The organism is Trinickia sp. NRRL B-1857 (assembly GCF_050470685.1).
Lineage (GTDB): Bacteria > Pseudomonadota > Gammaproteobacteria > Burkholderiales > Burkholderiaceae > Trinickia.
In genome coordinates, this window is the sequence record NZ_JBFLUK010000001.1 from 1,379,163 (window position 1) to 1,435,576 (window position 56,414).

A 56,414-nucleotide genomic window follows, 5' to 3' on the forward strand; every position below is an offset into this window, starting at 1 on the left:
GACCCACGCACCGAATCCCGTCATCGGCCAGCATTGGGTCAATGTGCTGGCGGCAGCCGGAATCGAATGCGAACTGCATAACCGGTACCTAAACGGCGCGCTCGGCGAAATTCCGGCGGACCAATGTGCGCCGGAGCTGTGGCTCGTCGACGAGCGGGATGAAGCGCTCGCGCGGCGCGTCCTGGCAACCGCCCAAAGCGGTCCGGCGCCGGACGTGCCGACCTGGCGATGTCAGGGGTGCGGAGAAACGCTGGAACCGCAATTCACCGCATGCTGGCGATGCGGCGCGTTACGCGAAACGAATTGAAAATTGAACTTAGGCGGGAAAACCCGCCGGCCGTCAGCCGACCCACACCGCAATCGTCAGCATCAGCAACAAGATCATCCACAAGATGACGGCGCGCCAGACGAGGCCGACCGCCGATTGCAGCGTGCGCGGCGTGCAATCGTCGCCGACGGGCATCGGACCGCCATCCGGTGAGCCGAGCGTCTCGATGCTCGAGGGCTCGGCCAGCGGACCCGCCAGACGCGCGCCGAGCGCGCCGCTGCCGGCGGACAGCAGGACGCCGTCGTTCGCGTCCGGCCATTGGCGCGCGTGGTTGCGCCAAGCGTAAATCGCATCCTCGAAGTTACCGACGATGGCAAACCCGAGCGCCGTCAACCGAGCCGGCACCCAATCGATCACGAAAAACGCATTGCGGGCGAAGCCCCCGAAAGCCGCGGTGCGCTCGCCGACCGACACACTCCAACTGCGCGCGAGGTATTCGGAGATGCGGTAAAGCACGGCGCCCGCGGGCCCGATCGGTACGAGGAACCAAAAGAAAACGCCAAACACGTGCCGATGCGAGGCAACGACGGCATGAATCAACGTATGGCGCACGATCTCGCCGACGGGCATGTCGACCGTGTCCATACCGGTCCACTCGGCGAGGATTTCACGCGCACGCGGAACGTCGTCGTTATTGAGCGCGAGATGAATATCGGTGAAGTAATGGCTGAATTGCCGGAAACCGAGCGTGAAATAAACGATGACGACGTTCCAAAGGAACGCTAGCGCGAAGCTGATTCGATAAAGGAGGTAATAGACCGCGCCGACTGCAAGTGTCCAAGGCAACACCACGACGAGCCACGCGAGCATGCCATGTTTTCTCTTGCCCGCGTCGAAGCCTTGCGCAGCCGATTCCGCGTGGTATTGCAGCAGCGCGAAGATCGGATTGCTCTGCGAGAGCGCGCGCAGCTGTTCGATGACAAGGGCCAACAATACGGAGAAAAAGGTCATGCGAGGGGCCGTGACAATTCGAGTTTGTTCGTATGTCGCGTAACGATAGCACAGGGCGTGGCACCCGAATGGGGTGCGCTAGGTCCAGCCGAGCCCCATCCCACACACCCGAGACCCGTTTACGCGGCCAAGAAGCGATAGAAATTGCGCAACATGCCGGCAGTTGCGCCCCAAATGAAATATTGGCCGCCGTTGCCGGGGCGCGGATACGGCATGGCGAAAAAGCGACGCTCGCCTCCTTCCCAACGCAGCAGACGCACTTCGTGGTTGGCGGGATTCATCAGAAACGGCAGTGGCACTTCGAAAATTTCCGCGACTTCGAGCGCATCGGCTTCGACCGAAAACGGGGGGTGTACGAGTCCGACGACCGGCGTCACGCAAAAACCCGTACCGGTCAGATAGTCGGGCAGCGCGCCGAGAACTTCGACGCGCTCCGGCGCCAATGCCACTTCCTCTTGCGCTTCGCGTAGCGCTGTCGCGATCGCATCGGGATCCGACGGTTCACGCCGGCCGCCGGGAAAACTGATTTGCCCCGCGTGATCGCTCAGATGATCGGCGCGCTGGGTAAGCAGGACCGAAAGCCCGGCCGCTCGAACGATGAGCGGCACGAGTACGGCGGCCGCGCGCGGATCGCCGCGCTCGGCGATGGTCTCGAACGGCTCCGGCGCCCACGCCAAACGTTGAGCGAAGCGCTCGCGCAAGCCGGCGGGAGTGAACCGATAAGCGGCCACGCCGGGCAAATCGGCACCGGTCGCCTCGATCGGTAGCACTTCGGGTTCGAAGACGGGACGAATCAACGTGACGCTCGTGAAGTCATGGACGGATACCCGTCATTGTGACGCCGCAAACAAAAAAGAAAAAAGCACCCGAACCGGGTGCTTTTTCTTACAGCTATCACGCTCAGGAAGCAGCGCGGTCCTTCGAGACCAGCTTTTCCTTGATACGTGCCGACTTACCCGAACGCTCGCGCAGGTAGTACAGCTTCGCACGACGCACATCGCCGCGACGCTTCACGACGATGCTGGCCAGCAGCGGCGAATACGTTTGGAACGTACGCTCGACGCCTTCGCCCGACGAAATCTTACGGACGATGAACGACGAGTTCAGGCCACGGTTACGCTTCGCGATCACAACGCCTTCATAGGCCTGAACACGCTTGCGGGTACCTTCGACCACGTTCACGTTGACGATCACCGTATCGCCAGGGGCGAATTCGGGAATCGACTTGCCGGCGAGCACGCGCTCGATCTCTTCCTGCTCGAGTTTTGCAATCAGATTCATCACTGACTCCTTAAGCCATCTTGTCGGCGTTATGCCTGCCGTGCGCCCCATGGGCGATTTGGCGTGGCCCCGATAGAGGATGGGTTCACATCTGACGCCACTCTCGTGGCGCCGCCTTCGCCCTGCTCGCGAGTCGAATTCCCTCAGGATTCCGATGCCGCTTTTGCAAGGCTTGCGAGCCATGCCTCGTCGGCACGACTCAACATCTTGTTACGCCTCGCGCGCACGATCAGATCGGGCCGCTTGGCTAGCGTGTTCTTAAGCGCTTCCTTCCGGCGCCACTGCTCGATTTCGGCATGGTGGCCGCCGAGCAGCACGTCGGGCACGCGCATACCCTCGTATTCCTCAGGGCGCGTGTAATGCGGACAATCGAGCAAACCGTCGACGAAGCTATCCTGAACGGCGGACTGCGCATCGCCGAGAACGCCCGGCAACTGCCTCACTACAGCGTCCATCAACGCCATGGCGGGCAACTCCCCGCCCGAGAGGACGAAATCGCCGAGGCTGACTTCTTCGTCCACGCACCGATCGATCAAACGCTGGTCGATCGCTTCATATCGGCCGCACAACAACACGAGCCCGGGCTCGCTTGCAAAGCGCATGACGCGTTCGTGATCGAGCGGTGCCCCTTGAGGCGACATCATCACGACGCGCGAGCCGCTGACGCCCAGCGCTTCTTGGGCTGCTTTCGCCGCACCGATCGCCGCTTCGAGCGGCTTGGCAAGCATCACCATGCCGGGGCCGCCGCCGTAAGGCCGATCGTCGACCGTACGGTAGTTGTCCGTCGTGAAATCACGCGGATTCCACGTTCTCAAGCCGAACCGCCCTTGCTTCGCCGCTCGACTCGTAATGCCCCACTCGGTAATCGCGCGGAACATCTCCGGAAAGAGCGAGACGACATCGAACTGCATCGCGCGCTCCCTAGCGTGGACCATGCTCAGTAATCGGCTTCCCAATCGACGACAATGCGCTTCGCCGCCTGATCCACCGTTTTCACGTAGACGCCGACGAACGGAATCAACCGCTCACCGGTGACCGGCTGCCCGTCCTTGCCTTGCGACGGGTATTCGACACGCAATACCGAGTGCGCGCCGTTATCGATGAGATCCGTGACCGAGCCGAGCGCAACGCCCGCCTCGTTCACAACCTCAAGGCCGATTAGATCGACCCAATAGAATTCGTCGGCCTCAAGCGCGGGAAAATCGCTGCGACGCACATAGACACGCCAGCCGCGCAGCGCGAGCGCCTGATCGCGATCGTCGGCGCCGCGCAACTGCGCGACGACGCTATCGCTGTGTACCTTCGCCGCGACGACGGGCGCAGACTTCATCTCGCGCCCTTTGACAAGCCACCACGATTTCGCGCTCGTCAATGCATCGCCGCCTTGAGTCGCGCTGGCATGCGCCGCGACCTTCACCCAGCCTTTGAGGCCGTAGGCGTCGACGATAGCGCCGACTTCGACGGCATCGTCGGGCAACGCCCCGACTGGCTCAATGCCCGACACCTGACCGGCGGCGGCACCGACCGCATTGCGCTCGACCGGCTTGCGCGCGAACGCGCCAAACGACACAGGCGCCCGGGAAGCCGCTTTCGCTCGGCCCGAGCCGCCCGAATCATGAACGGACATCGACAAACCTCACAGTTGCTTTCACGCGCGGCCACCGACCTCCTTGCCTTTTGCACGACGCGGCTCGCGCGAGTGCATGCAGCAAGCGGCCTACTACGCCGCCGACGCGATTAAGCAGCCGGTTGCGCCTTTTGCGCTTGCTTCACGAGACGCTCGACCGTCGGCGACAGTTGCGCGCCCACGCCTTGCCAGTACGTCAGACGATCTTGCGCGATACGCAGCGATTCGCCCTTCGTAGCAACCGGGTTGTAGAAACCGACGCGCTCGATGAAACGGCCGTCGCGACGGTTGCGCGAATCGGTGGCGACGATGTTGTAGAACGGGCGCTTCTTCGAGCCGCCACGTGCCAAGCGGATGATGACCATACTGTAATCCTTGAAAACCGGGGGTTCGGAACCACTGAAACGCTCGATTATAGCGGGAAACTGAAACCATAACAAACACTTACCCGTTCCTACCCGGTCAGCTGTGAGATATGAGCAACCGAATCACGGCCCCGCCCGCTCTAGCGCGACGTACAATGCGCGCTCGGGCGGCCGTCGAGCGCCCGTTTTTTCGACGAACCGCCGCTTTCCGTCTTCAGGGTCATGTCCAGTCGCGTACCTTCCGCTCCCGCCCGTTTTCGCTCCAAAACGCTTACCGCCTTGCTCGCTTTCTTGTTCGGCAGCGTGGGTGCCCATCGCTTTTACCTTTACGGCCGGCGCGATGTGTTCGGCTGGGCACATGTGATCGGCACGGCGCTCGGGATTCCGGGCGTACTCATGCTTATCGCCACGCACCGTTCATCGACGCCCGGTTGGGTGCTCGCCGTTCTCGGCGCAAGCTCGCTGCTGGCGGCTTTCCTCGCCGCGATCGTCTACGGATTGCGCCCCGACGAAAAATGGGACGCCCAATTCAATGCCGGGGACGCTCGCCGGAGCCGCTCGGGCTGGGGCGTTGTCTTCGTCGTGATTTTTTCGCTGTTCATCGGCGCGCTCGGGCTAATGGCGGGACTCGCGGTCACGTTCCAGACGTACTTCGAGTCGCAAGGCGGGATTAGTACATCACTGTCCGAGTAGGCGAGCCGCGCAGCTCAGAAAAGATCCAGCTGCGGATTTTGTGGTCCGGGGGCGACTGGCCTTTTGAAATGAGACATATCGAGGATGCCGTGGCGGCGTGCATTGAGTCCCAGCCGTTTAACGGCTTTCTCGAATCGCTGCTTCAGTAGATCGGCCCACGCCCCCTCGCCCTTCATCCGCCGAGAAAAAGACGAATCGTAGTCTTTTCCGCCGCGCATATCTCGAACGCGAGCCATGACACGGTCGGCACGCTGCGGGAAATGGGCCGCCAGCCAGTCCTTGAATAGCGGCGCGACTTCCCATGGCAGACGTAGCACGATGTAGCTTGCGCTCGTTGCCCCCGCTTGCGCGCAAGCCTCGAGCACACGCTCGAGATCCGGCTCCGTAACGAACGGAATGACCGGCGCGATGCTGACACCCACCGGAATACCCGCTTGCGCGAGCGCTTGGATCGTGCGCAGCCGCCGCGTCGGCGTTGCGGCGCGAGGCTCTAGTGTCCGAGCGATATCCACGTCGAGCGTTGTAATCGTCACCGCGGCCATCACCTGGCCGCGCTCGGCCATCGGCGCGAGCAAATCGATGTCGCGCTCGATCAACGACGATTTCGTAATCGCCGCGAACGGGTGCCCGTGGTCATGCAAGATCTCGATAACTCGCCGGGTTAGCCGCAAGTCACGCTCGATGGGTTGGTATGCATCTGTGTTGACGCCGAGCGCGATCGGTTCGGGGATGTAGTTCTTCTTCATCAGCTCGCGCTCCAGCAGCGCGGGCGCATTGACTTTCGCATAGATTCGACTCTCGAAGTCGAGCCCCGGCGATAGCCCCAAGTAGCTGTGCGTTGGCCGCGCAAAGCAGTAGATACAGCCGTGTTCGCAACCCCGATAAGGGTTCAGCGAAACGCTGAATGGGATATCCGGGGACGCATTGTGCGTCAGGATACTTCGCGCCTGCTCCTCGAAGACTTGCGTTCTCAAAGGCGAAAGGCCGTCGCCTTCGCTATCGGGCGACCAACCGTCATCGAATGCGGCCCGCTCGTCGCGCTCATATCGGCCTTGCAAGTTCGTGACAGCGCCCCGCCCCTTTAGCGGCGCGGGCGGAGCGATAGGAAATTCGGCGTCGGGGTTGTCCATCATCGATGCAAACCAAGTGCGGCACTTGGCCTCTATTCACGTGCAAGAGTCAGTATATGCTTTTTTGCTGTATGGATATACAGTACACCAACCGAGCGAGCGGGCGTGATCGGTTGGCGTGTGAATGCCTCGGTGTCGCATATTTGCGCGACAGACGAAACGCGGGCTGCTTAGGAAGATGAGATCGGTGTCCGATGGGTGAGGCGGCAGGCTTCACCTGTCGCCCAGGCCGCCATTGCGCGAGGCATTGGCTCGCAACTTCATCTTCCGACCACGCAGGAGAATCCGCATGAAAACCGCCCTTCCGCTTATCGCAGCTCTCTTGGGCCTCGGCGCGGCTGGCGCCGCATACGCGTCGCCAGTCGGCAACTGGCAAGTCACTCACTATGATTTCGCCACGGGCGCCTCCGTCAATACGACGCAGGTCTGCTTGAGCGCCGACGGCACTTTTCGCCAAGATGGCTGGCTCGGCTACTGGAAGTCATCGCAATCAGGGGCCAACGTGATGGCGCGAGCGAGTGCTACGTCGGCAGTAGCGACGGCTGCCGATGTTACGACGGTAGTGACGGACAGCCTCATGACAGGTTTCAACGAGAGCTGGTCCGGAAATAACTTGAATAGCGGCTTCTACACCGTCAGCGTGTGGACGCGGCTAAGCACCTCCTGCTGATCCCGACAGGCGGCGGCCCGATGCCGGGGAGCGCTAGCTACTCCGGCTTCTCGGTGGCTTCTAAATCGCGCCTTTTCGCGGCGAGACGTCGGAGCGGCTCATCGGCTCCATGCGTTTGGGCTGGGCCGACTTCACGCGGTGTGTGGCGCGAGCGGCCGAGGCAGTGGATTCCCGGCTGAATAGCCCGAGCTGAAGCGCCTCGAAGATCGCTTCCGACTTCGAATGTACGTCGAGCTTAAAGTACAACCGCCGCACGAACGTGACGATAGTGTGGCGCGAGACCGCCATGATCTTCGCGGACTCTTTCAGAGAAAATCCCTTGGCGATGAGCGCAAGCGCCTCACGTTCGCGCGGTGACAGCTGAACGCTTAAAGACGTCGACTCTATCGCGTCTCCGGCGGCGGCCGAGAACGCTTTCTCATCGTCGAGCATGAACGGCCGTACTCGCGATGAGAATCGCTCCCCCCGCTGCCTTTTCATTGCTTTCCCCGGTTGATATTTCTTGCGTATCGGACGGCGCTGATCTATCGGGAATATCGAGCCGGAAGTGGTTCCGACGCCTGATCCTCCGACCAGTGCGCTCGACGATACCAGCGCTCGCATTCAATTTAGCAAATAAGGAAGATTCTGGCCGATTAACGCGAGACTGATTATTTGACACACGAACATCGAACTTGCGTCCGATGCGCAATAAGTCACCCCGTTTCGCCGGGCGATATCCATTTCATTAGCGCGTTTATTGCGTGCCATTGCCGCTGACGCTTCCGGGTGCGCAATAAGTAGCACGGCGCTTACGAAGCAATTTTCAGTGCACCGGGATGCAGAGACGGCATTTTCCGCCGCGCAAAGCAAAAACCCCCGACAGCGGTGTGCTATCGGGGGTTTTTCAATGGAGAAGCCTGACGATTACCTACTTTCACACGGGCAATCCGCACTATCATCGGCGTGGAGTCGTTTCACGGTCCTGTTCGGGATGGGAAGGGGTGGTACCAACTCGCTATGGTCATCAGGCATGACTTGTTGCTGTGTCGCGCAGGGCGCCACAGCCAATCTGGGAAGAAGTATCGAGCGTGTTGGGCTCGGTGTAATGTCGCTTGGGCAGCGATTGTGTGGCACTACGCGCTCAAACCTGTGCGAATCGCAAAACGCACTTGTTATAGGATCAAGCCGTACGGGCAATTAGTATCGGTTAGCTAAATGCATTACTGCATGTACACACCCGACCTATCAACGTCCTGGTCTCGAACGACCCTTCAAGGGGATCGGTGTCCCCGGGGATATCTCATCTTAAGGCGAGTTTCCCGCTTAGATGCTTTCAGCGGTTATCTCTTCCGAACATAGCTACCCGGCGATGCCACTGGCGTGACAACCGGTACACCAGAGGTTCGTCCACTCCGGTCCTCTCGTACTAGGAGCAGCCCCCTTCAAATATCCAACGCCCACGGCAGATAGGGACCAAACTGTCTCACGACGTTTTAAACCCAGCTCACGTACCTCTTTAAATGGCGAACAGCCATACCCTTGGGACCGGCTACAGCCCCAGGATGAGATGAGCCGACATCGAGGTGCCAAACACCGCCGTCGATATGAACTCTTGGGCGGTATCAGCCTGTTATCCCCAGAGTACCTTTTATCCGTTGAGCGATGGCCCTTCCATACAGAACCACCGGATCACTATGACCTGCTTTCGCACCTGCTCGACTTGTCGGTCTCGCAGTTAAGCACGCTTATGCCATTGCACTATCAGCACGATTTCCGACCGTACCTAGCGTACCTTCGTACTCCTCCGTTACACTTTGGGAGGAGACCGCCCCAGTCAAACTGCCTACCATGCACTGTCCCCGACCCGGATCACGGGCCAAGGTTAGAACCTCAAACAAACCAGGGTGGTATTTCAAGGACGGCTCCACCGAAACTAGCGTTCCGGTTTCATAGCCTCCCACCTATCCTACACAGATCGGTTCAAAGTCCAATGCAAAGCTACAGTAAAGGTTCATGGGGTCTTTCCGTCTAGCCGCGGGGAGATTGCATCATCACAAACACTTCAACTTCGCTGAGTCTCGGGAGGAGACAGTGTGGCCATCGTTACGCCATTCGTGCAGGTCGGAACTTACCCGACAAGGAATTTCGCTACCTTAGGACCGTTATAGTTACGGCCGCCGTTTACCGGGACTTCAATCAAGAGCTTGCACCCCATCATTTAATCTTCCGGCACCGGGCAGGCGTCACACCCTATACGTCCACTTTCGTGTTTGCAGAGTGCTGTGTTTTTATTAAACAGTCGCAGCCACCAGTTTATTGCAACCCTTTCACCCTTCTGGCGCAGGCCAGTTAAGCTACAAGGGCGTACCTTATCCCGAAGTTACGGTACCAATTTGCCGAGTTCCTTCTCCCGAGTTCTCTCAAGCGCCTTAGAATACTCATCTCGCCCACCTGTGTCGGTTTGCGGTACGGTCACTGTTAGACTGAAGCTTAGAGGCTTTTCTTGGAACCACTTCCGATTGCTTCGCAGCTTAAAGCCGCTCGCGCCACACCCTTGAATTACGTGCCCGGATTTGCCTAAGCACCTTCTCCAATGCAGCGACCGGGACTTCCAACACCCGGACAACCTTCCGCGATCCGTCCCCCCATCGCATCTAACAATGGTGCAGGAATATTGACCTGCTTCCCATCAGCTACGCATTTCTGCCTCGCCTTAGGGGCCGACTCACCCTACGCCGATGAACGTTGCGTAGGAAACCTTGGGCTTACGGCGAGGGGGCCTTTCACCCCCTTTATCGCTACTCATGTCAGCATTCGCACTTCCGATACCTCCAGCACACTTTACAATGCACCTTCGCAGGCTTACGGAACGCTCTCCTACCATGCGTGCAAGCACGCATCCGCAGCTTCGGTATATAGCTTAGCCCCGTTACATCTTCCGCGCAGGACGACTCGATCAGTGAGCTATTACGCTTTCTTTAAAGGGTGGCTGCTTCTAAGCCAACCTCCTGACTGTTTTAGCCTTCCCACTTCGTTTCCCACTTAGCTATATTTGGGGACCTTAGCTGGCGGTCTGGGTTGTTTCCCTCTTGACACCGGACGTTAGCACCCGATGTCTGTCTCCCGTGATTGCACTCTTCGGTATTCGGAGTTTGCTATGGCGAAGTAATCCGCAATGGACCCTTCAACCATGACAGTGCTCTACCCCCGAAGGTGATACACGAGGCACTACCTAAATAGTTTTCGGAGAGAACCAGCTATTTCCAAGTTTGTTTAGCCTTTCACCCCTATCCACAGCTCATCCCCTAACTTTTCAACGTTAGTGGGTTCGGTCCTCCAGTACGTGTTACCGCACCTTCAACCTGGCCATGGATAGATCACTTGGTTTCGGGTCTACGCCCAGCAACTGAACGCCCTATTCGGACTCGCTTTCGCTACGCCTGCCTTAATCAGTTAAGCTTGCTACTGAACGTAAGTCGCTGACCCATTATACAAAAGGTACGCCGTCACCCCTTACGAGGCTCCGACTGTTTGTATGCATGCGGTTTCAGGATCTATTTCACTCCCCTCCCGGGGTTCTTTTCGCCTTTCCCTCACGGTACTGGTTCACTATCGGTCGATCACGAGTATTTAGCCTTGGAGGATGGTCCCCCCATCTTCAGACAGGATTTCACGTGTCCCGCCCTACTTGTCGTACGCCTAGTTCTTCCACGCTGTTTTCGCTTACAGGGCTATCACCTGCTATGGCCGCACTTTCCAGAGCGTTCAGCTAACAACACAGATAACACGTACAGGCTCTTCCCATTTCGCTCGCCACTACTTTGGGAATCTCGGTTGATTTCTTTTCCTGCGGTTACTTAGATGTTTCAGTTCACCGCGTTCGCTTCGCATAGCCTATGTATTCAGCTATGGATACTCCATTCGGAGTGGGTTTCCCCATTCGGACATCCCCGGATCAAAGCTCGTTTGCCAGCTCCCCGGGGCTTTTCGCAGGCTACCGCGTCCTTCATCGCCTGTGATCGCCAAGGCATCCACCACATGCACTTGTTCGCTTGACCCTATAACGAGAGCGTCTTACGTGACCAGTTAGTGCTTTAGCACTTACTGGGAACCACCCCCGTAGGGGGCACCCAAAAGGCACCACCAACAGGGTTAGAACACTCGCTACAGGTTTGAGTTCTCGCGTTGTGCCGTATTCCAAGTCATCTTTCGATCACTTTAAATACATTGATACAATCACTACCCATGATATCTTCCACGTCCATCTCATAGACGCTTCCAATATCCATTACTACTTCTTCCAGATTGTTAAAGATCGACAGCCGACTCATACCTTCAGTCGCTCTGACTGGCTCAATCGCCAATGACAAAAACTCGATACAAGATCGAACACTTGTCATTAGTGATTGGTGGAGGCAGACGGGATCGAACCGACGACCCCCTGCTTGCAAAGCAGGTGCTCTCCCAGCTGAGCTATGCCCCCAGGCACAGACTTATGAGACTCTAGGGCTTGTTCGCTCACACCGCAGACAATGGTGGGTCTGGTTGGATTCGAACCAACGACCCCCGCCTTATCAAGACGGTGCTCTAACCGACTGAGCTACAGACCCCTGAGTCTGTCTTGATCTACAGCCGATAAGTTGTGGACGCTTAACTTGTGACGCTTAAGCTCGAGAAAGGAGGTGATCCAGCCGCACCTTCCGATACGGCTACCTTGTTACGACTTCACCCCAGTCATGAATCCTACCGTGGTGACCGTCCTCCTTGCGGTTAGACTAGCCACTTCTGGTAAAACCCACTCCCATGGTGTGACGGGCGGTGTGTACAAGACCCGGGAACGTATTCACCGCGGCATGCTGATCCGCGATTACTAGCGATTCCAGCTTCATGCACTCGAGTTGCAGAGTGCAATCCGGACTACGATCGGTTTTCTGGGATTAGCTCCCCCTCGCGGGTTGGCAACCCTCTGTTCCGACCATTGTATGACGTGTGAAGCCCTACCCATAAGGGCCATGAGGACTTGACGTCATCCCCACCTTCCTCCGGTTTGTCACCGGCAGTCTCTCTAGAGTGCCCTTTCGTAGCAACTAGAGACAAGGGTTGCGCTCGTTGCGGGACTTAACCCAACATCTCACGACACGAGCTGACGACAGCCATGCAGCACCTGTGCGACGGTTCTCTTTCGAGCACTCTCACCTCTCAGCAAGATTCCGTCCATGTCAAGGGTAGGTAAGGTTTTTCGCGTTGCATCGAATTAATCCACATCATCCACCGCTTGTGCGGGTCCCCGTCAATTCCTTTGAGTTTTAATCTTGCGACCGTACTCCCCAGGCGGTCAACTTCACGCGTTAGCTACGTTACTAAGGAAATGAATCCCCAACAACTAGTTGACATCGTTTAGGGCGTGGACTACCAGGGTATCTAATCCTGTTTGCTCCCCACGCTTTCGTGCATGAGCGTCAGTGTTAGCCCAGGGGGCTGCCTTCGCCATCGGTATTCCTCCACATCTCTACGCATTTCACTGCTACACGTGGAATTCTACCCCCCTCTGCCACACTCTAGCTCGCCAGTCACCAATGCAGTTCCCAGGTTAAGCCCGGGGATTTCACATCGGTCTTAGCGAACCGCCTGCGCACGCTTTACGCCCAGTAATTCCGATTAACGCTCGCACCCTACGTATTACCGCGGCTGCTGGCACGTAGTTAGCCGGTGCTTATTCTTCCGGTACCGTCATCCCCCCGAGGTATTAACCCAGAGGATTTCTTTCCGGACAAAAGTGCTTTACAACCCGAAGGCCTTCTTCACACACGCGGCATTGCTGGATCAGGGTTGCCCCCATTGTCCAAAATTCCCCACTGCTGCCTCCCGTAGGAGTCTGGGCCGTGTCTCAGTCCCAGTGTGGCTGGTCGTCCTCTCAGACCAGCTACGGATCGTCGCCTTGGTAGGCCTTTACCCCACCAACTAGCTAATCCGCCATCGGCCGCCCCTTGAGCGCGAGGTCCGAAGATCCCCCGCTTTCCTCTCTCGAGCGTATGCGGTATTAATCCGGCTTTCGCCGGGCTATCCCCCACTCTAGGACACGTTCCGATGTATTACTCACCCGTTCGCCACTCGCCACCAGGGTTGCCCCCGTGCTGCCGTTCGACTTGCATGTGTAAGGCATGCCGCCAGCGTTCAATCTGAGCCAGGATCAAACTCTTCAGTTCAATACCTGTTACTGTTTTCGGTTGTGTTACCAACCGGTCGCTCACTCAACGTACTGACGATGATTAATCCGTCTTTCGACAGATAAACCTTCCTCTAATACTGTGTGAGACTTGATACTTTCGCTTTCGACAGATCCCGAAGAATCCGCCTTGCGTCGCCATCAAGCGCCCACACTTATCGGCTGTAAATTTTTAAAGATCGCGTCGCTTAACCGTCAGCAGCACCGGAACACCTTCTTCTCAGTACCACCCGTCTTGCGTTGCTGCGTCAGCAGCAGAGAAACGAGATTATGCAGAACCTTTTGCATCTCGTCAACAGTTTTTTTCGCGTCGCTTGCATCTGCTTGCTGAAGAACCGTTGACGACGACCTCGCGGAAACCGCACCCCACAAGGCCTCGCTTCTCTTCGTTCAGTCACACTGACTGCACGAAAGGGCGCAATTCTAGGCGGCTTATCCGAACCGCGCAAGCGGTTTTTTGCAGTCGCTTCGCAACGGCAAACGAAGGGCCCGCGGAACCGTTCCGAACGCACCGGGCGCATCAAGCGCGGCTCGGCTTACTGTGTGACGGAAGCGTCTAGAATGGAGGGCTCATTGAATCCAACAAAGTTAGCCCTATGCGCTCGCGAATCGCTAAACGCCTCCCCCCCGATGCCGACAAGCTCGTCGGCCTGTCCCTCGCGCTGTTCGCGTCCGGCAGCCGAATCGAAGACCGCTTTTGGGAAGCAAAGCTCGACACGCTGCTCGCGAAGATCGTCCGCAACGGCAATCAAACTACGCTCGACGCGGCGCTCGATCATCTTCAGCAGAACCATCCCGATGCATATGGCGCACTCGCCGACATGGCGGAGACACATAGCGAGTCTTTCGTCATCGACCACGAAGGCACGCCCTACGAAGCGCTATTGATCGCGGCACCGGTGTTGGCGTGGACCCGCTACATGATCCCGTCTGGGCCGCTCAAGGGCGATGCAGTCGACGCCCTGCGCACTCACCTGCAAGCGCACGTGCTGGCCGCCAGTACGCGCGTGGCGCTCGCGCCGTTCCTCTATAGCATCGATCAACTGCCGCGGCACCACGTCGAAACGTACCGCCTCGCGCAGCAATTGATTCAAGCGGCGCTCAACGGGACGGCAGCGAAAATGAACTTCGGGGATCTGCCCGAGACGTCGCCCATTCTGGCCGACCCGCGCTTCCTGTTGGCCGTCGTCGCCGCGCCGGTCGGCGCACCGTTGTTCCGTTGGCAGGAGGAGGAAAACGGCGTGCGCATCGAACGCGGCCAGTGCCTCGAACAATGGGCGACGCAAGGCGGCGCCAATCTCTCGGCCGTGCTTCCCGGCTGCGAATTCGAGTGTCTCTTGCCCGACGCTTATTACTCCGCCTGCCGCGACGCCGACGAACGCGTCCGGCCCCACACCGTGCGCACCGCCATTCGCTATCTATTCGATACGATCGGCGCAACGCCGCAGGACCTGCGCGCCGTGGTCGCAGGCTTCGGCGAGCGGCGCATCGACGAATACCGCGTCGGTTTCACGCGCCGCGGCAGCAACGACGTCATCTATGGCGTCGTCTGGCCGCTCTACGGTCGTGAAAACGGCGAGCTCGCGATCGACGAAGAAGCCGAAGACACCGGCGGGCCGCTCGAGGAAATCATCGCGCTGCTGAAAGAAGCCGGAGTGACCGACATCCGCCGCCACGCCGGCCGCTTCGAGCCCGAATACTGCGACGACTGCGGCGTCCCGCTCTACGCGGATCCGCTCGGTGAGATCGTCCACGCCGAGATGCCCGAAGACGCGGAACCCGCGCAACCGCACTTCCACTGACCCGGTCCCTCCCCCCTCCTCGCACCATCCCCGCCGCTTCGCTTGCGGGGATGGTGCGTCCTATGCCGTTCGGATAGCCGCGAGACTGTAAGGAATTTGTCATGATTGCGCGACGGCGCATCGTGGCCGCCGGGCCTCGTCCGGCGCTTTCCGCTGCGCTTTCCGTACCGACAACAAGGAGGTAAAACATGCGGTTCGCAGTTCTCAGTTCGGAAGCCGAACGGCGCGATGGGCTCAAGGCGTTGTTGCGGCAGATCGATCGGCAGGCAAGGTTTTGCGAAGCTCGTGACTGGATGCACGCAGGCCGCGCCATGCGCCGGGTTCCCACGGAGCTACTCGTCGTCGACTGGCAAGATGCGATGCGGGTTAGCGCCGTGCGTGCGCTGCTCGGCGAGTATCCGCGGCTGCGCGTGGCCGCGTTCGTCGACGATATTGCGCCGGCGCGCGTGCGAACGCTCGTCGATGCGGGCGTGCACGGCGTCATCGCGCGATCCACGAATCCTCTGCTTATCGTTCGATTGCTCGAACTGGTACTGGCGGGCGGTCTATATGCGCCTTATTTTCCCGAACCTGGTAGCGAAGACCGCCCGCCCCCGCACAGCGCGCTACCGGTCCCGCTGCCCGCCCGCGACTTCGCCACCGATATCTCACGGCGCAAACGCTTCGCGCCGGCGCTTTCGCCGCGTCAAGAGCAAATCATGCGCTGCGTCCACATGGGCAGCACCAACAAAATGATCGCGCGAACGCTCGGGATCAGCGAGGGCACGGTGAAAATCCACCTGGCCAGCATCTTCCAACAATTGGGCGCCCCCAATCGGGCCGCCGCCGTCGCCATCTATAACGGCTGGCTCACGCCGCAACTCGAAGTTCTGCGCACGGAAGCACAAGGCGCACCTAAGCCGGTGCTCGGCCGCGGCGGCCCGGTGCCCCTCCGGCGAGCCTCATCGTTCAAATATCCGCTGTCGCGCCCGGATCTGACGCTCGATCTGCCGCTGGCCGCCGAGCCGGACGTACCGTTCGGCGGCCCCGTCCCGGGCGCCGGCTGACCGGCGCGGTGCGCCGCTTGCTAAGCGTTAGTCGGGGGGAAAGCGAATCGCCTCGCGCATGCTCTCCCCGTTTCGCAGCCCAACGAGTAATATGGACGCCATGGGCTTCCTCTATACGCCGCTTCCGCTATGGATCGCTGTCGTTGGCTGGGCCGCAGCCGCAGTCCTGCTCGCGCTCGCCCTCGCGACGCGCCCGTTTCGGCGCTTGCAAGACGGAACGCTCCAGCACGTCTGGCTCGCCGTCATCGTGGCCATTTCGGTACTTTGGGCCACGAACGCGTGGCTCGACGACGGCCCAGTCATGCACTTGCTCGGCGCGACGCTGCTCGTCACGCTGTTCGACTGGGCACTCGCGCTCGTGGCCATGGCGGCCGTATCGAGCATCGCGGCCGTCATTTTCGACGCCGCTTGGCAAGGTGTCGCGCTGACCTTTCTCATTTACGGAGCGGTGCCCGTCGGGATTTCGGCTTTGTTCCAACGCGCCTGTACCGCGTGGCTGCCGCGTAACCTGTTTGTTTTCATCTGCGCGCAGGGATTCGTGTCGCCCGCGATCGCGGTGACCGTCGCGGGCGTCGCCGCCGCGGCGGCCCATATCGGGCTCGCGCACGGCTCGCCGGCTGTCATTCCGCTCGGCTATGCGTTCAGCGTATTTCTATTGGCCACCGGCGAAGCATGGTTCACGGGGATGTCGACCGCGCTCATCGCCGTCTATCGGCCCACCTGGGTCACAACCAACGACGTGCGTCGCTATCGGCTCGGCGGCCCCCGAACCTGAACTGAAGGTTCGTTCAACATTCGACGCAGGCGAGCCGCCTAGATCCCCCCCTCCAAATCGGCAACCGCGCTGATCGGCCGCATTTTCCTCGCCCTCGCGTCACGAATTGTCAAAAATTATTCATCGCGACATTGAACTCCGTCTCCGAGTGCGGCATCTTACGTGCCTGTGTCTCAATACTGCCTACCGGATGGATAGCTCCAAGATTTCAAGCCGCATGCGGCAGCTCGCGGGACGATTGGCAACTTCGGCCCTCTTGGCTTTGCCTTTGATCGCGATTGCCCCCGCCCACGCCGACTCCATCGATCAGCGCAATGAGCTGATCGCCCACTTCGTGAACGACATGCACGCCGATCCGCTCGTCGCCGATTGCGCCGCGCATGGCAATTTCGTCGCGAGTACCTCGACCGTCATCGATCACGTCGACTTCCCGCCCGAAGCGTTCGATTCGGCACACGCGGAGATCAAGCCGTGGAATCAGCCGTTCGACCAAGGCAAGCAGCGCATTACCGTCGATAACATCGTGACCGTCGAAGGCCAGGGCATCCCGCGCGAAGCGTCTCACGAACCTTATCCGCTGAATTTTCGCTGCGGCTACGTCGGCACTCAAATGCTGGCATTCACTTGGAACGACCCCGTGCCGCCGCTCAAGGCACGCAACGAAGGCTCGTCGAAGAAGAAGACGAAGCGCCGCCACGGAGGCCACGCGTCGGGCCACACCAGCAGCAACGCGGTCAAGCACGCGGCAAAGAAGAAAAAATCGTCGGCCAAGTCCGGCGCGAAGCACTGACCGCCTGGGAGAGGGAAGCCGACAACGACGAACCGGGCCGCCGGCCCGGTTCCAATCGGCGCGATTTCGGGTCGACGCTTATCCGAACGTTTCGATCTGACGCAGCACCGCGCCTAGCATTGCGGCACCCAACGCCGCGCTGCGTTCGCCGTTCCAACCCACTCGCTCGTCGGGCAAGTTCGCGTTGTCCTTGAAAGGCATTTCGAGCGTCAGCGACAAACACCCGAACGTATGTCCGATGTATTTCGACGCTAGCTTGAGCGCATCCTCCTTGTACTTGGAGGCTTCGTAGCCGTACTGATCTTGGAAGTCGGGGCTCGCTTGCTTGAACGCCTCGATAAATGCCTGCTGCTCGCGCGACTGACGCTCGGTGAAACTCGGCAGCATCTCGCTCCCCGCGACGAATACATAGGGCAGCGCTTCGTCGCCGTGGATGTCGAAAAACATGTCGCAACCGTTCGCGTGAATCGCCTCGCGCACGGCGAACACCTCCGGGCTGCGCTTCGGATCGGGCGCAAGCCATTCACGGTTCAGGTTCGCGCCCGCGGCGTTCGTCCGCAGATTGCCGCGCACGCTGCCGTCCGGGTTCATGTTCGGCACGATGTAAAACACGGCGTGCTCGTACAGCTTGCGCGCAACCGGGTCGCCGGACCAGTCGCCCCATCCGGCCAGGCGTTTGACGAGCCCCTCGACGAACCACTCGGCCATCGTCTCGCCCGGATGCTGACGGGCGACGATCCACACCTTCTTCTTCGGCTTTGCCGCGCTCGCCTCGGGCGTGCCGAGCACGAGCAGCGACATCGGCCGCCCCTCCACCGTACGGCCCAACTCGACGAGCGTCGCCTGCGGCATCTGCTGAAGCGCCCCGAGGAACTCGGCGTGACGCTCTTCGCTGTAAGGCTCGAAGTAGGCGTAGTGGATCGCGTCGAAATCGGGCGTGTGATCGATCGTCAAGCGCTGCCCGTCGTATGACGTCGGCACGCGAAACCAGTTGACGCGATCGTAGCTCGCCATCGCTCGGTACCCGTGCCACCCTTGCGCGAACGCACATTGCGCCGCGTTCTCGAACGTCATGACGCAACGCTCTCCGCGCACGCCCGAAAGCCGGAAATAGAACCATTGCGCGAAATCGGCATGGCTGTCGGGGCGGATCCGCAGACGAATGTCGTCGGCACGCTCGCACGACACCACGTCGATCGCACCGGCGTCGAAATTGCTCGTGATCGATAGGCTCATGAGGTCCTTTGCTTTGATCTATTGGATGAACGAAGTGGCGCCGACTCAGCTTGCGATACGGCGACGAAAGACGAACGTCGCCTCGTTCGAGGCCTCCGGGTCGAACGCGTAACCCTCGAGGTCGAAGTCTTTCAGCTTTTCGGGCGTATCGATACGGTTTTCGACGGCAAACCGAGCCATCAAGCCGCGGGCCCGTTTTGCATGAAAGCTGATGATCTTGTAGCGGCCGCCCTTCCAGTCTTCGAATACGGGCGTCACGACGCGCGCATCGAGCCGCGTCGGTCGAACCGACCTGAAGTACTCGGTCGAGGCGCAATTCACGAGTACGCGCTCCGCGCCCTTGTTGCGTTTCATCTGAGCATTGAGCGCTTCCGTGATGCGTTCGCCCCAAAATGCGTACAAGTCCTTGCCGCGCGCATTCGGCAAACGCGTGCCCATCTCCAAGCGGTAAGGCTGCAACAAGTCGAGCGGACGCAGCAGGCCATACAAGCCGGACAGGACGCGCACGTGGCGCTGCGCGTAGTCGAGATCCGCCGCCCCCAATGTCTTCGCATCGAAGCCTTCGTAGACGTCGCCATTGAACGCGAGCACCGCTTGCTTGGCGTTGCCGGCATGAAATTGCGGCGACCAATCGGCGTAGCGCTGAAAGTTCAGGTGTGCGAGCGCATCGGAAATATCCATCAACGACGCAATCTGCTGCGGCGAGAAACGCCGCAATTCATCGATCAATTCGGCCGCATCGTCGACGAAATCGGGGATCGTGTGCTTCGAGACATGCGGGGGCGTCTCATAGTCGAGCGACTTGGCCGGAGACAAAACAATTATCATAAGGGTTCGCCGAAAGGCTCGCCGGCACGCCGTGCCGAGCGCAGGAAACGAAAAGCCCGATTGTAGCGAATGCCCTATTCCGATGCCGAAGGCGTCAACGCCGTGCCGCGCGTGGTGCTCGATTCCAATGTCTGGATCGATATCCTCGTGTTCGACGACCCGGCCACGCGCCCCATTCTTGCCGCCCTCGAACAGGGCGGTCTCGTTGCGTTGATCGACTCGCGATGCCTCGCCGAATTGGCGCGCGTGCTCGATTATCCGCAGTTCGTCGCGCGTGCCGTCGACAAATCCGCCGCACTCGCGGCCGTCACGCGGCTCGCCGAAGTCCTGCCGGCGCAGCGCCCATCCGGCGAGGGCTCGCCGCTCCCCAAATGCAAAGACCGCGACGATCAGAAGTTCCTCGAACTCGCGCATGCCGTGAAGGCCGATTGGCTCGTCTCGAAGGACCGCGCGCTACTGAAACTGAACAAGCGCACGTCCCGCGATTTCGGGTTTCGCATCGCCGAGCCCGCGCCGTTCGCGGCCGCCTGTATTTCCGCACACGCCCTCATTTGAACCCCGCGCCATGAACGCACCGCACGAATCCACCTGCCCGCCCTTCGCTCTCGCCTCACGTCTGCCGAATGTCGGCACTACGATTTTCACGGTCATGAGCGCGCTCGCCGCTGAACGCGGCGCCGTCAATCTCGGCCAGGGCTTTCCCGATTTCGACTGCGACGAGCGAATCGTCGACGCCGTCTCGCGCGCCATGCGCGACGGCCACAATCAATATCCGCCGATGGCCGGCGTGCTGCCGCTGCGCGAGGCGATCGCCCGCAAAATCGAATCAATGCACGGTCGCGCCTACGACCCGCAAACGGAAATCACCGTAACGGCCGGCGCCACGCAAGCGCTCTTGACGACAATCCTTGCCACGGTCCACCCCGGCGACGAAGTCATCGTGCTCGAACCGACCTACGACAGCTATGTCCCGTCGATCGAGATGGCCGGCGGCAAACCTGTTTTCGTCTCGCTCGAGGCGCCCGATTACGCGATCGACTTCGACAAACTCGCGAGCGCGATCACGCCGCGCACGCGCCTCGTGCTCATCAACACGCCGCACAATCCGACCGGCCGCGTTTGGCACGCGCAAGACATGCGCCGGCTCGAAGCGATCGTGCGCGATACGAACGTGCTGATCCTTTCCGATGAGGTCTACGAGCACATGGTCTACGACGGCGCGCCGCACGAGAGCGTCGCGCGCTATCCCGAACTCGCGCGGCGCAGCTTCGTCGTATCGAGCTTCGGCAAGACGTTTCACGTGACGGGCTGGAAAGTCGGCTATGTCGCCGCTCCGGCCGAATTGATGGCCGAATTCCGTAAGGTCCATCAATTCAACGTCTTCACGGTCAACACGCCGATGCAGATGGGACTCGCCGCCTATCTCGCCGACCCGACGCCATACCTCGAACTACCGGCGTTTTATGAGCGCAAGCGCGATTTCTTCCGTGCCGGGCTTGCGAACACGCGCTTTAGGCTGCTGCCCTGCGAGGGGACGTACTTCCAATGCGTCGATTATTCGGCGATCAGCGATTTGCCCGAGGCGGACTTTTCCAAGTGGCTGACCAGCGAGATCGGCGTGGCGGCGATCCCGGTGTCGGCGTTCTATCACGAACCGCACGAATCGGGCGTCGTGCGGTTTTGCTTCGCGAAACAAGAAGCCACGCTTGCGACCGCGCTCGAGCGGCTCGCGCGTCTTTGACCGGCGCGCGCTTAGGCGGGCTTGGCCGCTGCGCTCAGCGCCGCGGTTTCCGCCTTGCGGTCGGCCGCGATACGCTGCGCGGCCGGATGTGCTTCCTCGATCCGCTTGACATACGTTTTCCAATCGATGCCCGCGTCGAGCAACAGGTCGCGACCGAGTACCGTCTTCGTGGCAAGCGCGATCAAAGGCAGACTCGCATAGCCGCAGATGTCCGCAAACGTGAATGTCTCCCCGCGAAGATACGGCGTGAACTTCGCGATTCGCTTAAAGCCCTCGATATTACGGGCCAGCGTGCGTTCGACGCGAGCCCGCGTCTCTTCGCTCGTCATACGGCCGATCAACATTTGCGGGTACAGTTCGCGCGCAACGAGTTCGATGTGCAACTCCAAGACGGATGCGAGCTGGCGCGCCTTCGCGGCTTCGAACGGGTCCGCCGGGAAGATCCGCTTCTCGGGATAGCGCGCGGCCAAGTATTCGACGATGGCTTGCGATTCGCTGATGTCACCGTCTTCGGTCCGAATAAACGGGACTTTGCCGAGGGGCGAGCAAGCGAGCATGGCCTCGTCCGTGATCGGCAACATCACCCGCACCTCCTCGAATGGGATACCGTGTTCGAGGAGAACAAACTTGACCTTGTTGTAGTAATTCGAAAACGCAATGCCATGAAGTTGAATCATGCGTCTCTCCAAGCGAGGGGCGATGGCGGCGCCAACAGTGGCGCCAAATAATGGCCGTTTCAAATAAAACGACCGTGCTATTCTAACCGTACCGGCAAAGATCGGGAGTTCGACGATGACTACGGGTTTAGCGTTGCGTCGCGGCGCGAGCGCGGTCGAACCGCCCGACACCACCAAGGAGACATCATGAGCGCAGAGTTGCTCGCCTCGCGACCGCCAGAAAGCGAGTCGACCCTTGTCTTGACGCTGTCCAATCCGGGCGCGCGCAATGCCTTGCACCCCGACATGTATGCCGCCGGAATCCAGGCGCTCGAGACGGCCGAACGCGACCCCTCGATCCGCGCGATCGTTCTCACCGGTGCGGACGAATTCTTTTGCGCGGGCGGCAACCTTAACCGGTTGTTGGAGAACCGTGCGAAGGACCCGTCGGTGCAAGCGCAAAGTATCGATTTGCTGGCCCAATGGATCCTTGCACTGCGGACGTCGCGCAAGCCGGTCATCGCCGCCGTGGCCGGTGCAGCGGCCGGCGCGGGCTTTTCCCTCGCGCTGGCGTGCGACCTCATCATCGCGGCCGACGATGCCAAGTTCGTCATGTCGTATGCGCGCGTGGGATTGACGCCGGACGGCGGCGGCTCGTGGTTCCTCGCGCAGGCACTGCCGCGCGCATTGGCGACCGAAATTTTGCTGGAAGCGAAGCCGGTATCGGCCGAACGGCTTCACGCGCTCGGCGTCGTCAATCGCCTCGTCAAAACGGCGCAGCTGCGCGATGCGGCGATCGCCTGGGCTGACGAACTCGGACGCGGCTCGCCCAATGCCCAAGCGTGCGTCAAAGCGCTCGTCGCCTCGGCGGGTGCACATACGCTGCCCGATCATTTGACGCACGAGCGCGACGCATTCGTGGCCTCGCTGCATCACCCCGATGCACTCGAAGGGATCACGGCCTTCCTGGAAAAGCGCCCAGCGCGCTATCGCTGAGACCATCCGTCATGACCGAGTTCAAGATACCCCAGCGCCGCCGCATCTTCCTCATGCGTCATGGCGATGTGACCTACTTCGACGGCTCGGGCCGCGCGATCGATCCCGAGACGGTGCCGCTCAACGTGCACGGCCTCGCACAAGCACGGGCCGCAGGCGAAGCATTCGCCGCCGACGGCGTGCGGTTCGACCGCGTCATCGTGAGCGGCTTGCCGCGCACGGTGCAAACCGCGCAGCAGGTACTCGCCGTCACCGGCCAGCATATCGAGATCGAGACGTGGCCCGAATGGCAGGAGATCCGCGCAGGCCGCCTCGCCGATCTGCCGCCGGGCCAGGTCGAAGCCGCGTTTCTCAGCGCGTTCGACGGCGTGGTGCCGGAGAGCACGCGCTTTCTCGGCGGGGAGACGATCGGCGAACTGCTCGATCGCGTCCTACCGCCGCTCGCACGGTTGCGAGCCGACGATAGCTGGGACACCGCATTGCTCGTGCTGCACGGCGGGGTCAATCGCGCCCTGCTCTCGCATGCGATTACGACCGGCGAGCGGACATTCTTCGGACATCTGTCGCAGGCGACCGGCTGCATCAATGCGCTCGACGTCGGCGCCGAGCCGCGCGATTGGGTCGTACGCGCCATCAATTACGCACCGCCGACGCCGCTATTTCGCGACGTCCGGCATACCACGATGGAATCGCTCTACTCCCAATATCTGCGCTATCGACGCGAATGACGTCTGCGCGGTCCTGAGTTTTCGACGCTGCACCTTCGCAATCCGTTATCGAACCCAACGTCAAGTGGGAGCCGTTAGATGGCAACGAACGAGTCGGCAGGACAAACGAGCAACGAACAGGACTACTCGGCATTCGTCGGCACGCGCGCCGTCTCGGCGCGGCACAGCTTCGACACCGATACGCTCGACAGATGGATGCGTGAGCGCATCGAGGGATTCGCGGGACCGCTGACCGCCGAGCAATTCGCAGGCGGTCAGTCGAACCCCACCTATAAACTCGTCACGCCCTCGCGCAGCTATGTCATGCGCGCGAAGCCGGGGCCTGCGGCCAAGCTGTTGCCGTCCGCACATGCGATCGAGCGCGAATATCGCGTGATGGATGCCCTCTCGCGGACCGACGTACCCGTCGCCAAGATGCTTGCACTCTGCGACGACGAAACCGTCATCGGGCGCGCGTTCTACGTCATGGAGTACGTCGAAGGCCGCGTGCTTTGGGACCCCTCGCTTCCCGGCATGACGCCGCTCGAGCGAGCCGCCATCTATGACGAAATGAACCGCGTGATCGCCGCGCTGCATCGCGTCGATCCGAACGCGGTCGGCCTCGCGGATTACGGCAAGACCGGTAACTATCTCGCGCGCCAGATCGCGCGCTGGAGCAAACAGTACGAAGCCTCCGAGACCGAGCCGATCGAAGCCATGCGGCGGTTGATCGAGTGGTTGCCGGCCCACGTGCCGCTCGATACCGATGCGACGGTCGCCGTCGTCCACGGCGATTATCGGCTGGACAACCTCATCTTCCACCCGAGCGAGCCGCGCGTTCTCGCCGTACTCGATTGGGAACTGTCGACGCTCGGCGACCCCATCGTCGATTTCGCCTATCACTGCATGGCCTGGCACGTCGACCCCGTGCAGTTCCGCGGCATCGCGGGCTTGAGTTGGGCAACGCTCGGTATCCCCGACGAGGCGAGCTACGTCGAACGCTACCGCGAACGCACGGGCTTTACGATCCCGGGCGACTGGAATTTCTATCTCGCCTTCAACATGTTTCGCATCGCCGCGATCTTGCAAGGCATCATGAAGCGGGTCGTAGACGGCACCGCATCGAGTGCGCAGGCGATGGATGCCGGTCGCCGCGCGCGGCCGATGGCCGAACTCGCATGGTCGTACGCCTGCAAAGTCCGGTAGCGGCAAAGGCCCGCTCATCGCATGAACGATGCTTGCCCCCGGGCGATCATCGGCCGATAACGCGGCATAACGCACGGTGCCGCATCAACCGAGAAAGAACCATGAATTTCGACTACACCCCGAAGGTTCAAGCCTTGCGTGAGAGATTGCTCGAGTTCTTCGACGCGCACATCTATCCGAACGAGCGCGTCTTTCTCGACGAAGTCGCGCGCAATCGCGCGGCGGGCAACGCTTGGGTGCCCACCGAAATCGTGGAGACGCTGAAACTGCGAGCCAGGGAAGCAGGCCTGTGGAATCTGTTTCTACCGGATTCGACGCACGGCGCAGGACTCACCAATCTCGAATACGCGCCGCTCGCCGAGATCATGGGCCGCGTGCCCTGGGCGCCCGAGGTGTTCAACTGCAATGCGCCCGACACGGGCAACATGGAAACGCTCGAGCGCTATGGCTCCGAGGAGCAAAAGCGCACATGGCTTGCACCCTTGCTCGAAGGGCACATTCGCTCAGCGTTCCTGATGACCGAGCCTGAAGTGGCGTCATCCGATGCGACAAACATCGAAACGCGCATCGAACGCGACGGCGACACGTACGTCATCAACGGTCGCAAATGGTGGTCGTCCGGCGCAGGCGATCCGCGTTGCAAGGTCTACATCGTCATGGGCAAGACCGATCCGCAAGCGCCCAAGCACACCCAACAGTCGATGATTCTCGTGCCGGCGGGTGCGCCGGGCGTTACCGTCCACCGCCCGTTGCACGTATTCGGCTACGACGACGCGCCCCACGGCCATATGGAGATCACGCTCGAAAACGTGCGCGTGCCGGCATCGAACATCCTGCTCGGCGAGGGCCGCGGCTTCGAGATTGCGCAGGGCCGCTTGGGTCCGGGACGCATTCATCACTGCATGCGTCTCATCGGACTAGCCGAGCGTGCGCTCGAGCTCATGTGCAAGCGCACCTCGGAGCGGATCGCGTTCGGCAAACCGATCGCCGCGCAAACCGTGACGCAAGAGCGAATCGCACAGGCGCGCTGCATGATCGAGCAGGCTCGTCTCCTGACGCTGAAGACGGCCTACATGATGGATACGGTCGGCAATAAAGGGGCACGCGGCGAGATTGCGATGATCAAGGTCGTCGCGCCGAACATGGCCTGCGAAGTCATCGATTGGGCGATCCAAGCTCACGGCGGCGGCGGCATGTGCGACGACTTTCCGCTCGCCTATGCGTACACGTGCGCACGGACGCTGCGCTTCGCGGATGGTCCCGACGAGGTCCACCGCAACGCCATCGCCAAACTTGAATTGGCGCGTCATTCGGCCGCGGCGCACTGAGTAGCCGGACCTGCGCGGGCCGTCGACGCGCAGCCCGCTTGCGCGCAGCGATGCATGGCTCACGCGCTGCGATGCCCCCATCGCCTTCATGGCCTTGCGGCGGCCCCGAGCGACGCTCGCGGATCCATGCTAATTTCCGCGTGCATCGGCGCCGCCCGTCGCGGCGCCGGCGGTCACGAGGAAAAGCCATGATCGACGTCTACAGCTGGGCCACGCCGAACGGCCACAAGGTCCATATCATGCTTGAGGAAACTGGCCTCGAGTATCGTGCTCATCCGATCGATATCGGTGCAGGCGATCAATTTCAGGAGCAGTTCCTCGCGATCAGCCCGAACAACAAGATTCCGGCGATCGTCGATGCGGACGGCCCAGGCGGTCAACCGCTGTCGCTCTTCGAATCGGGCGCCATTCTCATCTATCTAGCAGAGAAGACAGGCAAGTTCCTGCCGACCGATCCCGTCAGCCGCTATGCGACGTTGCAATGGCTCATGTTTCAGATGGGCGGCCTTGGGCCGATGCTGGGACAGGCCCATCACTTCCGCATCTATGCACCTGCGCAGATCGAATACGCGGTGAACCGCTATACGAACGAGGCCAAGCGTTTGTACGGGGTCATGGATAAGCAGTTGGGCAAGTCGGCCTACCTCGCCGGCGAGGAATACACGATTGCCGATATCGCGGCATTCCCTTGGACCCGCTCGTGGCAAAACCAAGGGATCGATTTGGCCGACTATCCGAATGTCAAACGGTGGCATGAAGCGATTGCAGCTCGCCCGGCCGTACAGCGCGGCGTAGAGGTACTCGCATCGGCACGTAAGCCACTAATGGACGACAAAGCGAAGGAAGTGCTGTTCGGCGCGACGCAGTACGCAAAACACTAAGGCAAGCTCGTTGCGGCTGCCGTCCGGTGAATCGCGCCGGCGTCGCGCACGACACTCGGCACCGTCCTGAATTGCGTGCCGCTCGCATGCTGCATACAGGCGTCCTGCCGTCAGTACGTAAGCTCCTTATATGCCCTCCTCAATTCGCGATAGTTCGCAATCAGCTCACCCTTTAACACGGGATCCGCATCCATAATCGTTCTACCGCCGACCCGCTTATTAATCCTTCCCTTCAAATCGATCAATCTGGCACGATATCGTTCCAAATTATTTAAACGGGTCGCCATTTCTTGATTTCGCCAATCTCTAAGCCTCACCCATTTTCTTCTATCAAAAAAGTAAGACCATATCAAATCACCTTGGCTTGGAGTGGATCGCCTCGAACCATGCACCCCATATAGGCGAAGTATTTCGCTTTCCATATCCTCACTCAATGAAACGATGTCACGTTTGATTCCGTCGTACATCGGCGCAATCACTTCTTGGTGATAGGTGAGTAGAGGCCGAGCGTGTTCTACAGGCGCGTTGTAACCAGGGAGAGCCTCGTCGTAACTGGGAGGGGGGTCGTAAGCAGGGGGCGCGCCATGACGGTAATTGCTGTCACCCCCTCCCCGCGCCGCATGGCCCCGCGCTGCGGCACGGTCAGCGGCGATAGACTCGCTTGAAAGCGCGGTGCTACCCAAGTGACTATCAACGACGCCCTCCCCCTCCCGACGCGTGAATAGTCGGCCCAGTATGCCTAGGGACATATGCCCTGTCGGATCGCTGCGGTTGATTGGATCATTAAAACAATAGGCGTACGGATTGGCCCCGCCGGCATCGAAAGGACTCATCTCGTCGGGGGCATTGAATCGCATCAGATCGGGAAAATACCATCGATAGCCGTTACCCAACGGATAGGCAGCCGTGGCCGAGTCTCGAAACTCACCGGTAAAACCGAGGACAATCGTGCTCGCCATATCAATTCCCGATAGCAACAGAGAGCATCAAGCTTACAGATGCGTGTTACCGGGCACACTGATAAATTCAATAGGTAACAACAAGAAAGCCGTGCGCTTCAAGCGCAGCGTGAGATAGTGCGCCGATGCAAGGAATCGACCGCTGGCGCACCGCTCATGCTGATTCGAGTCGTACCGGGGGCGCCAGCGGATTTAAAACGATCAGAAATAGTGGCGCGTAACGAATTGGGCAACGCAGGCGGGCTTGCTTCCGCCGTCGACTTCGACGATGACGTCCCAGGTGACCTGTACCGCGCCTTCGCCGACCTCCTCCACTTCGCTTACGACGAACGACGCTCTCAGGCGTGCGCCCACAGGCACCGGCGCGGGAAAGCGAACGCGATTGAGGCCGTAATTGACGCCCAGCCGCTGCTCGATGCAAACAGTTTGCATGAGCAGCGCAGGAATGAGCGACAACGTCAAGAAACCATGCGCGATCGGGCCACCAAACGGCGACTCACGGCCGGCGCGTTCCGGGTCTACGTGAATCCATTGATGATCGTCCGTAGCGTCCGCGAATTGATTCACCCGGCATTGGCCAACCTCGACCCACTCGCTCACAAGCGCATCGCCGCCGAGATGCGCTCGCAGCGCGGCGGCATCGTACACGATCAACGGAGTTGCGGACGAATTCAACCCGGGGGCCCCCGTCACGTCGCCGCCCCGCTGGGCGTGTCCGGATGCCGCAGCCCGAACAACACATTCGCGCGCACGCTGATGACCATGTCGCCCGCTTGATCGACCCCTTCCCACAGCGTCGTCACGATGCCCCGGTCCGGCAGGCTCTTCGACACGCGCTTGGCGAGCACCGAGTTATACATGCGCAGGCTATCGCCCGGGCGCACCGGTTTCAGCCAGCGAATTTCTTCGACGCCAGGCGAGCCGAACGAAGTCGATCCGTTCAACACGTTGCGCACGAGCATGCCCATCATGACCGAACATGTATGCCAACCGCTGGCGATCAGGCCGCCGAACGGCGAAGCTTGCGCTGCCGCTTCGTCGACATGAAACGGCTGCGGGTCGAAGCGCTCGGCAAACTCGACGATTTCCTCGACGGTAAAGGTGTGAGTACCCACTTCGGTACGCGATCCGACTTCCAAATCCTCGTAGCTGATCCCCATGCGACGCTTTCCTATTGGAGCGATTCTTTGGGCACGCAGGCGCTCGGCAGCGCCATGACGTCGATGCCTTCGTCGACCAGCGCACGTGCATCTTCGGGTGTCGTCACCCCCCGGATGCTGCGCGCCGGCGCCTCGTTGTAGTGGATGCGGCGGGCTTCCTCGGCGAAGCGGTCGCCGACGTTTTCGGCCTTGCCGACGACCTCGCGCAGCATTTTCATCGCCATCGCCTCGAACTCCCGCGCCCGGTCGGCACCGGCCGGGCGATCGACGGCCGCACCGCCTTGTACCGACGTGTTTTGCCCTTCGTCGTGGCGAGCGCGCGTCGCACCCGACAGATTCAAGCGCGGCGCGGATGGCATGCGACTCACCTCAGTCGCGGCGCAAATCGGACATTCGATCAATTTGCGCGACAACTGGGATTCGAAGTCATCGTCGGAGGCAAACCACCCTTCGAAACGATGGCCATGCGGACATTGGAGATCGAGAACCTTCATGCTGAACGAAAACGGATGGTCGCCTAGAGCTTGCCCGCGCCGATCGGTCGACGCATCGGCATGAACGGGCCCTAGTGTAGCGCAAACGGGGTGAACGGTCGTTCACCCCCACTGCCGAGTCTATGCGCTTGGCGCCAAGGCGTCGCCGGGCATGAGAGGGAACGGCGGCTCCGTCCGATCGGGCTGCCACGCCCCCGACAATACTTTTTCGAGCCAGAAGTGGCCGATGATCGTCTTCACGTCGCTAATTTCGCCGCTGCGGATCCACTCGCCCATCTGCGCCGTATCGGCGGTGAAGACCTCAAGGAATTCGCCGTCGTCCAGATCCGGCTCGCCCTGCGTCAAACCGCGCGCGAGAAAAATATCGATGAATTCGGTCGAATACGAAATGATCGGATGGATGCGGGTCAGGAACGTGTATTCCTTAGCCGAATAACCCGTCTCCTCGCGCAGCTCGCGCCGCGCACAGGCAAGTGCCCCTTCGTTCGGATCGAGTTTGCCGGCCGGAAACTCGATCATCACCTTGCAAAGCGGATAGCGATATTGCCGCTCAAGCACGACTCGACCGTCGTCGAACAGCGGAATGACCATCACGGCACCGGAGTGAACGACATACTCGCGCGTCGTCTCTTTGCCGTCAGGCAAGCGCACGATGTCGCGTTTGACTGTGAGGAAATTACCGTCGTAGGCGGTGTCGCCGTCGATGCGCGTTTCCGCGAGCGAGGCGTCGGGGTGCGACTGATTGGAATCGGACGGATGGGCCATCGGCAACACTCCTGCAAGGAGCCGCCGACGGCCGCCGAGCCGTCAGCGACGTTTGACGAGATATTGAAACGTAAAGCCGGGAAACGCGAACACGACGAACATGCTGAACGTAATCGCGTAAAACTGCCAGCCTTGATCGAAGCGGTTGCCGGCGCGTGCCTCGAGTGCAAAGCCGATCAACCCGATCACGAAGTACAGCGCGATCAATTCGGCGATGCGAAGCCACGCGCTCTTCTTCGCCGCGCGCATCGGCACGACGGCGAACAGCCGCTGATTGAAAAACGGCACGTTGGCGCCCACGAGCGCCAACAGAACGATGAACCAGCCTGCTGCGGACATTCAGCCTCCCGCCGGGCCGCCCCAAGGGAGGCTCACGCCCCCTCGGGGGGCAGCGAACGAAAGTGAGCGTGGGGGCCTTAGCATCAGAGGGCGACCGGCAGCGTGTGCGTGATCGCGTTCAGGCAGAGCGTCATGAGCGGACCCGGCAGGATACCGAGCACCACTACGGCAACGCCGTTGAGCACGAGCAGCCAACGACCCGACGCATCGCTTTCGAGCGGCGAGGCATCTTGCGGCGCATCGAAGTACATGAGCTTGACGATACGCAGGTAGTAGAACGCGCCGAAGAGCGACGTGATCACGGCCAGCACGGCGAGCCAAGTCAGACCGGCGTTCACCGTAGCCTGCAACACGGCAAGCTTTGCGGAGAAACCGACCATCGGCGGGATACCCGCGAGCGAGAACATCATCGCCATCATGACAAACGCGAACACCGGGCTACGCTTGTTCAAACCCTTGAGGTCGTCGAGCGTGTCGGCTTCGAAATCGCGGCGTGCGAGCAGCATCACGACGCCGAACGAGCCGAGCGTCGTCAGCAGATAGACGATGCTGTAGAACATTGCCGAGCTGTAAGCGCCGGCCATGCCCTCGGCCTTGCCGTCAACCACGCCCGAAAGCAAGCCGAGCAGCACGAAGCCCATGTTCGAGATCGCCGAGTAAGCGAGCATCCGCTTGACGTTGCGTTGGACGATACCGGTGATGTTGCCCACGATCAGCGACAGCGCCGCGAGGATCGTCAACATTTGTTGCCAGTCGCCCGCAAGCGGCAGCACGCCCATGACGAGCAGACGCAGCCCCCATGCGAACGCCGCCACCTTCGGGCCGCCGCCGACGAGCAGCGTCATGGCCGTCGGCGCGCCGTGATAGACGTCGGGCACCCACATATGGAACGGCACGGCGCCCATCTTGAACGCGATACCGGCCACGATGAAGATCACGCCGAACAGCAGCACGAACTTGTTGATGTGACCCGAAGCGATCGCCTTGAGCACTTCAGTCAGATCGAGCGAGCCCGTCGCGCCGTAGAGCATCGACATGCCGTAGAGCAAGAAGCCCGAAGCGAGCGCGCCCAGCACGTAGTACTTCATCGCCGCTTCGTTCGATTGCGAGGCATCGCGACGCAGCGCGATGGCCGCATACAGCGAGAGCGACATCAGTTCGAGACCGAGATACAGCGTGAGGAAGTTGCTGCCCGAGATCATGACGAGCTGGCCGAGCAGCGCGAACATGCCGAGCAGGAAGAAATCCCCGCGGAACAGATTGCGGTCTTCGAGGTACTTACGCGAATAGATCATCGTCACCGCGTAGCCGATCGACACCACGGCCTTCATCGCACTCGCGAAGCCGTCCACGACGTACATGTGCGAGAAGAAGTAATGCGGCTGCGGATCGAACACGAGCGTGGCGAACCAGACGCCCGACACGAGCGACGCGAGCACGGCGATCAGGTACGTGAGGCGTTTGCCGGAATCGCCGGTGAACGTTTCGTTCAGCCACGCGAGGACGGCGGCCGCCATCAGCAGCCCATCGGGCAACAAGAGAGACATAGGGGCGTTTTGCATGATCTTTTCGTTCCTCCGCTCGGCGTTACTGTGACACCGGCAGCTTCGACTGCGCGACGTGGGAGAGGAGGTTTTCCACGGAGACGTGCATCACATCGGTGAAGGGCTTCGGATACACGCCCATGAACAGCGTGAACGCAGCCAACACGCCGAGAATCAGATATTCGCGGCAGTTGATGTCCTTGAGTTCCTTCACGTGGTCGTTCGTCACGGCACCGAAGTACACGCGCTTGTACATCCACAGCGTGTAGGCGGCGCCGAGAATCAGCGTGAACGCTGCACCGAAGGCGATCCAGAAGTTGAATTGGACGGCCGCGAGAATCACCATGAACTCGCCGACGAAACCCGAGGTACCCGGCAGGCCGCAATTGGCCATCGAGAACAGCATCGCGAGCGCCGCGAACTTCGGCATGACGTTCACGACGCCGCCGTAATCGGCGATCTGACGCGAGTGCATGCGGTCGTAGAGCACGCCGATGCAAAGGAACATCGCGCCCGACACGAAACCGTGCGAGATCATCTGCACGATCGCGCCTTCGACGCCGAGCTGATTGAAGATGAAAAAGCCCAGCGTGACGAAGCCCATGTGCGCGATCGACGAATACGCGACGAGCTTCTTCATGTCGGCCTGCACCATCGCCACGAGGCCGATGTAAATCACGGCGACGAGCGACAGCGTGATGACGACCGGCGCCAGCGTGTGGCTCGCATCGGGTGCGATCGGCAGCGAGAAGCGCAGGAAACCGTATGCGCCGAGCTTCAGCATGATCGCGGCCAGCACGACGGAGCCGCCCGTCGGCGCTTCAACGTGGGCGTCAGGCAACCACGTGTGAACCGGCCACATCGGCACCTTCACCGCAAACGCGAGGAAGAATGCGATGAACAGCAGCACCTGCGGCGTCATGCCGATCTGCGTGCCCTGCCACGTGGCGAGATCGAACGTGCCCGTCTGGACGTACAGATAAATCAGCGCAACCAGCATCAACAGCGAGCCGGCCAACGTATAGAGGAAGAACTTGAACGCGGCGTAGATCCGGTTCGGGCCGCCCCACACGCCGATGATCAGATACATCGGGATCAGCGTCGCTTCGAAGAAGACGTAGAACAGCATGCCGTCCGCGGCGCTGAACACGCCCACCATGATCCCCGAAAGGATCAGGAAGGCGGCCATGTACTGCGACACGTTCTCGGTGATCACTTCCCAGCCGGCGATCACAACGATCACCGTAATGAGCGCGGTCAGCACGACGAACCACATCGAGATGCCGTCCACGCCCAAGTGGTACGTGATGTGGAAGCGTTCGATCCAGTTCGCCTGTTCGACGAATTGCAGCGCGGCGCTACTCGTATCGAAACCGCTGATGAGCGGCAACGTAACGAGCAAGCTGAGGATCGAGCCGATCAGCGCCAACCAGCGCGCAGCCCCGGGGTTCTTGTCGGAACCGATGGCGAGAACGGCCAAGCCGAAAGCGATCGGCAGCCAGATCGCGGTACTTAGAATCGGAAAAGAGTGCATTAAGTGTCCCCCGCCTTATTTGCCGCCGAGCGTTACAAACAGGGTAAGGAGCCCCAGCATGCCGATAATCATGGCGAACGCGTAGTGGTAGATGTAACCGGATTGCAGGAAGCGGATCACGCTCGCGAACCAACCGACGAAACGTGCGCTGCCGTTGACGACACCGTCGATGACCACGACATCGCCCTCTTTCCACAGGCCGCGGCCGATGGCCACCGCACCGCGTGCGAAGACGACTTCGTTGATCTTGTCCATGTAGTACTTGTTCTCGAGCAGCGTGTAGATCGGGCCGAACGCGCGACGGATCACCGGCGGCAGATCAGGACGCTTCAAATACAGGAACCACGCCGTCACGACACCGGCGATCGCGAGCCACAGCGGCAGCGAAGCCACCGAGTGCAGCGCCATCGGGAACCAGCCGTGGAACTCCTTGCTCATCTCTTCGACGGCGCCATGGTTCTCGCCGATGAAGATGACCTTGTCGAACGCCACGCCGTGCGCGAAGAAGTCGCCGTAGATCATCGGGCCGATCGCGATCGCACCGATGATGACCGACGGGATCGCCAGCAAAACGAGCGGGAGCCACACCACCCAAGGCGTTTCGTGCGGTTCGTGCGCGTGACCGTGATCGTCGTGACCATGACCGTGGCCGTGATCGTCGTGACCGTTGCCGCCGTGTGCAGCCGATTCCGCGCCGTGGCCGTTACCGTAATCCTTCGGATGACGGAAGCGCTCCTCGCCGTGGAACACCATGAAGTACATACGGAACGAATAGAGCGCGGTGACGAACACGCTGGCAACGACCGCGAAGTACGCGAAACCTGAACCCGGCAGATGCGACAGGCCCACGGCATCGATGATCGAATCCTTCGAATAGAAGCCGGCGAAGAACGGCGTGCCGATCAGCGCAAGCGAACCGACGAGCGACGTGATCCACGTGATCGGCATGTACTTGCGCAGGCCGCCCATGTTTCGCATGTCTTGGTCGTGGTGCATGCCGATGATGACCGAACCGGCGCCGAGGAACAGCAGCGCCTTGAAGAACGCGTGCGTCATCAGATGGAACACCGAGATCGAGTACGCCGACGCGCCGAGCGCGACCGTCATGTAACCGAGCTGCGACAGCGTCGAGTAGGCGACGACGCGCTTGATGTCGTTTTGGACGATGCCGAGGAAGCCCATGAACAGCGCCGTGATCGCGCCGATCACCATGATGAACGACAACGCCGTGTCCGACAGCTCGAACAGCGGCGACATGCGCGACACCATGAAGATACCGGCCGTCACCATCGTCGCCGCGTGAATCAGCGCCGAGATCGGGGTCGGGCCTTCCATCGAGTCGGGCAGCCAGACGTGCAGCGGGAACTGAGCCGACTTACCCATCGCGCCGATGAACAGGCAAATACAGGCAACGGTCAGCAGGCCCCATTGCGTACCCGGGAACGTCAATGCCGCGAGCGCCTCGCGCTTGGCGAACACTTCGCCGTAGTTCATGGAGCCGGCATAGGCGAGGATGAGGCCGATGCCGAGCAAGAAGCCGAAGTCGCCGACGCGGTTCACGAGGAACGCCTTCATGTTCGCGTAGATGGCGCTTTCACGCGTGAAGTAGAAGCCGATCAGCAGGTACGACACGAGACCCACCGCTTCCCAGCCGAAGAACAGCTGCAAGAAGTTGTTGCTCATGACGAGCATCAGCATCGAGAACGTGAACAGCGAGATGTACGAGAAGAAGCGCTCGTAGCCGTCGTCCTCGGCCATGTAGCCGATCGTGTAGATGTGCACCATCAGCGACACGAAGGTGACGACGCACATCATCATCGCGGTGAGCGAATCGACGAGGAAGCCGATTTCGAACTTGAGCGAGCCGACCTTCATCCATTCGTAGACGGTGGCGTTGTAGCTGCCGCCGTGCATGACGTCGGCGAACACCATCGCCGACAGGATGAACGAAATCAACACGCCGAGGATCGTGACCCGGTGGCTGCCTTTGCGCCCTACCACCTTCCCGCCAAGACCTGCAATCAGCGAGCCGGCGAGCGGTGCGAGCGGAACCGCCAGCAGCAGGTTTTCATTGAGTGTCGTGGACATAACCGCAGTGCCTGAATTTAACCTTTGAGCTGATCGAGATCCTCGACGTTGATCGTGTCGAGGGTACGGAACAGAGTCACGAGAATCGCGAGGCCGATCGCCGCTTCCGCCGCGGCCACCGTCAGCACGAAGAACACGAAGATCTGCCCGTGCACGTCGCCAAGGTAGTGCGAAAACGCGACGAAGTTCGTGTTCACCGCGAGCAAGATCAATTCGATCGCCATCAAGATGATGATGACGTTCCGACGATTCAGGAAAATGCCGACGACGCCGATCGCAAACAAGATCGCGCCGAGGACGAGGTAATGAGCCAGGGTCAACATATTTTTCTCCTCGACGCTCAACGGTTGCTGCCGACCGCGCCTGCGCCGGCATTCGCGTTCGGCTCGCCGGGCGCGCCTTCCGCGGTGGCCGGCAGCGTCGAACGTTCGGCCGGCATCTTCACCACGCGCACGCGATCCTTCGCGCGCACCTTCACTTGTTCGGACACGCGCTGACGCTTGCTGTCCTTGCCCTTGCGCGCCGTCAGTGCGATCGCCGCGATGATCGCGACGAGCAGCACGAGGCCGGCCACTTCGAACGCGAACACGTAGTCGGTGTAGATCACCTTGCCGATCAGGTACGTATTGGACATCGCCGAGGCGCCGGCCACCGCCGCGCCCGCCACCGGCGTCGTCGTCGCGCCGTAGCCGTGCCACAGAATCAGCGCCGTCTCGACGACGATGATCGCGCCGACGATCGTTGCCATCGGCACGAACTTCTTGAAGTCGCGGCGCAGCACGTCGAGATTGATGTCGAGCATCATCACGACGAACAGGAACAGCACCATGACCGCGCCGACGTAGAGCAGCACGAGCAAGATCGCGAGGAATTCGGCCTCGAGCAGCATCCAGATCGCGGCCGCGTTGAAGAACGCGAGCACGAGAAACAGCGCCGACCCGACAGGGTTGCGCGACGTGATCACCTTCAGGGCCGACACCGTCAGGAGCAGCGCGAAGATGTAAAACAGTACGGTCGTGAATTCCATGATTACCGGCTCATCGTTAGCTCATCATTCAGGCGTGGTGGCAGTTGGCGCACGCCGCGCCATGCCGCAGCGGCCTTACCCGCTGCGTCACCCCAACTACGCGTAGAGCAAATGCGTCAATGCTATTAACGGTACGGCGCGTCGGCCGCCTTCGACGCGGCGATCTGCGTTTCGTAGCGATCGCCCACCGCAAGCAGCATGTCCTTCGTGAAGTACAAGTCGCCGCGCTTTTCGCCGTGGTACTCGAGGATGCTCGTCTCGACGATCGAATCGACGGGGCAGCTTTCCTCGCAGAATCCGCAGAAGATGCACTTGGTCAAATCGATGTCGTAGCGCGTCGTGCGGCGCGTATTGTCCGCGCGCACTTCCGATTCGATCGTGATGGCCAGTGCCGGGCACACCGCTTCGCACAGCTTGCAGGCGATGCAGCGCTCTTCGCCGTTTTCATAGCGGCGCAGTGCATGCAGGCCACGAAAACGCGGCGAAAGCGGCGTCTTTTCCTCGGGGAACTGCACCGTGAACTTGCGCCGGAACGTGTACTTACCCGTCAGCGCGAGCCCCTTGAGCAGCTCGGTCAGGAAAAACGTTTTGAAGAAATTTTGGATAGCATTCATTTCGTCGCCCCTTATTTCCAGATGTTCAGCGGCGACATGATCCAGAAGCCGACCACGATGACCCAGAGAATGCACACGGGCAGGAACACCTTCCAACCCAAACGCATGATCTGGTCATAGCGATAGCGCGGGAACGTCGCGCGGGCCCAGATGAACACCGACAACAGAAGGAACACCTTCAGCACGAGCCAGAAGATGCCCGGAATGAACGACAGGAAGCCGAACGGCGCGCTCCAGCCACCGAGGAACAGCGTCGCGGCCAGCGCCGAGATCACGATCATGTTGATGTACTCGGCGAGGAAGAACAGCGCGAACGCCATCCCCGAGTAATCGATCATGTGGCCCGCCACGATTTCCGACTCCCCTTCCACCACGTCGAACGGGTGACGGTTCGTTTCGGCAATGCCCGAAATGAAGTAGACGACGAACACGGGCAACAGCGGCAGCCAGTTCCACGAGAGGAACGTGACACCGTGGTCGGCGAAGAAGCCGCGCATTTGCGAGCCGACGATCGCCGACAAGTTGAGGCTACCCGAGGTCATCAGCACGACGACGAGCGCGAAACCCATCGACACTTCGTACGAGACCATTTGCGCCGCGGCGCGCATCGCACCGAGGAACGCGTACTTCGAATTCGACGCCCAACCCGCGAGAATCACGCCGTACACGCCGATCGACGAAATCGCGATCACGTACAGCAGGCCCGCGTTGATGTCGCCGAGCACCGCTTTGGCTTGGAACGGAATCACGGCCCAGACCGCGAACGCGGGCACGACCGTCATGACCGGCGCGATCAGATAGAGCCAGCGGTTGGCGGCCGTCGGCTGAATCACTTCCTTGAGCAGCAGCTTCAGCACGTCGGCGATCGGTTGCAGCAAGCCGGCGGGACCGACGCGATTCGGCCCGATACGCACGTGCATCCAGCCGATGAGCTTGCGCTCCCAGAGAATCAGGTAGGCCACGCACAGCAAAATCGCGACGGAGACGACGACGATGCGCACGAGCGCCCACACCGTGGGCCACGCCGCGCCGAGCACCTGGGTGCCGCCTGCGTTGATCGTATCGAACAAGCTCATTTACGCCTTCTCCACCACGAGTTCACCGAACAAGCCGCCGAGCGTCGCGCCGAGCTGCGTGCCCGCCGAAACGCGCACCGCCGTGTCCGCCAGCGCCGCGTCGCGCGTCGCGCCGGCCTGCACCGTGCGGTCGCCCTGACGCACACGCACCGTGTCGCCGTCCTTCAATCCGAGCTTGTCGAACAGCGCGGCCGGCAGGCCGATCGTGTTCGCCGTGCGTGCGGCCACCGTCAAATGCAGCGACGGCGCGCGGCGCACGAGGGCGTCGGCGTGATAAATCGCCACGTCGGCGATCCGCTCGAGCGCACCGCCGGCCTGCGCTTGCGCACCACGCGCAACCGCCGCGTTCGTGCGATTGTTCAAGCGCGAAGCCTCCACGCCGGCGGGCAGCGCCGCGCGCCGCACGTCTTCCACCGTGTCGTAATCGAACCCCGACAAGCCGAGCACGTTACCCAGCACACGCAGCACCTTCCAGCCCGGCCGCGTTTCGCCGAGCGGACGCACAACACCGTTGAACGCTTGCAGCGTGCCTTCGGCGTTCACGAACGCACCGGCCGTTTCGGTGTACGGTGCGACCGGCAGCAGCACGTCCGCATAGTCGAGCCCCGTCTTGAACGGCGAGAGCACGACGACCGTTTCGGCACCGCCGAGCGCAGCCAGCGCTTGCGCCGGGTTCGCCGTGTCGAATTCGGGTTCGACGTTTAGCAGCACGTAGCCCTTGCGCGGCTGCTCGAACGCGCCGCGCGCATCGAGACCTTGCGCGCCGGGCAGCGCGCCGACGAGATGAGCACCGACCGTATTGGCCGCTTCCGTAAGGAAGCCGAGCGTCGCACCCGTTTGTTCGGCGATCCACTGCGCCAGCGCGTGGATGCGCGAAAACTCGGGATGCTGAACGGCGCTGTTGCCGATCAGCACGGCACGGCGTTCGCCGTTTGCCAACGCGTTAGCCAGATCTTGAGCGGCGGCCGAGGCTTGTACGCCTGCCACGCCTTCCGGCAATGCCACACCGCGCGCTTGCGCGACGGCGGCTGCGACGCCGGCCAGCGCATCGACCCATGCCGAGGGCGCTGCTACGATCGTCTTCGCGGTCGGGATCAGCGAGTTGTCGCCGGTCGCATGCAGCAGATGCACCTTGGCACCGCTCTTCGCGGCTTGGCGCAGGCGCGATGCCATCAGCGGATGATCGCGGCGCAGGAACGAGCCGATGACGAAAGCGGCATCGATCGTCGACAGATCGGCGAGCGGCATGCCGAGCCACGGCGCGCCTTCGGTCGTCGACGAGAAGTCGGACTGACGCAGACGGAAATCGACGTTGGGCGTGCCGACGGCTTGCGCGAGTTGCTTGAGCAGGAACAGCTCCTCGACGGTGCTGTGCGCGCTGCCGAGCATCGCGATCGAGTTCGCGCCGTGATCGGCCGCGACGCCCTTCAGGCTCTTCGCGACGTACTCGAGCGCCGTTTGCCAGTCGGTTTCGATCCACTGGCCGCCTTGCTTGATCATCGGCTGCGTCAAGCGCTCTTCGCTGTTCAAGCCTTCGTACGAGAAGCGGTCCTTATCGGAAATCCAGCACTCGTTGATCGCTTCGTTCTCGAGCGGCAGAACGCGCATGACGCGATTGTTCTTGCTTTGCACGACGAGATTGGCGCCGACGGAATCGTGCGGGCTCACCGACTTGCGGCGCGAGAGCTCCCACGTACGGGCGCTGTAGCGGAACGGCTTGCTCGTGAGCGCGCCGACCGGGCACAGATCGATCATGTTGCCCGACAGTTCCGAGTCCACCGTCTTGCCGACGAACGTCGTGATTTCCGAGTGTTCGCCGCGCCCGAGCATACCGAGCTCCATCACGCCGGCGACTTCCTGACCGAAACGGACGCAACGCGTGCAGTGAATGCATCGCGTCATTTCTTCCATCGAGATCAGCGGACCGACGTTCTTATGGAACACGACGCGCTTTTCTTCCGCATAGCGCGATGCCGACTTACCGTAACCGACGGCCAAATCTTGCAATTGGCATTCGCCGCCTTGATCGCAGATCGGGCAATCGAGCGGGTGATTGATGAGCAGGAATTCCATCACCGATTGCTGCGCCTTGACGGCCTTATCGGACGTCGTGTGCACGACCATGCCGGCCGACACGGGCGTCGCGCAGGCGGGCACGGCCTTCGGCATCTTCTCGACTTCGACGAGACACATGCGGCAGTTGGCCGCGATCGAAAGCTTCTTGTGATAGCAGAAGTGAGGAATGTACGTGTCGACCTTATGCGCAGCCTGGATCACCATGCTGCCTTCAGGCACCTCGACCTTCTTCCCGTCTATTTCAAGTTCAACCATGATGGTGAATGGTCCTTAACCTATTACCGCTCAATCTTTGCTCGCTGAACCGCCCGCCGAATAACCTTCGGCGGGCGGTCTGAATGAAGCGATGGAGTCGCGCGACGCCGCCTAAGCGAGTACCGCGTCCGCAGCGGTCGAAGCACCCGCGTGGCCACCGACTAGGCAACGCTTGTGCTCCACGTGATATTCGAATTCGTCCCAGTAATGCTTGAGCATGCCGCGCACCGGCATCGCCGCCGCATCGCCGAGCGCGCAAATCGTCCGGCCCATGATGTTTTCGGCCACCGAGTTCAGCAGGTCGAGATCTTCCTTGCGACCCTGGCCGTGCTCGATGCGATTCACGACGCGGTACAGCCAGCCGGTGCCTTCGCGGCACGGCGTGCATTGACCGCACGACTCTTCGTAGTAGAAGTACGACAGACGCAGCAGCGAGCGCACCATGCAGCGCGTTTCGTCCATCACGATGACCGCGCCCGAGCCGAGCATCGAACCGGCCTTCGCGATCGAATCGTAGTCCAAATCGGTTTGCATCATGAGGTCGCCGGGCACGACCGGTGCCGACGAACCGCCCGGAATGACGGCCTTCAGCTTCTTGCCGCCGCGCACCCCGCCCGCCAGTTCCATCAACGTCGCGAACGGCGTGCCGAGCGGCACTTCATAGTTGCCCGGACGCTCCACGTCGCCCGACACGGAGAAGATCTTCGTGCCGCCGTTGTTCGGCTTACCGAGCTCGAGATATTGCTGCGGTCCGATCTCGAGCAGGAACGGCACGGCCGCGAACGTCTCGGTGTTGTTGATCGTCGTGGGCTTGCCGTAGACGCCGAAGCTCGCCGGGAACGGCGGCTTGAAGCGCGGCTGACCCTTTTTGCCTTCGAGCGATTCCAAGAGCGCCGTTTCTTCGCCGCAGATGTAAGCGCCGTAACCATGGTGCGCGTACAGCTGGAACGAGAAGCCCGAGCCGAGAATGTTGTCGCCGAGCAAACCGGCGCGACGGGCCTCGTCCAGCGCTTCTTCGAAGCGCTTGTAGACTTCCCAAATCTCGCCGTGAATGTAGTTGTAGCCGACCGTGATGCCCATCGCATAGGCGCCGATCGCCATCCCTTCGATGAGGGCGTGCGGGTTCCAGCGCAGGATGTCGCGGTCCTTGAACGTGCCCGGCTCGCCTTCGTCCGAGTTGCAGACGAGGTACTTTTGTCCCGGGAACTGACGCGGCATGAAGCTCCACTTCAAGCCCGTCGGGAAGCCTGCGCCGCCGCGGCCGCGCAGACCCGAGGCCTTGACGTCGGCAATGACTTGCTCGGGCGCGATCTTCTCTTCGAGGATACGGCGCAACTGCTTATAGCCGCCACGCGCAACGTAGTCTTCGAGATGCCAATTCTCGCCGGTCAGGCCCGCGAGGATCAGGGGTTTGATGTGACGGTCGTGCAAAGACGTCATTTCGAAAGCTCCTCGAGCAAAGCGTCGATCTTCTCGCGGCTCATGAAGCTGCACATGCGATGGTTGTTCACGAGCAGCACCGGCGCGTCGCCGCACGAACCAAAGCACTCGCCTTCCTTCAGCGTGAACTTACCGTCCGGGGTCGTTTCGCCGAAGTCGATACCGAGCTTCTTCTTCAAATAGTCGGCCGTGGCCTCGGCGCCGCCATGCGGGCCGAGCTGGCACGGCAAATTCGTGCACAGCGTGATCTTGTGCTTACCGACGGGCGACGTCTCGTACATGGTGTAGAACGTCGCCACTTCTTGGACGGCAACGGCCGGCATGCCGAGATAGTCCGCCACGAACTCGATCAGTTCGGGCGACAGCCAGCCGTGCTCTTCCTGAGCGGTGGCCAACGCCGACATCACGGCGGACTGTTTCTGATCGGCGGGGTACTTCGCAACCGCGCGATCGATTTCTTTCAGGCCTTCAGCTGAGATCATTTTGAGAACACGAACTCTTTCAATTCCTACCGAACGAAAACCTGCCGCCTCATTCGTCGCGGCAGACCCGGCGCGCGGCGAGACGCATATTCGCGACTCGTTTGCAGCGCGCCGTGCGGCGCTTACCGGTCGATTTCGCCGAACACGATGTCCTGCGTACCGATGATGGTCACGGCGTCCGCGATCATGTGGCCGCGCGCCATTTCGTCGAGCGCGGCCAAGTGCGCATAACCGGGCGCGCGGATCTTGAGGCGATACGGCTTGTTCGCACCGTCCGACACCAGATAGATGCCGAATTCGCCCTTCGGATGCTCGACCGCGGCGTACGCCTCGCCTTCGGGCACGTGAAACCCTTCCGTGAAGAGCTTGAAGTGGTGAATCAGCTCTTCCATGTTCGACTTCATGCCGACGCGCGAGGGCGGCGCAACCTTGTGGTTCTCGGTCATCACCGGCCCCGGATTCTTACGCAGCCACTCGATACACTGCTTGGCGATGCGAACCGACTGGCGCATTTCTTCCACGCGCACGAGATAACGGTCGTAGCAATCGCCGTTGACGCCGACGGGGATGTCGAAGTCGAGCTGATCGTACACCTCGTACGGCTGCTTCTTGCGCAAATCCCACTCCACGCCCGAGCCACGCAGCATCGGACCCGTCAAACCGAGTTGGAACGCGCGCTCCGGGCTCACGACGCCGATGCCGACCAAGCGCTGCTTCCAGATCCGGTTGTCGGTGAGCAGCGTTTCGTACTCGTCGACGCAACCCGGGAAGCGCGTGAAGAAATCGTCGATGAAATCGAGCAGCGAGCCTTGCCGCGCCTCGTTCATCCTTTCCAATGCCTTCGCGTTGCGAATCTTCGATGCCTTGTACTGCGGCATCGCGTCCGGCAGATCGCGATAGACGCCGCCCGGACGGTAGTAGGCCGCGTGCATACGCGCACCGGACACCGCCTCGTAGACGTCCATCAGATCCTCGCGCTCGCGGAACGCATAGAGGAACACTGCCATCGCGCCGACGTCGAGCGCGTGCGCACCGATCCACATCAAGTGGTTCAGCACGCGCGTGATTTCGTCGAACAGCACGCGGATGTACTTCGCGCGGACCGGCACGTCGATGCCGAGCAGCTTTTCGATCGCGAGCACATAGCCGTGCTCGTTGACCATCATCGACACGTAGTCGAGACGATCCATGTACGGCACGGATTGAATGTAGGTCTTGCTTTCGGCCAGCTTTTCGGTCGCGCGATGCAGCAGGCCGATATGCGGATCGGCGCGCTGGATCACTTCGCCGTCGAGTTCGAGCACGAGGCGCAGCACGCCGTGCGCCGCCGGGTGCTGCGGACCGAAGTTGAGCGTGTAGTTTTTGATCTCTGCCATGGCGCCCTCTTAGTGTTTCAGACCGCCGTAGCGATCCTCGCGAATCACGCGCGGCGTGATTTCGCGCGGCTCGATCGTCACCGGCTGGTAGACGACGCGCTTTTCTTCCGGGTCGTAGCGCATTTCGACGTAACCGGACACCGGGAAGTCCTTGCGGAACGGATGGCCGATGAAGCCGTAATCGGTCAGGATGCGGCGCAGATCCGGGTGGCCTTCGAACACGATGCCGTACAGGTCGAACGCTTCACGCTCGTACCAGTTGGCCGAATTCCAGATTTCGACGACGGACGGCACGATCGGCATGTCGTCGTCGGGAGCGAACACGCGCAGACGCAGACGCCAATTGTTCGACACGGACAACAGATGCGAGACGGCCGCGAAGCGCGGGCCGTCATAGGCGCCTTCGCCGTACGATTGATAGTCGACGCCCGCGAGATCGATGAGCTGCTCGAAGCCGAGCGTGCGATCGTCGCGCAAGCGCTTGGCCACCTCGAGGTAGTCGTCCGCCTTGACGACGATCGTCAGCTCGCCGATCGACTCGGTGATGCTGGTCAGACGGCCGCCAAAGGCCGCCTCGAGGTTCGCTTTGAGGGTCTCGAGTTTGCTTGCCATAAAGTGGGGAAGCTTGCGCTTATTGACGGGCGATGGTGTTGGTGCGACGGATCTTCGCCTGAAGCTGGATCACGCCATAGACCAGCGCTTCCGCCGTCGGCGGGCAGCCGGGCACATAGACGTCGACCGGCACGATGCGATCGCAGCCGCGCACGACGGAATAGGAATAGTGGTAGTAGCCGCCGCCGTTGGCGCACGAACCCATGGAAATCACCCAACGCGGTTCGGCCATTTGGTCGTAGACCTTGCGCAGCGCCGGCGCCATCTTGTTGCACAGCGTGCCGGCCACGATCATCACGTCGGACTGACGCGGACTGGGACGGAACACAACCCCGAACCGGTCGAGGTCATACCGGGCCGCGCCCGCATGCATCATCTCGACCGCGCAACACGCGAGACCGAACGTCATCGGCCAAAGCGAACCCGTGCGTGTCCAGTTGATCAGTTTGTCGGCCGTAGTGGTGACAAACCCTTCCTTCAAGACCCCTTCGATACTCATTTGCTTTGCACTCCAGACGGGACGGTTGGCTTTATACACCGCCCGCAAGAAACCGGCGATTAACCCATCACTCCCAATCGAGTCCGCCCTTGCGCCAGATGTAGGCGAAACCGAGCAGGAGTTCGACCAGGAAAATCATCATCGCCATGAAGCCTGTCCAACCGATATCGCGCAGGGCGACGCCCCACGGAAACAGGAACGCGGTCTCGAGATCGAAAATGATGAACAGGATGGCGACGAGGTAGTAGCGCACATCGAACTTCATGCGCGCGTCTTCGAAGGCTTCGAAGCCGCACTCGTACGGCGAATTCTTTTGATTGTCGGGGCGGCTGGGCGCGAGGATCTTGCCAATACTGACAAGTGCAATGCCTAAACCGGCGCCCACGAGGAGGAAGAGCAATACGGGGAAGTAGGCTGCGAGGTTCAAGACTATCCTCTTTCGGTTGGTTCTGAGTACCGTAGGGATCGGTCCCATCCCTACAGAAAATCACTTCGTTGTACTACTCGCCTTACACCCTATACTGCATGCAAGACGTAAGCATGACTCCAGAAGTGACAATGCCAGCCGAAGCGAAGCATGCGGCTGGCATTGGATAACTTTGGTGCCGACGGCGAGACTCGAACTCGCACAGCTTTCGCCACTACCCCCTCAAGATAGCGTGTCTACCAATTTCACCACGTCGGCACTGTCTGCAATCCGGGACACAACTTGTTGGAACCCGCGAATCGCTTCAAGACTTAAATTCTAACGTGCTTCCCAGAATTGTTCAACGCACAAATGCAACTTTATGCGAAATTTATTATTTCGGAACTGCGTTGCTCGAGGGAGCCGGTGCCGCCACCGGGGCCGAAGCGATCGCAGCCGATGCAGGTGCAGCCGATGTTGCCGGAGCCGTCACCGCACCCAGCACACCCGCAGAGGGACGGGACTTGTACGAACCGAGGTAAGTTAGCGCGAGCGTCGTAATGAAGAAGACCGTCGCGAGAATCGCTGTCGTGCGGGACAAGAAATTCGCGGAACCAGTGGCGCCGAACAGGCTCCCGGACGCGCCGCTACCGAACGCCGCACCCATGTCGGCGCCCTTGCCATGCTGCAACAGCACAAGGCCGATAACGCCCAGTGCCGACAGCAACTGCACCACAATGATCAACGTTTTCAAAAACAGCATCTGACTCACCTAATTTGAGGTTTGAGCATCCGGCTCGATGGAGGGTGCCGGATACGCTTGCGTATTTGCGCTCGGCGTTAGTGAGCGTGACTCGCCACTTTCGCTTGCTCGCAAATCGCGAGGAAATCTTCACTTTTCAACGACGCGCCGCCGATCAGGCCGCCGTCGATATCCGCTTGGCCGAACAGCACCTGCGCATTCTCGGGCTTCACGCTGCCGCCGTACAACAACGCCACGCACGCGAGCGATGCATCCTTTTGCACGAGCCGCGCGCGCAAAAACGCGTGCACTTCCTGCGCCTGCTCGGCCGTGGCGCTTCGCCCCGTTCCGATGGCCCATACCGGCTCATAGGCGATGACGATACGCTGGGCCTCTTCGACCGACAGCAAATTCAACACGGCATCCAGTTGCGCGCCGACGACCGCCTCGGTCGTGCCCGCCTCGCGCTCCTCCAGCGTTTCGCCGATACAAACGATCGGCGTGAGGCCGGCCTGGAGTGCGCGGCGCGCCTTGGACGCCACCAATTCCGAGCTTTCCGCATGATACGCGCGGCGCTCCGAGTGACCGACGATCGCAAGCGTTGCACCGAATTCGCATGCCATCTCGGCCGCGACTTCGCCGGTGTAGGCGCCGTGCGTGTAGGTGGAAATATCTTGCACACCCCACGCGAGCGACTTACCCGAAAGCAATGCCTGCGTTTGCGCGAGATAAGGGGTCGGCACGCAGACGCCAATCCGAATCGCATCGGCCATCGCAGCCGCACCGTCGGCGACGGCCTGCAACAGCGCCGCGTTTTCCGCGAGGCGTCCATGCATCTTCCAATTGCCGATCACCCACTTCACTCGCTGTTCCGCCATGTGTCTCGCCCGTGTGTTGTACCCGCCGCTGCGACGCGGACGGTGCTCGCGCCACGCGAAGGCGCACGCAAAACACGCAATTTTACTGTGCCTGGCCGGACCCGGTCAAACCGGGCGGCGCCATTGGCCAGCCGCCGGGGTGACGGCCTGAGCGGGAGGAGATTTCGCCGCCCGGGCAGCGTTGCGGCGAGCGGCTGAAAAGACGCATCGAAATGCGTGTGAGCGCGCCTACTTGGCGCGAGAAGATTCGAGCGGCGGCGTACCGTCGTGAAACAGCTTGGCAAGCTGCGAACGCAGCTCGGGGGAATCGACATGATGGTGGACCGTAACGGCGTGCTGAACCGCCGCCTCGATCAACTCCCGTTCGCTATCCGCCGCCATCGATATCGTGCAGTTCATCTCGCTGGGAAACTCCCGGCAGTCGATGTATTTACGCGTCATGACGCACTCCTTCTCATTCGATTACCACCCGGCCTCCCTATGCCGGGGCCATGCCAGTCCGGCGTGAATCAATGCACCGACGGCTCGACGTTTTGATTGTGGCGACACACATTCCCCGGATCCTAGCGCCTTGATCGCGGCAGAGCACTGGCGGCGACGTTGTGGCTGCCCCCACGCACCGCGACGACGCAGGCTTGCTCGCGAGGATCGAAAACGAGATTTTTCAGATCATTGAAAGCATCATGAAAGATCGCACCGTAACCATTAATAGCGCGCGCCAGGCCAAGTCCAAAGCAGGATTTACAGATATTGGAACGTGGCCGTCATACCTTGGCTGCGCGGGATGCTGGCACCGTTCATGCGTTGCATGATGCCGACGCTCAGGCCGATAGGGCGGCCCAGTCCAGGACGATTTTGCCGATATGCTCGCCGCTTTCCATCAACGCATGGGCCTGGCTCGCCTCGTGTGCGGGCAACACGCGATAAACGATCGGCTTGATGCGCCCAGCATCGATGAGCGGCCACACCCGCTCTTTGAGCCGTGCCGCGATTTTCGCCTTGAACTCGATCGAGCGCGGCCGCAGGGTCGAACCGGTCACCGTCAAACGGCGCCGCAACACCTCGGAGAGGTTGACCTCCGCCTTCGCACCGCCCAGCAGGGCGATGATGACGAGACGGCCGCCGTCGGCGAGCGCCGACAATTCGCGTGGGACATAGCCGCCCGCGACCATATCGAGGATGACATCGACCCCGCGATCGTTCGTCAGCGATTTGACGACTTCGACGAAGTCTTCCGATTTGTAGTTGATCGCACGCTCGGCGCCGAGCGCCTCACATGCCTTGCACTTCTCGGCGGTACCGGCCGTCGCGAAGACACGAAATCCGAGCGCATGCGCGATCTGAATCGCCGTGACGCCGATCCCGCTCGAGCCGCCCTGCACGAGTAGCGTTTCGTTCTCGCCGCCCTCCCCCTCGCCGAGGCGCGCACGGTCGAAGACATTGCTCCAGACCGTGAAGAACGTCTCGGGCAACGATGCCGCCTCGATATCGGTAAGCCCCTTCGGCACCGGCAAGCACTGCGCGAGCGGCACGCTCGCATATTGCGCATAGCCGCCGCCGGCGAGTAGCGCGCAGACGCGATCGCCGACCTTCAGCCCGAACGGGTTGTGCTTTTCATCGAGCGTGCCGCCGACGATTTCCCCCGCGATTTCGAGACCCGGCAAATCGGAGACGCCTGGCGGCGGCGCATAGGCCCCTTTGCGCTGAAATACGTCGGGGCGATTCACGCCCGATGCCGACACCTTGACGAGCACTTCGCCGTGACCGGGCACCGGGTCGGGCCGTTCGGCGAGCGCCAGAACTTCCGGCCCGCCGAACTCGGTAATTTCGATCGCTTTCACATCACCTCCGAGCAGTCGCACAAAGAACGGGCACTATTCTGATGAAAAAACGGCCGGCGCGCTTGGAAAGCGGCCGGCCGTTGCTAGGAGCGATTCACTCCCGAAGTCGCGACGCAGTTACTGCTGCGGCGCCGGCTCCGAGGGGGCCGCACCCGAGCCGCCTTCGTTCAGCAGCGCTTTCGCCGACAAACGCACGCGACCCTTCTCATCCGTTTGGATGACCTTCACCTTCACTTGCTGACCTTCGGTGAGGTAGTCCTTGATGTCCTTGATACGCTCGTTAGCGATTTCGGAGATGTGCAGCAGACCGTCTTTGCCCGGCAAGATGTTCACGATCGCGCCGAACTCGAGCAGCTTGAGTACGGTGCCTTCGTACACTTGCCCGACTTCCACTTCGGCCGTGATGTTTTCGATGCGGCGCTTTGCCTCGGCCATCCCTTCGCTGCTCGTGCTCGCGATCGTCACGACGCCGTCGTCGGAGATGTCGATCGTCGTGCCCGTTTCTTCCGTCAGCGCGCGGATCACCGAACCGCCCTTGCCGATCACGTCGCGGATCTTCTCGGGGTTGATCTTGATCGTGATCATGCGCGGAGCAAACGCCGACAGCTCCGTGTTGGCGCCGGACACGGCATCCTTCATCTTGCCGAGGATGTGCATGCGGCCTTCCTTCGCCTGCGCAAGCGCGACTTGCATGATTTCCTTCGTGATCCCTTGGATCTTGATGTCCATCTGCAACGCGGTCACGCCGTCGGCCGTGCCGGCCACCTTGAAGTCCATGTCGCCGAGGTGATCTTCGTCGCCGAGGATGTCGGTGAGCACCGCGAACTTGTTGCCGTCGAGAATCAGGCCCATCGCGATGCCGGCGACGTGCGCCTTCATCGGCACGCCTGCATCCATCAATGCAAGGCAGCCGCCGCAAACCGACGCCATCGACGACGAGCCGTTCGATTCGGTGATTTCCGACACGACGCGGATCGAGTAGCCGAACTCTTCGGCGCTCGGCAGGCATGCGGCAAGCGCACGCTTGGCCAGGCGACCGTGGCCGATCTCGCGACGCTTGGGCGTGCCCACACGGCCCGTTTCACCGGTGGCGAACGGGGGCATGTTGTAGTGGAGCATGAAGCGCTCGCGGTACTCGCCTTCGAGCGCGTCGATGATTTGCTCGTCGCCCTTCGTGCCGAGCGTCGACACGACGAGCGCCTGCGTTTCGCCACGCGTGAACAGCGCCGAACCGTGCGTACGGGGCAACACGCCCGTGCGGATTTCGATCGGACGCACCGTGCGCGTATCGCGGCCGTCGATGCGCGGCTCGCCGTTCAGGATCTGGCTGCGAACGATCTTCGCTTCGATGTCGAACAAGATGTTGCCGACGGCGGTCTTGTCCGCCGGCGCTTCGCCTGCGGCCGTGGCCGCTTCCTCGAGCTTGGCGCTCGTCGCGGCGTAAACTTCCTTCAGCTTCGTCGAACGCTGCTGCTTGTTGCGCAGTTGATAAGCGGCAACGAGCTCGCCGTGTGCGATTTCGGTGACGCGCGCGATCAGCGCTTCGTCCTTCGGCGCCGGCTGCCAATCCCATTCGGGCTTGCCGCCTTCGCGCACGAGCTCGTGAATCGCGTCGATGGCCGTTTGCATTTGCTCATGGCCGAACACCACCGCACCGAGCATCACGTCTTCGGGCAATTGCTGGGCTTCCGATTCGACCATCAGCACGGCACGTTCCGTACCGGCGACGACGAGGTCCAAACGCGATTCCTTTTGCTGGCTGCGCGTCGGGTTCAGAACGTATTCGTTGTTGATGTAGCCGACGCGCGCGGCGCCGACGGGGCCGTTGAACGGCAGACCCGACACGGCCAGCGCAGCCGAAGCGCCGATCAGCGCGGGGATATCGGCCGGCACTTCCGGGTTGATCGACAGCACATGAATGACGACCTGGACTTCGTTGTAGAAGCCTTCCGGAAACAGCGGACGCAGCGGCCGGTCGATCAGGCGCGACGTGAGCGTTTCGTGTTCCGAGGGACGGCCTTCGCGGCGGAAGAAGCCGCCCGGGATCTTACCGGCCGAGTAGGTCTTTTCGATGTAGTCGACCGTCAGCGGGAAAAAGTCCTGACCGGGTTTGGCCGACTTCGCGCCGACGACCGTCGCGAGCACGACGGTGTCTTCGACGTCGACGATGACGGCGCCCGATGCTTGGCGCGCGATCTCGCCCGTTTCGAGACGAACGTTATGTTGTCCCCATTTGAATTCTTTAACGACTTTATTGAACATGGACATAGATCACTCCTTCTGTCTTCTCATCTATTTTGGGATCGCCGCCGCGATACGCTGGGCATCGCCGGACGGCGCCGGCAGCCGGCGCACCTGCGGGAAGAGGAGTGTTATGCCATTCCAGCGCCGCGCTGGAACGATGGCGGCCATCTCGCCGCGCTGGAATGACACAAAGCTCTGCCCGCCTTTGCCGACTGCTATGAAGCACCCTATAACGCGCGCAATCGATACGCGCCTGGGATTGTTACGTCCTGCACCACGTACACGCACGGTGCGTGCCGTTTAGCCTTACAGAGGTTGCGCCCGCTTGCGGCGTAAGACGTACCGCACAGGGAAGCGCTATTCCCACCGCACAAAAACAAATGCCTGTATCAGCGCACTGACACAGGCATCTTGCATAACGCGGGGGCAGCCGATTACTTGCGCAGACCGAGCTTTTCGATCAGCGAACGATAACGGTCGGCGTCCTTGCCCTTCAGGTAGTCGAGCAGCTTACGGCGACGGCTCACCATGCGCAGCAGACCGCGGCGGCTGTGGTGGTCCTTCGAGTGCGACTTGAAGTGCATCGTCAGCTCGTTGATACGCGACGTGAGCAGTGCGACTTGCACTTCGGGCGAACCCGTGTCGTTCGTGCCGCGTGCGAATTGCGCGACGATGTCGGACTTCTTGATATCAGCAACAGACATTTGATTTCCTTTAAAACAAACAGGCGGTCACGGAAGAAAGGCCGTGCCGTGGGTTACGACGAAGGGCGCATTGTAGCACAATCGAAAGCCGCAAGGCCGCCCTCTCCCTATGGCCGCTTCATCCGGCATTCGCTCGCGCTCTCGGTTTGCCCCGGCGGCAGCGCCAAGACCGTCCGGAAGCCGTAGCCCGACCCCTCGTTGTCGAAACGAACGCCCGGCGTGCCCGCCTTGTCCATCTCGATTACATAAAGGGGCTGGATCAGCTGATGGTCGTCGGCGCGCATCCATGCGCGAACGAAGCCGTTTTCGAACTTGGCCCCTTCCAGCGCTTTTGCGACCGCAACCGCATCCGTGCCGTGCGCACGGGAGATCGCATCCGCGAGCATCTCGACCATGACGTCGATGCGGGCCAGCAGGTAATCGTCGTGCGCCGCCGGGAAGCGAGCGCGGAACGCCGCGTAGTAGGCATCGGAGGCGGCGGCGTTCGCATGCGGCAAGCGCTCGCTTGCCGGTGCCGCGGTGCCCGCGTTCGGGTGCCAGTCGGCCACGGCCACGACGCGCTTCACGCCCGCCTCCCCGATCGCGGCCGGCGCATCGAGGCTGTTGCCGTAGAACGTATAGAACTTGCCGGCGAAGCCTTGCTCGCGTGCCGCTTTAACTAAGAGCGTGAGATCGTTCCCCCAATTGCCCGTGACGACGGCATCGGCGCCGCTCGCGCGCAGCTTGGCGATATAGGGGGTGAAATCCTTGACGCGGCCGATAGGATGAAACTCGTCGCCGACGATCGCAATGTCGGGCCGCCGGGCGCCGAGCGCAGCCCGAGCGAGCGCGCTGACGTCATGGCCGAAGCTGTAGTCTTGATTGAGCAGGTACACGCGCTTGACCGACTTGTCGCGCGCGATCACATCGGCAAGCGCGTTCATCCGCATGCCGGCGTGGGCGTCGAAGCGAAAATGCCAGAAGCTGCATCCCGCGCCCGTGAGCGCCGGATCGTCGGCCGAATAATTGAGGAAAAGTTCGCGGTTATCGGGGTCCCGCGCGTTTTGCTTGTCGATGGCCGACACGAGCGCGGCCGCCACGGCCGAGCCGTTACCTTGCAAGACGAACGGAATATGGCGATCTTGCGCCGCGCGTAGCTGCACGAGGGCTTGCTGGGCGCTGCCCTGACTGTCGAGAACGACCAGTTCGAGCGGATGGGCGCCGTCGGGCAGCGTCACGCCGCCGCGCGCATTGACGCGCTCGATGGCGAAGCGCACGTTGCGCTCGAGCGCCGCGCCCGCATCGGCGAACGGACCCGACATGCCCTCGATCAGCGCAAGCCGGATCGGCGCCTTTGCCGCCTCGCCGGCTGCGCTCGCTAGCGGTGCCGCGAACGCGGCTATCGCACCGGCGATCGCCGCCCACTTCGTCCATTGTTTGATCATCGCTCGTCTCTCGCACGATTCGAAAGCGCGGATCATAGGCTGTGAAGGCGCCGATTCGCAAGGGCGCCGGCACGCCGTCGGAGACATTGCCGGGGTTCCCCCTCGCGGATCGGCCGCGCCCATCTGATAGTATTCACGGTTCCCGCGCCGGTACTCCCGTCATTCGCCTCGTGCTAAGGCTGGACGTATTCCAGCCGCCGAGTAACGCCTTCTGAAACACTATGTCGAATAAGCCGCAAAGCCGCAGCCGCCTCGCCTGCTTTCTTTTGGGGACGGCACTGCTCTGCATATTGGCGACCGCAGCCGCCTATAAAGTCGGATTCGCCGCCATGGCGGCACAAGCCAATTTGAACCCCGAGCGATTGCGAGACTATACGTTTCCCGTTTGGCAGGCGCACTCGCCGCTTCAGCATGGCTTCCTGACGTTCTTGACGGCGAACGGATTCGCCGAGAAAGCGGCGTACGCCAACCACGCCACCGTCTATCTGTGGTTCATGGATGCGCTTTATCACGTGCAGCGCATCATCCCGGCGGCGACGATGCGTTTGACCGGCGCATCTCTAGCCATCTTGGCGACGCTGCTGGCCGCCGCCTTCGTCGTCCAACAGCGCCTCGACGCACGGCTGTCGCTGTCCAAGCTCATCGTTCTGGCGTTGGGATTTTTCTACGTCGCGACATTGCCGACCTATTGGATCGCCGTGGGCAGATTCAACGTCGACAACGGCTTCATCTTCGTCATGCCCCTGCTTGTCATGTTGAGTCACTATGCCGCCAACGGCGAGTGGCGGCGGCGCGGCTTTTGGTTTTGGGCGATCGCGTTGACGCTGGTCATGCCCATGGCGAGTGCCCTTTTCGCTTGCGGGATGATCGTGCGCATCGTCGCCGAAGGGCGCTTGCGCGCGCGCGATGCGGCGGCGCCGGTACTGCTCGGCGTCCTTGCCGGTTTGGTGTACCTCGAGCCCGTACTCGTGGCGAAATGGCTCGGTTTCGCCAGCGAAAATAGCACGTGGGCCTTTCGCGCCGGACTCGACGGCGACACGACCTACTTTAGCAATGCGGCCAATTCGTTGCTGTCGCCGTACTTCCGGCGCCCGGCCTACCTCGTGCTGGTCCCGGTCCTCATCGTGCTGGGCCAGTGGCTGTCGAGACCCCGCCGAGCTACCGGCGCGAGCCCCGATCGGGAAGCGGGCAACGATTGGTGGTTCGTCGCCCATATGTTTTCGTTCTATGCGCTGACGTTGCTGTTTTGGCCGCAAGCCGTGTCCATCCACCCGTATCTGTACGATGCCGTCTTGGTCGGGCCGATCGCGACGTGGATCATGATCACTTTCGCGAGACGACCTCTGGGCGCGTATGGGTTCACCGTCTGGTCTTTCTGCCTGGCGATTCTGATCATGTTCAACCTGACATCGATCGCCCAAGCCGCTCGATGCACGCAATGCGCCTACCCGCACTGGGGGCTCGCCGGCGATCGAATCGGCTGAGGCGGCGCTCGTGAAAAAGATCGCGATCTTGCAGTCGAACTACATCCCGTGGAAAGGCTATTTCGACATCATTGCCTCCGTCGACGAATTCATTTTGTACGACGACATGCAATTCACGAAGAACGATTGGCGAAACCGTAATCGGATCAAAACGCCAACGGGCCTTCAATGGTTGAGCATCCCCGTCGGCGCCAACATTCATCGGCGCATTCGCGACGTCGCGCTGCCCGCCACCGGTTGGGCGGCGCAACACTGGAAGGCCTTGTCGCTCAATTACAGCGCCGCCGCGCACTTCGAGCCTATCGCCTCTTGGCTCGCGCCCTTGTATCTCGAGAACGCCTGCCTCGACCTTTCGTCGTTCAACCGCACGATGATCGAAGCGATTTGCGCCCACCTCGGCATCGGGACGCGCATCAGCAACTCTTGGGATTACACGCTCATCGAAGGAAAGACGGAGCGGCTCGTTTCGCTTTGCCGGCAGGCAGGGGGCACCGTCTATCTTTCGGGCCCCTCGGCGCGCGGCTACCTCGACGAATCATTGTTTGCCGCGGCCGGCATCGAAGTGCAGTGGATGCGCTACGGCCCATATCCGGAATACCCGCAATTGTGGGGGCCATTCGCACACGAGGTGTCCGTGCTGGACCTTCTCTTCAATTGCGGCGACGACGCCCCGCGCTACATGACCGGAAAACAACCGTGAAGCTATCGATCGTCACCACCCTCTATCGCTCACGCGCATTTCTCGACGAGTTTTACCGGCGAGCCACCGCGGCTGCTCGCAAGCATGCGGGCGACGACTATGAAATCGTCATCGTCAACGACGGCTCCCCCGACGACAGTCTGGACATCGCAATCGAACTCGCCAGGAACGATAGCCGCGTCGTAGTCGTCGATCTGTCGCGCAACTTCGGCCACCACAAGGCCATGATGACGGGGCTCGCGCACGCCACGGGCGAGCGCATCTACCTGATCGACAGCGACTTGGAAGAGTCGCCCGAATGGCTCGAAACGTTCGAGCGCATATTGACCGAGCGCGATTGCGACGTCGTCTATGGCGTGCAAGAACAACGCAAGGGCGGCTGGTTCGAGCGAGTGAGCGGGCAATG

55 protein-coding genes, 3 tRNA genes and 3 rRNA genes (2 of these 61 cut by a window edge) are annotated in these 56,414 nt (G+C 61.2%); 17 read left to right on the top strand and 44 right to left on the bottom strand.

Annotation, left to right across the window (positions count from 1 at the left end; translation table 11 throughout):
* Nucleotides 1-307, top strand: partial view of a DUF2007 domain-containing protein gene (locus AB1286_RS05980; protein ID WP_430364998.1) — the 3' portion only. It extends 8 nt beyond the left edge of the window; the window shows 307 of its 315 coding nt (coding positions 9-315); the start codon falls outside the window, past its left edge; it ends in the stop codon at nt 305-307.
* A gap of 33 nt (nt 308-340) precedes the next feature.
* Here AB1286_RS05980 and AB1286_RS05985 read toward each other — a convergent pair whose 3' ends face one another.
* The 6 genes from AB1286_RS05985 to rpsP all read right to left on the bottom strand — a co-directional run bounded on the left by AB1286_RS05985 (nt 341) and on the right by rpsP (nt 4,552).
* Nucleotides 341-1,279 carry a CobD/CbiB family protein gene (locus tag AB1286_RS05985; RefSeq protein ID WP_430362401.1) on the bottom strand — a complete coding sequence of 313 codons (939 nt, stop codon included), beginning with the start codon at nt 1,277-1,279 and terminating at the stop codon, nt 341-343.
* Between the two features lie 119 nt (nt 1,280-1,398).
* Nucleotides 1,399-2,076, bottom strand: coding sequence for a CoA pyrophosphatase (locus tag AB1286_RS05990; RefSeq protein WP_430362402.1), 678 nt, complete (start codon nt 2,074-2,076; stop codon nt 1,399-1,401).
* A gap of 103 nt (nt 2,077-2,179) precedes the next feature.
* Entirely contained in the window at nt 2,180-2,560 is a 381-nt protein-coding gene (gene rplS / locus AB1286_RS05995) for a 50S ribosomal protein L19 (RefSeq protein WP_102610281.1), read from the bottom strand.
* A gap of 143 nt (nt 2,561-2,703) precedes the next feature.
* Nucleotides 2,704-3,495 (bottom strand): tRNA (guanosine(37)-N1)-methyltransferase TrmD, encoded by a 792-nt coding sequence (gene trmD / locus AB1286_RS06000; RefSeq protein ID WP_430362403.1) that lies wholly within the window; start codon nt 3,493-3,495, stop codon nt 2,704-2,706.
* Nucleotides 3,496-3,497: 2 nt separating this feature from the next.
* Nucleotides 3,498-4,187, bottom strand: a complete 690-nt coding sequence (rimM, locus tag AB1286_RS06005; RefSeq protein WP_430362404.1) for a ribosome maturation factor RimM — start codon at nt 4,185-4,187, stop codon at nt 3,498-3,500.
* Between the two features lie 110 nt (nt 4,188-4,297).
* Entirely contained in the window at nt 4,298-4,552 is a 255-nt protein-coding gene (gene rpsP, locus AB1286_RS06010; protein WP_010091769.1) for a 30S ribosomal protein S16, read from the bottom strand.
* A gap of 222 nt (nt 4,553-4,774) precedes the next feature.
* On the opposite strand from rpsP, the gene AB1286_RS06015 reads away from it, so the two are divergent.
* Nucleotides 4,775-5,245, top strand: coding sequence for an NINE protein (locus AB1286_RS06015; protein WP_430362405.1), 471 nt, complete (start codon nt 4,775-4,777; stop codon nt 5,243-5,245).
* Between the two features lie 14 nt (nt 5,246-5,259).
* Here AB1286_RS06015 and AB1286_RS06020 read toward each other — a convergent pair whose 3' ends face one another.
* Nucleotides 5,260-6,375 carry a PA0069 family radical SAM protein gene (locus AB1286_RS06020; protein ID WP_430364999.1) on the bottom strand — a complete coding sequence of 372 codons (1,116 nt, stop codon included), beginning with the start codon at nt 6,373-6,375 and terminating at the stop codon, nt 5,260-5,262.
* Nucleotides 6,376-6,664: 289 nt separating this feature from the next.
* Between AB1286_RS06020 and AB1286_RS06025 the strand changes: the two genes are divergently transcribed.
* Nucleotides 6,665-7,045: a hypothetical protein gene (locus AB1286_RS06025; protein ID WP_430362406.1), complete on the top strand. Its 381-nt coding sequence runs from the start codon at nt 6,665-6,667 to the stop codon at nt 7,043-7,045.
* A gap of 60 nt (nt 7,046-7,105) precedes the next feature.
* Here AB1286_RS06025 and AB1286_RS06030 read toward each other — a convergent pair whose 3' ends face one another.
* The 6 genes from AB1286_RS06030 to AB1286_RS06055 form a co-directional block, all read right to left on the bottom strand.
* Nucleotides 7,106-7,648 carry a response regulator transcription factor gene (locus AB1286_RS06030; protein ID WP_430362407.1) on the bottom strand — a complete coding sequence of 181 codons (543 nt, stop codon included), beginning with the start codon at nt 7,646-7,648 and terminating at the stop codon, nt 7,106-7,108.
* A gap of 294 nt (nt 7,649-7,942) precedes the next feature.
* Nucleotides 7,943-8,056: ribosomal RNA gene (rrf, locus tag AB1286_RS06035) — 5S ribosomal RNA — on the bottom strand.
* 147 nt (nt 8,057-8,203) lie between these two features.
* Nucleotides 8,204-11,085: ribosomal RNA gene (locus AB1286_RS06040) — 23S ribosomal RNA — on the bottom strand.
* A gap of 349 nt (nt 11,086-11,434) precedes the next feature.
* A tRNA-Ala gene (locus tag AB1286_RS06045) sits at nt 11,435-11,510 on the bottom strand.
* Between the two features lie 50 nt (nt 11,511-11,560).
* Nucleotides 11,561-11,637: transfer RNA gene (locus AB1286_RS06050), tRNA-Ile, on the bottom strand.
* Nucleotides 11,638-11,702: 65 nt separating this feature from the next.
* Nucleotides 11,703-13,233, bottom strand: a 16S ribosomal RNA gene (locus tag AB1286_RS06055).
* Together the 16S, 23S and 5S rRNA genes with 2 tRNA genes alongside form the textbook arrangement of a ribosomal RNA operon.
* 616 nt (nt 13,234-13,849) lie before the next feature.
* Between AB1286_RS06055 and AB1286_RS06060 the strand changes: the two genes are divergently transcribed.
* The 4 genes from AB1286_RS06060 to AB1286_RS06075 all read left to right on the top strand — a co-directional run bounded on the left by AB1286_RS06060 (nt 13,850) and on the right by AB1286_RS06075 (nt 17,666).
* Nucleotides 13,850-15,055, top strand: a complete 1,206-nt coding sequence (locus AB1286_RS06060) for a DUF2863 family protein (RefSeq protein WP_430362408.1) — start codon at nt 13,850-13,852, stop codon at nt 15,053-15,055.
* Between the two features lie 188 nt (nt 15,056-15,243).
* The gene (locus AB1286_RS06065) at nt 15,244-16,101 is read left to right on the top strand and encodes a helix-turn-helix transcriptional regulator (protein ID WP_430362409.1); all 858 of its coding nucleotides are present in this window, start codon (nt 15,244-15,246) and stop codon (nt 16,099-16,101) included.
* Nucleotides 16,102-16,201: 100 nt separating this feature from the next.
* Complete coding sequence (locus tag AB1286_RS06070) at nt 16,202-16,876, top strand: energy-coupling factor ABC transporter permease (RefSeq protein ID WP_430365000.1); 675 nt, start codon at nt 16,202-16,204, stop codon at nt 16,874-16,876.
* A 190-nt stretch (nt 16,877-17,066) separates the two neighbouring features.
* Nucleotides 17,067-17,666, top strand: a complete 600-nt coding sequence (locus AB1286_RS06075; RefSeq protein ID WP_430362410.1) for a BspC domain-containing protein — start codon at nt 17,067-17,069, stop codon at nt 17,664-17,666.
* Between the two features lie 78 nt (nt 17,667-17,744).
* Here the strand turns inward: AB1286_RS06075 and AB1286_RS06080 are convergent, their stop codons facing one another.
* Together AB1286_RS06080 and yaaA are read right to left on the bottom strand one after the other, a co-directional pair.
* Nucleotides 17,745-18,902 carry a M14 family metallopeptidase gene (locus AB1286_RS06080; protein WP_430362411.1) on the bottom strand — a complete coding sequence of 386 codons (1,158 nt, stop codon included), beginning with the start codon at nt 18,900-18,902 and terminating at the stop codon, nt 17,745-17,747.
* A 45-nt stretch (nt 18,903-18,947) separates the two neighbouring features.
* Nucleotides 18,948-19,730, bottom strand: a complete 783-nt coding sequence (gene yaaA, locus AB1286_RS06085; protein WP_430362412.1) for a peroxide stress protein YaaA — start codon at nt 19,728-19,730, stop codon at nt 18,948-18,950.
* Between the two features lie 69 nt (nt 19,731-19,799).
* Between yaaA and AB1286_RS06090 the strand changes: the two genes are divergently transcribed.
* Nucleotides 19,800-20,285, top strand: coding sequence for a putative toxin-antitoxin system toxin component, PIN family (locus AB1286_RS06090; protein ID WP_430362413.1), 486 nt, complete (start codon nt 19,800-19,802; stop codon nt 20,283-20,285).
* Nucleotides 20,286-20,295: 10 nt separating this feature from the next.
* Nucleotides 20,296-21,471: a pyridoxal phosphate-dependent aminotransferase gene (locus tag AB1286_RS06095; protein WP_430362414.1), complete on the top strand. Its 1,176-nt coding sequence runs from the start codon at nt 20,296-20,298 to the stop codon at nt 21,469-21,471.
* 11 nt (nt 21,472-21,482) lie between these two features.
* On the opposite strand, the gene AB1286_RS06100 is transcribed toward AB1286_RS06095, so the two are convergent.
* Complete coding sequence (locus tag AB1286_RS06100) at nt 21,483-22,148, bottom strand: glutathione S-transferase family protein (RefSeq protein WP_430362415.1); 666 nt, start codon at nt 22,146-22,148, stop codon at nt 21,483-21,485.
* A 186-nt stretch (nt 22,149-22,334) separates the two neighbouring features.
* Between AB1286_RS06100 and AB1286_RS06105 the strand changes: the two genes are divergently transcribed.
* From AB1286_RS06105 to AB1286_RS06125, 5 genes are all read left to right on the top strand, one after another.
* Nucleotides 22,335-23,123, top strand: coding sequence for an oxepin-CoA hydrolase, alternative type (locus AB1286_RS06105; protein ID WP_430362416.1), 789 nt, complete (start codon nt 22,335-22,337; stop codon nt 23,121-23,123).
* An 11-nt stretch (nt 23,124-23,134) separates the two neighbouring features.
* The gene (locus AB1286_RS06110; RefSeq protein ID WP_430362417.1) at nt 23,135-23,851 is read left to right on the top strand and encodes a histidine phosphatase family protein; all 717 of its coding nucleotides are present in this window, start codon (nt 23,135-23,137) and stop codon (nt 23,849-23,851) included.
* 78 nt (nt 23,852-23,929) lie between these two features.
* Nucleotides 23,930-25,036: a phosphotransferase gene (locus tag AB1286_RS06115; RefSeq protein WP_430362418.1), complete on the top strand. Its 1,107-nt coding sequence runs from the start codon at nt 23,930-23,932 to the stop codon at nt 25,034-25,036.
* Nucleotides 25,037-25,137: 101 nt separating this feature from the next.
* Nucleotides 25,138-26,364: an acyl-CoA dehydrogenase family protein gene (locus AB1286_RS06120; protein ID WP_430362419.1), complete on the top strand. Its 1,227-nt coding sequence runs from the start codon at nt 25,138-25,140 to the stop codon at nt 26,362-26,364.
* Nucleotides 26,365-26,552: 188 nt separating this feature from the next.
* Nucleotides 26,553-27,245, top strand: a complete 693-nt coding sequence (locus AB1286_RS06125) for a glutathione binding-like protein (protein WP_430362420.1) — start codon at nt 26,553-26,555, stop codon at nt 27,243-27,245.
* Between the two features lie 110 nt (nt 27,246-27,355).
* Here the strand turns inward: AB1286_RS06125 and AB1286_RS06130 are convergent, their stop codons facing one another.
* From AB1286_RS06130 to AB1286_RS06265, 28 genes are all read right to left on the bottom strand, one after another.
* Entirely contained in the window at nt 27,356-28,204 is an 849-nt protein-coding gene (locus AB1286_RS06130) for an RHS repeat-associated core domain-containing protein (RefSeq protein ID WP_430362421.1), read from the bottom strand.
* 201 nt (nt 28,205-28,405) lie between these two features.
* The gene (locus AB1286_RS06135) at nt 28,406-28,879 is read right to left on the bottom strand and encodes a MaoC family dehydratase (protein WP_430362422.1); all 474 of its coding nucleotides are present in this window, start codon (nt 28,877-28,879) and stop codon (nt 28,406-28,408) included.
* A gap of 14 nt (nt 28,880-28,893) precedes the next feature.
* The gene (locus AB1286_RS06140; RefSeq protein ID WP_430362423.1) at nt 28,894-29,364 is read right to left on the bottom strand and encodes a MaoC family dehydratase; all 471 of its coding nucleotides are present in this window, start codon (nt 29,362-29,364) and stop codon (nt 28,894-28,896) included.
* Nucleotides 29,365-29,375: 11 nt separating this feature from the next.
* A complete protein-coding gene (locus tag AB1286_RS06145) occupies nt 29,376-29,858 on the bottom strand; it encodes a DUF1178 family protein (RefSeq protein ID WP_430362424.1) in 483 nt (160 codons plus the stop codon).
* A 120-nt stretch (nt 29,859-29,978) separates the two neighbouring features.
* On the bottom strand, nt 29,979-30,623 hold the full coding sequence (locus AB1286_RS06150; RefSeq protein ID WP_430362425.1) for an NUDIX domain-containing protein: 645 nt from the start codon (nt 30,621-30,623) through the stop codon (nt 29,979-29,981).
* A 42-nt stretch (nt 30,624-30,665) separates the two neighbouring features.
* Nucleotides 30,666-30,962 carry a DUF2818 family protein gene (locus tag AB1286_RS06155; RefSeq protein ID WP_430362426.1) on the bottom strand — a complete coding sequence of 99 codons (297 nt, stop codon included), beginning with the start codon at nt 30,960-30,962 and terminating at the stop codon, nt 30,666-30,668.
* 83 nt (nt 30,963-31,045) lie between these two features.
* Nucleotides 31,046-32,524 carry an NADH-quinone oxidoreductase subunit NuoN gene (gene nuoN / locus AB1286_RS06160; RefSeq protein WP_430362427.1) on the bottom strand — a complete coding sequence of 493 codons (1,479 nt, stop codon included), beginning with the start codon at nt 32,522-32,524 and terminating at the stop codon, nt 31,046-31,048.
* Between the two features lie 25 nt (nt 32,525-32,549).
* The gene (locus tag AB1286_RS06165) at nt 32,550-34,040 is read right to left on the bottom strand and encodes an NADH-quinone oxidoreductase subunit M (RefSeq protein WP_430362428.1); all 1,491 of its coding nucleotides are present in this window, start codon (nt 34,038-34,040) and stop codon (nt 32,550-32,552) included.
* Between the two features lie 15 nt (nt 34,041-34,055).
* Entirely contained in the window at nt 34,056-36,128 is a 2,073-nt protein-coding gene (gene nuoL / locus AB1286_RS06170) for an NADH-quinone oxidoreductase subunit L (RefSeq protein WP_430362429.1), read from the bottom strand.
* Nucleotides 36,129-36,145: 17 nt separating this feature from the next.
* Nucleotides 36,146-36,451 carry an NADH-quinone oxidoreductase subunit NuoK gene (nuoK, locus tag AB1286_RS06175; RefSeq protein WP_102646422.1) on the bottom strand — a complete coding sequence of 102 codons (306 nt, stop codon included), beginning with the start codon at nt 36,449-36,451 and terminating at the stop codon, nt 36,146-36,148.
* Nucleotides 36,452-36,468: 17 nt separating this feature from the next.
* Nucleotides 36,469-37,155: an NADH-quinone oxidoreductase subunit J gene (locus AB1286_RS06180; protein ID WP_430362430.1), complete on the bottom strand. Its 687-nt coding sequence runs from the start codon at nt 37,153-37,155 to the stop codon at nt 36,469-36,471.
* 125 nt (nt 37,156-37,280) lie between these two features.
* Nucleotides 37,281-37,769 carry an NADH-quinone oxidoreductase subunit NuoI gene (gene nuoI / locus AB1286_RS06185; protein WP_430362431.1) on the bottom strand — a complete coding sequence of 163 codons (489 nt, stop codon included), beginning with the start codon at nt 37,767-37,769 and terminating at the stop codon, nt 37,281-37,283.
* 11 nt (nt 37,770-37,780) lie between these two features.
* Nucleotides 37,781-38,845: an NADH-quinone oxidoreductase subunit NuoH gene (gene nuoH / locus AB1286_RS06190; protein ID WP_430362432.1), complete on the bottom strand. Its 1,065-nt coding sequence runs from the start codon at nt 38,843-38,845 to the stop codon at nt 37,781-37,783.
* Complete coding sequence (gene nuoG, locus AB1286_RS06195) at nt 38,846-41,176, bottom strand: NADH-quinone oxidoreductase subunit NuoG (protein WP_430362433.1); 2,331 nt, start codon at nt 41,174-41,176, stop codon at nt 38,846-38,848.
* A 111-nt stretch (nt 41,177-41,287) separates the two neighbouring features.
* Nucleotides 41,288-42,616 (bottom strand): NADH-quinone oxidoreductase subunit NuoF, encoded by a 1,329-nt coding sequence (gene nuoF / locus AB1286_RS06200; RefSeq protein ID WP_430362434.1) that lies wholly within the window; start codon nt 42,614-42,616, stop codon nt 41,288-41,290.
* On the bottom strand, nt 42,613-43,098 hold the full coding sequence (gene nuoE / locus AB1286_RS06205) for an NADH-quinone oxidoreductase subunit NuoE (RefSeq protein WP_430362435.1): 486 nt from the start codon (nt 43,096-43,098) through the stop codon (nt 42,613-42,615). Before nuoE ends, nuoF begins: the two co-directional genes overlap by 4 nt.
* Before the next feature lie 122 nt (nt 43,099-43,220).
* Complete coding sequence (locus AB1286_RS06210) at nt 43,221-44,474, bottom strand: NADH-quinone oxidoreductase subunit D (RefSeq protein WP_430362436.1); 1,254 nt, start codon at nt 44,472-44,474, stop codon at nt 43,221-43,223.
* Nucleotides 44,475-44,483: 9 nt separating this feature from the next.
* Nucleotides 44,484-45,086 carry an NADH-quinone oxidoreductase subunit C gene (locus AB1286_RS06215; RefSeq protein WP_430362437.1) on the bottom strand — a complete coding sequence of 201 codons (603 nt, stop codon included), beginning with the start codon at nt 45,084-45,086 and terminating at the stop codon, nt 44,484-44,486.
* 19 nt (nt 45,087-45,105) lie between these two features.
* Nucleotides 45,106-45,585, bottom strand: a complete 480-nt coding sequence (locus AB1286_RS06220) for a NuoB/complex I 20 kDa subunit family protein (RefSeq protein ID WP_006052903.1) — start codon at nt 45,583-45,585, stop codon at nt 45,106-45,108.
* 67 nt (nt 45,586-45,652) lie between these two features.
* Complete coding sequence (locus AB1286_RS06225; protein ID WP_102646305.1) at nt 45,653-46,012, bottom strand: NADH-quinone oxidoreductase subunit A; 360 nt, start codon at nt 46,010-46,012, stop codon at nt 45,653-45,655.
* 173 nt (nt 46,013-46,185) lie between these two features.
* Nucleotides 46,186-46,270 (bottom strand) — tRNA-Leu (locus AB1286_RS06230).
* A gap of 115 nt (nt 46,271-46,385) precedes the next feature.
* Nucleotides 46,386-46,754 (bottom strand): preprotein translocase subunit SecG, encoded by a 369-nt coding sequence (gene secG / locus AB1286_RS06235; protein ID WP_430362438.1) that lies wholly within the window; start codon nt 46,752-46,754, stop codon nt 46,386-46,388.
* Between the two features lie 77 nt (nt 46,755-46,831).
* Nucleotides 46,832-47,611 (bottom strand): triose-phosphate isomerase, encoded by a 780-nt coding sequence (gene tpiA, locus AB1286_RS06240; protein ID WP_430362439.1) that lies wholly within the window; start codon nt 47,609-47,611, stop codon nt 46,832-46,834.
* 228 nt (nt 47,612-47,839) lie between these two features.
* Nucleotides 47,840-48,052, bottom strand: coding sequence for a DUF1059 domain-containing protein (locus tag AB1286_RS06245; RefSeq protein ID WP_430362440.1), 213 nt, complete (start codon nt 48,050-48,052; stop codon nt 47,840-47,842).
* Nucleotides 48,053-48,432: 380 nt separating this feature from the next.
* Nucleotides 48,433-49,452, bottom strand: a complete 1,020-nt coding sequence (locus AB1286_RS06250) for an NAD(P)H-quinone oxidoreductase (RefSeq protein ID WP_430362441.1) — start codon at nt 49,450-49,452, stop codon at nt 48,433-48,435.
* A gap of 117 nt (nt 49,453-49,569) precedes the next feature.
* The gene (pnp, locus tag AB1286_RS06255; protein ID WP_430362442.1) at nt 49,570-51,720 is read right to left on the bottom strand and encodes a polyribonucleotide nucleotidyltransferase; all 2,151 of its coding nucleotides are present in this window, start codon (nt 51,718-51,720) and stop codon (nt 49,570-49,572) included.
* 410 nt (nt 51,721-52,130) lie between these two features.
* On the bottom strand, nt 52,131-52,400 hold the full coding sequence (gene rpsO, locus AB1286_RS06260) for a 30S ribosomal protein S15 (protein ID WP_430362443.1): 270 nt from the start codon (nt 52,398-52,400) through the stop codon (nt 52,131-52,133).
* A 107-nt stretch (nt 52,401-52,507) separates the two neighbouring features.
* Nucleotides 52,508-53,824: a branched-chain amino acid ABC transporter substrate-binding protein gene (locus tag AB1286_RS06265; protein ID WP_430362444.1), complete on the bottom strand. Its 1,317-nt coding sequence runs from the start codon at nt 53,822-53,824 to the stop codon at nt 52,508-52,510.
* A gap of 221 nt (nt 53,825-54,045) precedes the next feature.
* On the opposite strand from AB1286_RS06265, the gene AB1286_RS06270 reads away from it, so the two are divergent.
* The 3 genes in view from AB1286_RS06270 to AB1286_RS06280 are tightly spaced (at most 10 nt apart) and all read left to right on the top strand, a layout consistent with a single transcriptional unit that may run on beyond the window.
* On the top strand, nt 54,046-55,308 hold the full coding sequence (locus AB1286_RS06270) for a hypothetical protein (RefSeq protein WP_430362445.1): 1,263 nt from the start codon (nt 54,046-54,048) through the stop codon (nt 55,306-55,308).
* A 10-nt stretch (nt 55,309-55,318) separates the two neighbouring features.
* On the top strand, nt 55,319-56,008 hold the full coding sequence (locus AB1286_RS06275; protein WP_430362446.1) for a WbqC family protein: 690 nt from the start codon (nt 55,319-55,321) through the stop codon (nt 56,006-56,008).
* Nucleotides 56,005-56,414, top strand: the start of a protein-coding gene (locus tag AB1286_RS06280; protein WP_430362447.1) for a glycosyltransferase family 2 protein. 517 nt of this gene lie beyond the right edge of the window; the window shows 410 of its 927 coding nt (coding positions 1-410); its start codon is at nt 56,005-56,007; its stop codon lies beyond the right edge, outside the window. The genes AB1286_RS06275 and AB1286_RS06280 overlap by 4 nt, the downstream gene beginning before the upstream one ends.

Coding starts and splice junctions, on each gene's coding strand:
- AB1286_RS05985 (WP_430362401.1), bottom strand. CDS start 1,279: ATGACCTTTTTCTCCGTATTGTTGGCCCTTGTCATCGAACAGCTGCGC.
- rplS (WP_102610281.1), bottom strand. CDS start 2,560: ATGAATCTGATTGCAAAACTCGAGCAGGAAGAGATCGAGCGCGTGCTC.
- trmD (WP_430362403.1), bottom strand. CDS start 3,495: ATGGTCCACGCTAGGGAGCGCGCGATGCAGTTCGATGTCGTCTCGCTC.
- rimM (WP_430362404.1), bottom strand. CDS start 4,187: ATGTCCGTTCATGATTCGGGCGGCTCGGGCCGAGCGAAAGCGGCTTCC.
- rpsP (WP_010091769.1), bottom strand. CDS start 4,552: ATGGTCATCATCCGCTTGGCACGTGGCGGCTCGAAGAAGCGCCCGTTC.
- AB1286_RS06015 (WP_430362405.1), top strand. CDS start 4,775: ATGTCCAGTCGCGTACCTTCCGCTCCCGCCCGTTTTCGCTCCAAAACG.
- AB1286_RS06020 (WP_430364999.1), bottom strand. CDS start 6,375: ATGGACAACCCCGACGCCGAATTTCCTATCGCTCCGCCCGCGCCGCTA.
- AB1286_RS06025 (WP_430362406.1), top strand. CDS start 6,665: ATGAAAACCGCCCTTCCGCTTATCGCAGCTCTCTTGGGCCTCGGCGCG.
- AB1286_RS06030 (WP_430362407.1), bottom strand. CDS start 7,648: ATGCGAGCGCTGGTATCGTCGAGCGCACTGGTCGGAGGATCAGGCGTC.
- AB1286_RS06060 (WP_430362408.1), top strand. CDS start 13,850: ATGCGCTCGCGAATCGCTAAACGCCTCCCCCCCGATGCCGACAAGCTC.
- AB1286_RS06065 (WP_430362409.1), top strand. CDS start 15,244: ATGCGGTTCGCAGTTCTCAGTTCGGAAGCCGAACGGCGCGATGGGCTC.
- AB1286_RS06070 (WP_430365000.1), top strand. CDS start 16,202: ATGGGCTTCCTCTATACGCCGCTTCCGCTATGGATCGCTGTCGTTGGC.
- AB1286_RS06075 (WP_430362410.1), top strand. CDS start 17,067: ATGGATAGCTCCAAGATTTCAAGCCGCATGCGGCAGCTCGCGGGACGA.
- AB1286_RS06080 (WP_430362411.1), bottom strand. CDS start 18,902: ATGAGCCTATCGATCACGAGCAATTTCGACGCCGGTGCGATCGACGTG.
- yaaA (WP_430362412.1), bottom strand. CDS start 19,730: ATGATAATTGTTTTGTCTCCGGCCAAGTCGCTCGACTATGAGACGCCC.
- AB1286_RS06090 (WP_430362413.1), top strand. CDS start 19,800: ATGCCCTATTCCGATGCCGAAGGCGTCAACGCCGTGCCGCGCGTGGTG.
- AB1286_RS06095 (WP_430362414.1), top strand. CDS start 20,296: ATGAACGCACCGCACGAATCCACCTGCCCGCCCTTCGCTCTCGCCTCA.
- AB1286_RS06100 (WP_430362415.1), bottom strand. CDS start 22,148: ATGATTCAACTTCATGGCATTGCGTTTTCGAATTACTACAACAAGGTC.
- AB1286_RS06105 (WP_430362416.1), top strand. CDS start 22,335: ATGAGCGCAGAGTTGCTCGCCTCGCGACCGCCAGAAAGCGAGTCGACC.
- AB1286_RS06110 (WP_430362417.1), top strand. CDS start 23,135: ATGACCGAGTTCAAGATACCCCAGCGCCGCCGCATCTTCCTCATGCGT.
- AB1286_RS06115 (WP_430362418.1), top strand. CDS start 23,930: ATGGCAACGAACGAGTCGGCAGGACAAACGAGCAACGAACAGGACTAC.
- AB1286_RS06120 (WP_430362419.1), top strand. CDS start 25,138: ATGAATTTCGACTACACCCCGAAGGTTCAAGCCTTGCGTGAGAGATTG.
- AB1286_RS06125 (WP_430362420.1), top strand. CDS start 26,553: ATGATCGACGTCTACAGCTGGGCCACGCCGAACGGCCACAAGGTCCAT.
- AB1286_RS06130 (WP_430362421.1), bottom strand. CDS start 28,204: ATGGCGAGCACGATTGTCCTCGGTTTTACCGGTGAGTTTCGAGACTCG.
- AB1286_RS06140 (WP_430362423.1), bottom strand. CDS start 29,364: ATGGGGATCAGCTACGAGGATTTGGAAGTCGGATCGCGTACCGAAGTG.
- AB1286_RS06145 (WP_430362424.1), bottom strand. CDS start 29,858: ATGAAGGTTCTCGATCTCCAATGTCCGCATGGCCATCGTTTCGAAGGG.
- AB1286_RS06150 (WP_430362425.1), bottom strand. CDS start 30,623: ATGGCCCATCCGTCCGATTCCAATCAGTCGCACCCCGACGCCTCGCTC.
- AB1286_RS06155 (WP_430362426.1), bottom strand. CDS start 30,962: ATGTCCGCAGCAGGCTGGTTCATCGTTCTGTTGGCGCTCGTGGGCGCC.
- nuoN (WP_430362427.1), bottom strand. CDS start 32,524: ATGCAAAACGCCCCTATGTCTCTCTTGTTGCCCGATGGGCTGCTGATG.
- AB1286_RS06165 (WP_430362428.1), bottom strand. CDS start 34,040: ATGCACTCTTTTCCGATTCTAAGTACCGCGATCTGGCTGCCGATCGCT.
- nuoL (WP_430362429.1), bottom strand. CDS start 36,128: ATGTCCACGACACTCAATGAAAACCTGCTGCTGGCGGTTCCGCTCGCA.
- nuoK (WP_102646422.1), bottom strand. CDS start 36,451: ATGTTGACCCTGGCTCATTACCTCGTCCTCGGCGCGATCTTGTTTGCG.
- AB1286_RS06180 (WP_430362430.1), bottom strand. CDS start 37,155: ATGGAATTCACGACCGTACTGTTTTACATCTTCGCGCTGCTCCTGACG.
- nuoI (WP_430362431.1), bottom strand. CDS start 37,769: ATGAATGCTATCCAAAATTTCTTCAAAACGTTTTTCCTGACCGAGCTG.
- nuoH (WP_430362432.1), bottom strand. CDS start 38,845: ATGAGCTTGTTCGATACGATCAACGCAGGCGGCACCCAGGTGCTCGGC.
- nuoG (WP_430362433.1), bottom strand. CDS start 41,176: ATGGTTGAACTTGAAATAGACGGGAAGAAGGTCGAGGTGCCTGAAGGC.
- nuoF (WP_430362434.1), bottom strand. CDS start 42,616: ATGACGTCTTTGCACGACCGTCACATCAAACCCCTGATCCTCGCGGGC.
- nuoE (WP_430362435.1), bottom strand. CDS start 43,098: ATGATCTCAGCTGAAGGCCTGAAAGAAATCGATCGCGCGGTTGCGAAG.
- AB1286_RS06210 (WP_430362436.1), bottom strand. CDS start 44,474: ATGGCAGAGATCAAAAACTACACGCTCAACTTCGGTCCGCAGCACCCG.
- AB1286_RS06215 (WP_430362437.1), bottom strand. CDS start 45,086: ATGGCAAGCAAACTCGAGACCCTCAAAGCGAACCTCGAGGCGGCCTTT.
- AB1286_RS06220 (WP_006052903.1), bottom strand. CDS start 45,585: ATGAGTATCGAAGGGGTCTTGAAGGAAGGGTTTGTCACCACTACGGCC.
- secG (WP_430362438.1), bottom strand. CDS start 46,754: ATGCTGTTTTTGAAAACGTTGATCATTGTGGTGCAGTTGCTGTCGGCA.
- tpiA (WP_430362439.1), bottom strand. CDS start 47,611: ATGGCGGAACAGCGAGTGAAGTGGGTGATCGGCAATTGGAAGATGCAT.
- AB1286_RS06245 (WP_430362440.1), bottom strand. CDS start 48,052: ATGACGCGTAAATACATCGACTGCCGGGAGTTTCCCAGCGAGATGAAC.
- pnp (WP_430362442.1), bottom strand. CDS start 51,720: ATGTCCATGTTCAATAAAGTCGTTAAAGAATTCAAATGGGGACAACAT.
- rpsO (WP_430362443.1), bottom strand. CDS start 52,400: ATGTCTGTTGCTGATATCAAGAAGTCCGACATCGTCGCGCAATTCGCA.
- AB1286_RS06265 (WP_430362444.1), bottom strand. CDS start 53,824: ATGATCAAACAATGGACGAAGTGGGCGGCGATCGCCGGTGCGATAGCC.
- AB1286_RS06270 (WP_430362445.1), top strand. CDS start 54,046: ATGTCGAATAAGCCGCAAAGCCGCAGCCGCCTCGCCTGCTTTCTTTTG.